This window comes from Anabaena sp. UHCC 0399 (assembly GCF_034931465.1).
GTDB classification, from domain to species: Bacteria; Cyanobacteriota; Cyanobacteriia; order Cyanobacteriales; family Nostocaceae; genus Trichormus; species Trichormus minutissimus.
Genome location: NZ_JAYGGZ010000055.1, coordinates 1 through 45,776, shown reverse-complemented (window position 1 = coordinate 45,776; position 45,776 = coordinate 1). Strand labels below are relative to the sequence as shown.

Genomic DNA, 45,776 nt, shown 5'->3' with positions numbered 1-45,776 from the left:
CTCTTTTGCCTTTTAACTGTTACCTCATTGTACTAGGCCGGCAGCCAGGTGTGTAACCAACTATCTCGACGCTTGGCAAAGTCATACAGCAAATCTGGTCTTGTTTCCCGCAAACATTTTAGGGCTTGGTGTTGGGGTATGGCAGTGCTAGCCAGTCCTTGGAGAATTGCCATTTGACGTTTCCAGGTGGCTGCATCTTCTACAGGTTCTACAAAACGGGTAGGTACTTGTTGCCCAAGTAATAGTGTGTCATAGGAGTGATCGTCAGAGAAAAACTCTGGAGGATGCACTGTATAAAATAGGGAATTGCGGTAAGAAAGGGGTGCGCGTTCCTGAAACAACGCTAGACGTTCGGCTGCACCAGAAATATTTGTATCTTTATTGGCTGCTTGCCAGAAGGGTGTGGAGAGACGGCGATTAAATTTGTAGTGAATGCCCAGAAACCAACGTAGGGCATCCCAACGTTCGTTAATCTTGCGGTTGAGTGTAGATTTAATCCCTACATCGCGTTTTGAGGCTGGTAAGTTGGTCAGCAGGAGTTCCAATTCCAAAACAATCATATGGAGTGCTGTGGATTCTAGGGGTTCGACAAAACCGTAGGAATTACCTACTGCCACAACATTACCTTTCCAAAAATGCTCATGTCGCCCGGAACGAAACTTCACTAACCAAGGTTCACCCATCCCCGGATTTTTGGCACGCATTTCTTCTAAGGCTTGGTCAACACTACAGAATGCCGAAGAAAACACATAGCCTCGATGGTCGGCATCTTCAAAGGGTATATTCCAGCACCAACCATTGTTCATGGTTTCCGCTAGGGTGTAAGGCTTGACAGTGCCATTATGGGGGACAGTGGCAGCGATCGCCTGATCGGTGTAGAGTGTATCCTGGTAACTGACGAATTTTGAACCTAGTTTCTGTTCTAGTAAGAACGAACGGAAGCCAGAACAATCAATATACAAATCGTAAGCTAGTTTCCGTCCATCCTCAGTGATTAGATGGGTGATGTTTTCGCCATCAGGAGCAAGTTGAGCATCACAAATCTGCACATCTAGATGTTCAATCCCAGATGCTAAAGCTTCTTCTTTCAGGTAGCCAATGAATCGCCGATTATCCAAGTGATAAGCCCAGCGAACCAGATGCAGTAATGATAAAGGCTTACCATCACCTCGATCAAAAATGGGGGCGCGATCGCTATTCATCAACATTGCCCCCAAGGATTGATTATTCAAAGTGGAATCATAGAGGACAGATTCTAGTAAGCGTCCACGTTGAAAGGGAAATGTAAAATCATCATCATCGGGTAGTCCCCACTGAAATTTAATCCCTAACTTCCAGGTAGGTGCAACCCGCCGATAAAAATCAACGATATCCAACCCTAAAAAGCGGGGACTATGGAGGAACTTTACAAGTTCAGGAGTTGTGGCTTCCCCCACACCAATCACCGGGATGGCACTCGATTCTAGCAATGTCACTTTAATATCTGGATGGAAGGCACGAAAAGCCAAAGCTGTTAAATACCCCGCCGTACCGCCACCCAAAATCCCCACTGTTTGGTAACTATCGGCGGCTGGACGGATATTAGCTTGGAGGGGATTCGGCCAAATCCGGCTGGTTTCCTCAGCCGCAGCTGCGATCGCATTTCGTTCTATAACTCCCGACGGTGCATCCAATTGCGGTGTACACTGCTGACATTCACCACTGGGAAATAGCCGCTTGATAATGCGATCGCCCTTTTTATTAATTTTGACAACGCTAGTAGCGCGAGTTGGTGTGAAAGTAGCCAAAACTGCGATCGCTTCCTCAATACAAGCCTGGGCTACAGATGGGAAAAGTTGACTATCTGTCGTGACAGGGGTTGACAGTTGCGGCAAAATCTCCTTTAAGACTGATGGAACACCTTCCAATGTGACGACTCGACAACCAAAACAAGCAGTTGCACCCCTAATCACTGTGGGGCCAATGAGTGCTGTGTCTGGGGAAGCAGTGACGAATAAACAGGGTTTGCCACTAGCTAAGGCTGATTTATTAACATCGAAAAGTGCTTGATATGGTAAACCTTCTAAAGCACAAACAACAAAGTCAAAGGCTTGCAAGATTTCACAGAGTCCAGAGACAGTCACAGCGTCTAGACTATCTGGGGATGCTGTCACCGAGCCGTTAAAAAGTATCCGTTCTTGCTGGAAGGCAAGAAATTCCGGTGTTTGGCAGGAAGCAAAATCTTTGAGGGAGACAGCACGGCAATTTTGAAACCCTGCGGCGGCAAAGCTTTGAGTGAGAGTAGTTAGTAATTGGTGATTGCCTAAAATAGCGATCGCTTTTTCCTTAATGCGATCAGGGACTGTAGGCAATTGGAAGCCTTGATTTTGGGGTGGGGCTTCAGTTGTCAAGGACTCCTCCAAGATATGCAGCTTAGTTAAGGCTGAAATAATTTCCTGTAGGTAATGCTGATCATACTTATTTGCTAGTTGAGCATAAATTTCCTCCAGCGAACCATCAATCAACGCCAGCAACTCGCGGATAGTATCAGGCTGAATGCCTTCGAGAACGAATACGTCATTACCCACCCAACTACAAACCTCACCCACCGGATTGAGGATTAAATGAGCATTGGGGTTAAGCCGAGGTAATTGAAGAGTAGTATTTATGAAGTCAGCCATTGACATTTTCCTTCCTTCACAACCTGAATCGCCTCGTGAATTGATAAGGCATTATCACAATTTTTGATGAAATAGTTTTTGACTTGCCGCCAATAATCTAAATCCAAGGTGTCATTTTTATTTTGATACTTTGTCGCCACCCGTTGACCCATCAGCAGATTCAGATAACCGTTGTATCCAAAAACACTATTAGGGCGGAGCAGAATTTGACCTATGGGCGATGGGCCATTGTTTTGAAAAAAGTCTACTATTGCTGCTGCTTCACCGATATCAGTATTTTGTTGGCAGTGCTGCCAGAACTCTGATTTTACGTAGTGATTGAACTTAAAGTGAATCGATAAAAAGTCACGAATATCATCCCACTTTTGTGCGATCGCTCGATTAGCCAAATTAATTAACCCTGGGGTGGGTTGTTGGTCTGCATCAATTAACACATCACATACACATTTAATGGTTTCGCCAATCATGTGTAATCCCGTTGATTCCAAGGGTTCTACAAAACCTGACGCATTGCCTACTGCTACAACATTTTTCACCCAGAATCGTTGATGCCGCCCTGACTTAAACCTGATCAAACTAACATCGTTACTCATCAGAGGATTTTTCTGTTTCATCTCTTGCAACGCCTGATCATCACTGATGAAAGCAGATGAATAGACATAACCGCGATTGACACGATCCTGCAAATCAATTTGCCAACACCATCCAGCCTGCATGGTTTCGGCTGTGGTAAAGGGATAAATCGCATCATCTCGCATCCATGAGCCTGTGACAGCAGAATTACATAACAAGCTCGTAGCAAAACTACAAAAAGGTTCTTGCAGAATTTCCCCTAGCAACGTGGAACGAAACCCAGAACAATCAACGAACAAGTCACCAGTTAAGGTTTTTCCGTCCTCAAACCGCAGTTGATGAATATCGCCATTTTCCGCGACTGTAATATCTATAACAGGTTGATCAATAATCTTAATGCCAAATTCTACGGCTCGTCTTTCTAGATACGCAACGAAACTAGAATTTTCAATATGGTAGCCAAACCGTTCGTCAATGACAAACTCACCGTCTTTTTTCCGAAAGCAAGGTGATTTATATTGCTCCATTAACAGGGAGTAAATACTAGATTCGGTGGTGGAATCTAGACAATAATAAGCCGTGCTTTTTTGCAAAACAGCCAGTTTATCAGCCAGATGAGTCACAAAAGGATAGTTGAAGTGAGACTGACTAGGATCACCCCAAATAAATTTAATACCCAGTTTCCAAACGGGTTTTGTTTCTGCGTAAAATTGCTCTCGATTTAATCCCAGATACTGATGTAGAAACCAAGGTATCCAGGCGGTAGTTGCTTCACCAACTCCAATAATGGGAATAGTTGTGGAATGAACTACCACCACATTCAACGATGGCATCTTTACCTTTAGGGCTAAGGCAGAGAGAAATCCCGCACTACCTCCGCCGAAAACTACAACATTGTGTATTGTTTTTTCCACACGAATAGCTCAAAAATATTAATTATATTGAGGCTTGTAGTGAGGGCTTTAGCCCTCTAATTACTTTGAAGGCTAAAGCCCTCACTACTAACCCAGATTCATAGGAAGTCCACCAATCTTACCAATAGATTCTGGACTTGCTTCTTAAATTACTTAAAGATTATTACTTGTCATGAGGTAAATCGGATAGGATTTTTTGACAGTATTAGATACGGAAATAACTATAATGCGTGTCACTATCTGTGGTCATGCTGCTTTATATATCGAAACTATTGATCAACGCATCTTGCTTGATCCATGCTTCTCTGATGAGCTTATGGGCGGGACACTCACCTACTGTCCTGGTCGGGTATTTGACTTGGATAAACTGCCCAACCTGACGGCTATAGTAGTGACTCACGGACACTTCGATCACTTTCATCGCCAAACACTCGAAAAACTGCCCCGTGAACTACCTGTGATCACTGCGGATGAGCCGGAACTCGTGGCAGAGTTACAGCAAATGGGATTTTCTCATGTGATAGTCTGTCAACCTTGGCAAGCGATCGCACTCGGACAAACTCACTTGCTCCCTACGCCTTCCGACCACGAAGAACCAGAGTTTGGGTTAGTGGTGCGAGATGGCACAGGGACATTCTGGCACATGGCGGACGCAGAGGTAACGGTAGAAATTGGCGATCGCCTCACCCAAGCCTACGGTGCGATTGATTTGATTTCCACTAAGTATCAGCCGGTAGTCCGGGCTAGCATGGGCTATCAACACGGTATGGGGGCAACGTTTGACAGGGAAGGGGTGGTGAGTTGGCTAGAAGCGGCTTGTGCCTGCAACCCTGCTTTAATATTCCCTTACGCCTCTGGGCTGTGCTTTAGTGGTCGCCACGCCTGGTTTAATCGTTATGCGTTTCCGTTAAGTGCAGAAGAAACGGTGCGCTTGTTGCAACGTCGGCTTGGCTCTCCAGAACGGGCGACAACAGTGCGTCCAGGTGATGTGATTGAGCTTCATCTAGGGCAGCACCCACAGCGACATGAACAAGCAGCCGATTTCGTCAAAGCCAAGCCATCTGAGGTGTTGCGTTGGCAACCTGTTGATATTAGTACCCTCACAGGATTATCCACACCTGAAGCACGGCGTACTCTACAACGACAACTGGAGGTATTGCTGACCGAGAAACTGCTTTCATGGCTTAAAGGTACAGTCAAACAGGCTGATACAATTTGGGCTAAGTTTCCCTCTGAGCAGGTGGTTTGGCAATTGGTAGTTCATGCTGGGGATGGCGAACTGCTGAACTATGCCATTGATTTTCGCTCACAGGATTTTTCCGTGGTGTCGGGTGAACATCCAGAAGCCAACTTCTTTACCCACATTGCCGGACAAGCACTAGCAGAGGTGATGACTGGCGAAAAACCAGGGCTAATTTTTTGGCTAGCTGGGGAAGTGCGTAGTTATGAAAAGGTGATCTGTGTCCGCAATGGTCGTTTTGCCGTTCCGCATTGGCCAAACATCCCCGAAGATTTCCCCTCAGATCCACTAACTTACTATCTTCGTCATTTTGGGGCTGGAACAATCCCCATTGATCAGTTAGAGAAAGCACAGAATTCTCTAGTAACGCCCGATGATATTCAAATTTTGACTCGTCTAGGTGAAAACGAAGGAGTAATTAGCAAAAAAGTTCTATTGGCTTATTTGGCGGTGAAAGAAGCCGAACGTTTGGGGTTGAATATTTCCGATGCGGAAATTCAAGCCATGTCTGATTCTTTTCGAGAACAGTTTAATTTGCAAGATAGCCAGGCTACAGAGCAATGGTTAAAGGAAGCAGGATTAAGCCTAGAAGTATACTCAGCCGTGATGCGAGATTTCACCGCCGTCCTGAAGTTGGAGCAACATTACACTAGCGTCATTGAGCCGTGGCTCGCCAATCATCGCCGCGTGGCTACAGCTTGTTATGCGCGATCGCATCGAGACTCAGTAAACAATGAATAATCGGCAAAGATTTGAGTTTGCCCCGACTGGTATTTTGCGGGCTGCGGCTTGGCCTATTGAGACTATTCAAGGTTTCGGGAATCAGGAACTTGCAACCCTGGCACTTGCAGCCATTCACAATCATGACGCTCACACCTGGAAAGAATACACAGCCGCCTATCACCAGGTACACGAACAAGAACGGGAACGACTGTGGCAGATCACCGCAAGCGATTCCTGGTTTATGAAAGCACTGTTGTTGTCGAATCCATCCCTCGTCACGGAGGTACGGCGTGGGCTACCACTCAGTCAAGGGAAACGGACAAAAAAAATTCGCCATCTAGAAACAGCACTGTATCGTTACCTAGCAAGGGCTACGGGACGCACCACACCCTACGGTTTATGGGCTGGTGTGGGTTTAGTCGAATTGGGAAAGACAGCGCAGCAGGAATCAGCAAAGGCGCAGTATTCCTTTACACCTGATCTGCGCCCTTGGCAAACAATATTGCGATCGCTCGCCCAGCGTGCAGAATACCGTCAAGCTGCAATTTGGCGTTTAAATCCCACTTTGAAGCGACAAGCAGATGGTTCTTGGCACTTTTGGGGACGGACTCCCGATGGATTAGTTGAGCAGCGTGAAATTGATTCTCAAGAAATCGTAGATGTTCTCTTGGAGGAACTCACAAAATTAGAACTAGGAACATTAGATCAACTGTCCAAAACAGTAGCAGCCTCACCTCGTTGGAACTATGCAGCCAAAATACAGGATATTCTGCATATGTTGATCGATGGGGGTGTGCTTGTAGGCGGACTCGATCTGCCCTATCGATTTGAGAATCCCTGGCAAGCCTTAGTAGTGGTGGCAGACAGGTTAATTGAGTCAGATCGTCATCTGTGGAACAAAGCTATTCACCAACTAAATCACCTTGGCGATACTCTAACAGCGCAACTTGAGGTCATATCTCTGGATGCACTAACAGAGTATCTACAACAAGCCAAGGCATATATTCAGGAACTCGCCCAAGGTCTTGGTGTTCAACTCATCTCGCTACCCGATCCAGTGCTGCACTGCGATTTGGGGCTACCATTGCGGATTACCATTGATGAGGCGCAGCAAAATGCTTTACTAGAAACACTTCTAGACTATGAAGACTGCTGGATTCACAATCTTAGTCCCGCCTCCGCATTGCGGATGGCGTTCCGTGAACGACTGCAACAGGAATTTGCTGTGGGTGTTGCTCTCAGTGATCTCAAATCTAACCTAACTGCCGACATGACAAAGGCTCATAGCGATCGCGCAGTCGTCAACCGCATAGCACAGTGGGAACACTGTTTATCACACAACACAGAGGAAGTGGTTTTAGAAACTAGTAGCAATACCCTAAAACCCTCCCTGTCTACAGCCCCTTTTGGTTGCCTGTTTGTGGGTTTATTTGATTCATTTCAACAGGTAGTTCATGGCATTGGTGATGAGCCAGTGCGAATCTTTGCCCGGTTTAGTGAATTACTCAAGTGTCATCATCTATTGCATTCTTGGTTTCAAGAGAGGCTGGAAGATTTAGCAACCCAAAATCAAATTCAGCTGGCAGAACTACAAAATCCCTTTGAGCGTAACCCCAATGTCCTAGCTCGTCCCAACTTCGGGATGCTGCCGATTGAGTTGTGGGGAGCAAGTCCAGATACTCCATCCCTAGCTGATGCCAAAATTTTTCTTGATGCTAAAACTCAGCTACCTTTTTTAAAATTATCTTCCTGTGCCAATCCCGTAGCAGTATTCTGGTTTTCCTTAGCTGCGATCGCCACTTTTGACCCCATCTGTGAGCAGTTACTTTGGACTACCTTTCAAGATAACCCTATGGCGGTTTTTCGCGCTGCTACACAGCCAATGCAGATTGAACTTACCGCACCCCGGTTTACTCCTCGTGTGCGACTACCTCAAGACGCTACTTTACGTCCGCGTCGGACTGTTTTGAGTGGGCAAATCTTAGTAGAACTTGCCCAAATGCCTGCAATGGAGCGTTTTGCTAAGTGGCAGCAATTAGCAGCTGACTATAGCTGGCCGATGCTGCTTAATCTACAAATTGCAGGTCAATATTCACTTTTAGTACATCGGGATAGCCCCTTAGCACTGGAGTCCTTTTTCAAAAAAAACTTGCCAGCACAAACCCCGTGGCTAATTGTCGAAGAGTTAGTCAATCAACCCTGGCTAGTTGACTCTCAAGGGCAGCATTATATGGCAGAATTAGCCCTACCGTTTGCGCGAAGAGAACACGGCTGGTCAAACAATTTTGAATTTGGAATAAAATAACGTGACACGTCGAAGATTAAGCAACAAAATTAGATTCCAACTGATTTATCAGGACGAGACAAAATTTGGTAGTGCTGTCACTGGACAATGTGACACTACCATCCGACGCTACTGCAAAAGCATCATGGCGCACCGTCAACAATATGGCCTTGCAGATGTGGTGGCGCATTCACGGGAATTACTGGCAGCAACGATGATTCCTGGTGGACTGGCGGATTTGTATGCAAGTCCTGGTGTGCTGCGAGAAGATTGGCTTTATCCAGATCCTCAAGCTGTTCAACCTGTTGCTCTGCAACTGGAACGCAATCTTGGTGAAAGTATCGCCACCCTCGAATTATCTCCCCATCTCTTGTCAGATTTAGCTTTATATTTAGGGGAATGGCAACAAGGAAGTACAGCACCCACTACGACCGTTGCCCACGAGTTATGGAATGTGTTAAATGACTATGGCGTACTAGTGCAAGATACTTTGCCTGAACCGTCTCTACTAGGCCATGCTGCCTTTGTTGGTCATTCAACTCTACAATTTAGTGATGGCAATTCTAGTATTCTGTTTGATCCATTTATATTGCCCAAGTCTGAGGTTTATCCGCCTAACTATCAACCCCTCAGCCTAGAGGAACTAGGACAACCTGATGCGGTATTTATTACTCATTCTCATCCTGATCATTTCGATTTAGGAACATTGCTAAGACTTGGTGCTAACACGCCAATCTTTGTTCCCGACGTGAGGCGAGAATCTGTATTGGCAATTGACATGGCATTGCGACTGCGTCAGTTGGGGTTCGATCATGTTCACACCCTCGACTGGTTTGAAGAAAGGCAGATTGGCGGGATGCGAGTCATCGCCTTGCCATTTTACGGGGAACAGGCGACCGTTGGGGAAGTTCTCCACCCAGAGATTCGTAATCAGGGCAACACCTATCTGGTTGAGTATCACAATCGCCGCGTGGCACTGACCGCCGATTCTGGTAATGACTGTCTGGGAAATGTCAAAAAACTAGCAGATACAGCCAAAGAGCGTTATGGTTCTCTTGATACTCTCTTTGGCGGCTATCGTGGTTTTGGACTATATCCGATTCAGTATCTATTTTCCTCCGTTGCCCGGTATCTGACTTTTGTACCTGAGAAGATTTGGCAAGTCCGGCAAAAAATGATGTGTGATGCCGATGATGTCATTGATGTAGCTGAAATCTGGAATGCCAAACACCTTGTACCGTACTCAGATGGGGGTGCGCCCTGGTTTTGGCAGCGTGGTCTTGGCCCTTGTCTAGATGGTTCACAAGCACACATCATGGCTGTTGACCCCACCCCAGACCATGTTTATCAGGTAGCAAATCAGCGTTCTGGGACTCGTAAAGATGGAGCGATCGCATCTCCCGTATCGATTTGCTTACTTCGCCCTGGGGATTCTCTAATGTTTGCAGAAGCAGATAAATTATTAGTGCAGAATCAGTCTTGGCCTTATGTTAATGATTCAGGCTCTCAAAGCACGAAATCTTGATATCTTAAAAAATAAAAATATACTAATAATCAATTCTCAACGCTGCTATGCAACCCTGATTTTTTACAGTTGTGGTTGCAAGTAAAAACCACGAATTCCTCCACCGGCAGTAGTTTGAGGTGTCCCTCTATTGGGAGCAATAAAGGGTTGATTAGTTTTTTGATGCGAAATTTTCGGCACAGATATTACACTAAACTGTGATTCTGTATTCATTCTTGTAGATATACCAGAAATAAGAGATAATCCTACAAAAATAGAAATTGATGTAATAGTAAAAGCTTGATTTATCTTATTCATAATATAATCAACTATTGCGATTAATAAATACAAAACTCTGTTGCAAAGAAGCAATATCTTGCCCTTTACATAAGTGCGTATTTTGTACAATTGAAAATCTCTATATATTTACATTCACCAGATAGAGAGGGTTTTACGCAAAGAATGACAGACTCCCCTATACCCTAAGCCATCTGTCGCGCCATCAAAGTTGCAAATAAACCCTCTTGAGAGACTAATTCCTCAAACTTACCTTGCTGGACAACTCGACCAGCTTCAATCACATAAATTCTGTCAGCATTGCGAATGGTGCTGAGGCGATGGGCAATCACAATGCGCGTTACTCCCAAATTATCTAAGCTGTTGCTGACTATAGCTTGGGTGCGATTATCTAAGGCACTGGTAGCTTCATCAAAAATCAGGATTCTCGGTTTTAATACCAAAGCACGGGCAATTAATAGCCGTTGTCTTTGTCCTCCAGATAGGTTTGTACCCCCCTCGGAAATGACTGTGTGCATCTCCATTGGCATGAATTTAATATCATCAGCAAACCCGGCCATCCGTGCTGCTTCCCAAGCTTCATCCATTGTCACCAATGCGCCGCTAGAAATATTTTCAAAAATTGAGGCACTATTAATCCGCCCATTTTGCAGGACTACACCAATTTGTCGCCGCACTGCTGATATATCTAATCCTGATAAATCCTGACCATCGTAGTAAATCGTCCCGTCTTTAGGTGTTTCAAACCCCAACAACATCCTAATAATTGTAGATTTACCGCTACCAGAAGGCCCGACTAAAGCAATAAACTCTCCTGCTTCGGACTGAATGGTGACATCATCTAAATTGAGGGGGCCGTCTTCTCGGTAACGGAACGTCATATGATCAATCTTGACTTTACCTGTTAAGCGTCCTGGATTACTTTTGTTCAGGTCAATTTCTGGTTGAGCCTGAAAGATAGGTTTTGCTCGTTCCCAAAAAATACTGATATCTAATATGCTGACTATGGTGTTGCTCAGTTGCGTTGCACCCAAGATAAAGATAGCAAAGGCTGAGTTAAATGCTAAAAATGTACCTGTAGTTAATCCGACACTGCCTTGAGATGGGGCTTGTGTAATTAAGATGACTGCTAGCCAAAAGATGATGATTGTAGTGACTGTTGGCATGACAGTATTAAATATAGCTAAGATATCTTCTACCAATTCTGTACTCAGTTTGAGTTTGAGTTGCTGACTATACTTTTTTGCCCAATAAGCAAAAGCGCGGTCTTCTGCACTGCTGACACGAAGTTTAGACACGCCTGCAACCATCTGGACAGTAAAACCAAAAATATCTCCTTCTATTTCTTCTAAAGCACGCAATTTCTGGCGGGTAAGTATGCCGGAGACAGTAGTAAAGATGATTGTCGCCAGTGCTACTGCTAGCACAACTAAAGCCAAACTAGAACTGTAGAAAAACAACAGTCCCAAATTCAGCAGGGAGAAGAAACTAGTAAAAATTGTGCGTAATACTGTATCGCCGAGTTTTTGACGAATTTGAGTAATAGCGGAAACACGAGATTGTAAATCCCCAATGGAATACTGACGGAAGAAAGACACTCGCAGATTTAATAATCTATCCCAGAGAGCGGCTTGGGAATCTAAACTACCTTTACTGTCTAGTCTCAGTCCGGCAAATCCTTGAGCAGTTTGAAAAATCATTGTGCCAAAACTGGCTGCTAACAGACCCAAGCCAATTTGGAGTAATAAGCCCCGATCTGCATCGGGAATGGCAGCATCAATGAGGATACCAGTAGCCAAGGGGGTTAACATCCCTAGAAATGCAGCGACTGTACCTGTAAGGAGGATAATCAGAAGCTCTTGCATCTGCCCCTTGAAGGCAAACTTTAACAGATCGATCGCAGTTAGATTTTGATCAGGTAGGGGACGATACAACACATAGGCAAAGGGAGCTAGTTGTTGAGCAGTATTATTGTTTACAGGAGTACGAGTGTGATTTTCTGGGTCAAAAATTTCGTAATTTCTTGTTCCTATTGGTAAAACTGCCACAGGGCGGTTATCTTGATACGTATATGCTAGTAGAGGGTTAGTATCCTTTAGCCACCATTGATCGTTGAGTAATACCCGCCGAATCCGAATGCGGGATGCACGCGCGATCGCTTCTAGGGGTTCTTTGATCCGATTCATATCTTCGGAACGTGCCGGGGGCAAAATCTTGATGCCTAATGCCTTACCTACTGCACCGGCGGCAATCAAAAGGGATGTCCCTTCTTGCAGAAGTTCCGCTTGTTTGGGTTTGAGAACTGATGCCAAATTACCTAAAGCTCCAACTGTTACCTGATGGTTAAGTTGTTGTCGTGCTTGGAATTGCTGCAATTTGGCGGCTAACTCCTCCTGTTCTATTTGGACTAGAATTTGGCAGAAATCGCTGTGCAGTTCATTAAGAGTGACTTGGATGGTGTCCCAACTACTCAGCTTTTGCGGATCGGATAACACAGGCGGAATTACCCAGCGATCGCCTACACAACTACAGATATTTTTCCCCCAAGTCTGCACTAACTCCAGAAAACCTTGAGACTCATCTTTCTGCCAGTCATCTCTAGTTAGTTGCCACAGTACAGTCTCTTCCATCGATACCGCTAAAATTTTATGCGTTTTCGTCGCTATCCCAAATAATGCTTCCCCGGCATTGACTGTGAATAGATAACGACGAATCCCCTCAATCCCTTGGTGGAGGGGAATAGCAAACAGCGCGATCGCACCAGATTTAATCTGCCAAACTGTGTGATGATCATCTAAAATTATGGACTGATTACCTGTGAGCAGTAACTTGGAATCATTCATTTGAACTTATGGCATTTTTCAATTAATTAGTTTGTAGTCAGCACTTTAGTGCTTAGAAAATAAGGACTAAAGTCCTTACTACGAACCATTACCTCATGCTATGAAATTGTGCTGCCACTGCTGGCGGTATGTTGGTAAAGCAAATATAAAAACTGTTTGGTTCTGCGGTTTTGTCTAAGACTTTAGCATAAGTATCTTCACTTGTTGCGGCAGTATCATGTAGAAAAAAATTTAGTTTCAGATTAGTAAATGGTTGCAAAACTACAGGATTTTCTGCTGAATCATGGCAGATTTGCGCTCCTTTGGTTGACAGCTTAACTAAGTTGCCTTTTCTCACAGTGCTATCTACGTCTTTACCATCCAAAATTGCATACTGTAGGGGAATCGCTGCTGGTAGTTGCCAAAATATTTCTGCTTCTTGAGTCAGATACAAATTGTATTCTCCTGTAATTCCACCAATTTCATATATTTTGATGGGTTTTGTCACCCCTTTTGCTTGTACTTCTTTCTGTCCAATAATTTTGACGACAGCACCAGTTTCGTTAATAGTTGATTCGGAAACAAAAATTTGTCCACCGACTGTATAAGATTCAATCCGATAAGTTAAATTTACTTGACTACCAATAATTCCATATTTAGTGCGTTTTTCTGAACCAATATTACCTACTACTACTTCTGCTGTATTAATACCAATCCCCATTTCGAGTTTTGGTAATCCCATTTGCTGGATTTTTTCATTCACATCTGCCATTGCTAACTGCATCGCCACTGCACAAGCAATAGCTCTAGTACCATCATCTTTTCTAGTAATAGGCGCACCAAATAAAACTAAAATGCCATCACCCATAAACTCATCAATAGTTCCTTGATATTGAGTGATGATATCTGCCATATATCCCAAATAAAGGTTAATAATTTTAATTACTTCCTCCGCCGATAATCTCTCAGCCGTTGCGGTAAAACCTCTTAAATCAGAGGTGAGAATTGTGATTTTTTTGCGTTCTCCGCCCAGTTTCAAACCTTCAGGATTTTCTAATAAATTGGCAACTACTTCATCAGTAAGGTAACGACCAAAGGTTTTGCGAATAGATCCCGCAGTCCTAGCAACATAAGCAGTCACCGCAATTCCTGAACCAATTAACGTAATTAATGATGGGACGATAGGAATCCACCACCCTGCCAGAAAAGCAAGATAACTAATACCTATAAGACTACATCCGGCCAGTAATAAGCTAATCAGAGGTAATAGTGATTTGCTTTTAGATGTACCACTATATCTTTGTTGCCATCTTAATGTTGCACCAATTAAGGCCCACAGAGAAATCCACAACCATTCTTGCGGTTTATGCCAAGTTTTAATTAAGGGTCGATTATCTACAGTCGCACTTAAAATTTGACTGATAGCATGAGCATGAATTACTACTCCTGCCATGCGTTTTGGTGCTGTCAATATCGAGCTGCTATAAGGTGTATAAAATAGGTCTTTGAGACTTTCGGCAGTAGAGCCAATTAATACAATGCGTCCCTTTAGTAAATCCTTGGGAATACGATTTTCTAACACATCTATGATTGATATACGCTGAAAATCTTGCCTAGAATGGCGATAATTTATAATTACCTGATAACCTTGGTCTTCGGCTCGGATATAACCACCATCATTACCTTTAAATAAAGGGTAAATTACCTTTCCTGTTTTGACTAAAAAATTATCTGTTTGTCCGACATCAATACTGCGATCGCTCAAATAAAGATAGGCTAATTTAAAGGCAAAACTAAAGACATTTTCCTCACTTTTATCGGCTAAATACAGCAAATTACGGCGAACTTTACCATCCCCATCTAAAGGAAAATCATTTGCACCTACTTGTCCTATTTTTTTCAGAGATGGCGGTGGTGCAACTGCTGAACTATCATCACTTTCAGCAACTTTCTGCACGCCAATTAAATTGGGTGTAGACTCAAATACTTTCACTAATGAATCATAACCAGAACCTACTGGTAAATCTCGATATAAATCTAAACCTATAGCACTGGGTTTTTGTTGTTTTATATTTTCTAAAATCTTGGACAGTAACCCATCTGGTAAAGGCCAATTACCGCGCTTACCGAGTTTTTGCACATCAGATTCATTAATTTCAACAATGACAATACGCGAGTCTATAGATTCTGGAGGACGTAACAAAAACATTTGATCCAGTGCGGCTAATTCCAACATCTGCAATAGTCCACTCAAGCGCAGGATGAAGACAAATATGCCTACACTGGGAGCAGTGATTAAGATACCGCGCCATTGCCAAATTTGTTTTTTAATTGGACTCCACATGGGATTAATTCGTAATGGACTAACGTCCCGCTCCGCTAACGTAATTCGTAATAGCCTACGGCTAACACCTCGGTAAGAAAGGCTTGCGTCTACGTAATTAAGGAGGTCTGAGTTTCAAGGCTTGCATCTGTGCCTATGTTGTGGGGGCTGGGTATTTTCTCTATATTTATTGATCAAAGGTTGGGAAACTAAGTTTTTTAAGCCGACTGACTCTAACAATACTTGCCAATTAGCTGTAACTGTAAGATCACCTACGGCGGGGCTTTGTCTATCGTTAGGATTAGCAAGACGTTGTTTTACTAAGGTATGTAACGCTTCATGCCAAATGCCAGCATTAGCATAGACTTGGGAGAGTTGCTGGGGATTTGTTCTGGCTAGCTGTTGTGATAAAGCGGAAGTGGTTTGGATGCGTTCTATCCAACCATCTACAGTCATCTCTTTTTCTGGTTCTTCGGGATTGCAGGCGATCGCAAAATACCAGTGATATTGTTTACCAACCTTTAGACTCGGTGCGTTGGATGGGAGAGTAAAGCCAATAATGCCCGGTTTATTAGGAAGTTTAACAGTCGTTGCGTAGACTATACCTTTGTCATCTAGGATGGAAAAGTGTGCAGTTGGCACGCTGATTTGTGGCACAAACCAGTAGAGTGTCGGACGTTCAGCCAAAGTTAAACCTAATTTATTTTGAGGTATTAAAGGCTGTAAAGTTTCATTACTTGCTAAATCGCAGGAATCACCACGGCTTCCCCCACCAGCCGTAGTCCGGGGTGCTTGGCGATTTGGGGGGATAAATTTCTGACTGATTTGCCAATTCTGCAATCTTCTCGGTGATTCAGCTATTCCCACTCTGGGCAAAATATAAATGATTGATAATCCTAGAGAGAGAGGAACTGCTATCAGGTTTATAAATTTTGTTATCAAATTCATATTAAGTTAGGTTAATTTTCCACACTGTAAAAACAACAATTATTTTTACTAACGCAAAAGGTGATATTTAGTTAAATTAATTACTCATAATAAAACTAATATTGGCTTTTAGTCCAAAAGATTTTTAACTATCATATCAAGGTTAAAAGTCTACATTTTAGTGTAACAGATAATTTAATTCCACTCATAATCAAGTTTAGATACTATGCTCAGAGAAATACTGGCTAATTTTTCTAATTTTGCAGCTTTTAGAGATAGCGATATTGATTGGATTCTCAGTGTAAGTAAATTCACAGAGTATCATACTGGTGAAGTTCTAATTCAAGAAGGTGAAGCAGTTCTTAATACAGTAGAAATTTTGTTAGCAGGAGCATTAAGTATTTGTGTTTCTCCTACGGGAAATATAGAAGATGCAGTAGAAATTGATCGTGTGGCTGCTGGAGAAATTGCAGAATCTCTATCTTTTATAGATAATCGTCCCCCATCTAGTAGTTTCATCGCCTTAGAAAACTCACGAGTATTATCTTTACCTAGGCTTTTGTTAATTAAAAAGTTAGAGCAAGATACAGAATTTGCTGCTAATTTTTATCAAATGCTATCTATTTCACTGTCACAGCAATTGAGAAGATTAACTGACTTTTTGACTAAAAACAAAGTAGTTCCAAGTGAACCACTACGAAAAGTTTTATTTGTCTTTGCCATCTTGAATGATAGTGATATTGATTGGATGATTTCTCAGGGAATCAGAACGCAAGTGAATCCGGGGACGATGCTGATTGAGGAAGGTAAACCTGTTGAGGCATTATATATATTGTTAGATGGGAAATTAGGGATTTTTGTTACCACATCACAAAATGAACTGACTCAAAAAGAAATTGCTAAATCAGTCAAGGGTGAAATTTTAGGAGAAATGTCCTTTGTAGAAACTACAACCGCCTCTGCCACAGTCAAAGCAGCAGAATCTTCCGTATTATTAGCACTACCACAGCACATACTAGCAGAAAAATTAAAGCAAGATACAGGATTTACAGCCCGTTTTTATCGAGCGATCGCTGTGATTTTAACAGATAGAATTCGTGATAGATTATTCCGTCGAGGATTCGGTAAATTAGCCTACCAACTAGACCAACTCTTATCCGAAGATATCGAAGTTGAAGATGAAATCGACTTAGATACCTTAGACAATACCGCCCTAGCAGGTGCTAGATTTGACTGGATGATTAAACGGCTCAATAGGCAATCTTGAAGACATAAGGTAGAAAGGATCAGTTACAAATTACGAATTAACAAATGAATGGCTGACAAAGAAAGCATATTTCGCAAAGAATCACTGGAGCGTTTATCTTCTCCAGAAAGATTGGATCAATTAATGCAGATAGTCAACCCTTTAGATTGGCTACCTTTGGCTACTTTGGGTAGTTTTATCTTCTTGGGGTTAGTTTGGAGTATTTTTGGACGGATTCCCATTACGGTTTCAGGTAAGGGGATACTGATTAAACCTAATCAAGTCATAACTTTTGAGTCCCCCATCTCAGGACAGTTAAAAAGTCTGAATGTTAAAACCGGACAATGTATCGAAAAAGGACATATCCTAGCCACAATTGATCCTACTGATCTCAAACAGCAATTGCAACTCCAACGCTCGAAAGTGGCGCAATTGCAATCACAAAGCCAGTATTCTATCTTACTCCAGCGACAACGCACCACAAAAGAAAAAGAAGCGATCGCGTCTGCTAAAGCAAGTTACATTCAACGTTTGCGAGACACCCAAACTCTTACGCCTGCATTTTATGAAAAAGGCTTAAATGCTATCCACCAGCAGCGTATTAGTTTACAACAACGTCTCAATGATGCAACAGAACTTGTTCCTGTCCTCCAAGATAGACTCCAGAAGCGTCAGCAGCTTTTAGATGCGGGAGCAATTGCCAAAGATACATTATTACAAGCAGAGCAAGAATATAAACTCCAGTTGCAAAGTGTGTATGAGATTCAAGCTCAACTTAAGCAGTTAGATGTGCAGGAAACAGAAGCACAGCAGAGATACTTAGGAAATCTTAGTTCTGTAGGAGAACTGCAAGCGCAATTAAAAGACTTAGAAACCAGGAGTAAACGTATTGATCAAGAAAACGTAGAAAATATTAATACTAAAGTTAATCAAATTGAAGAAGTAAATCGAGCGATCGCTCAACTAGAAAAACAAATATTAGATAATAGCCAAATTGTCAGCATCAGTAGTGGTTGTGTGTTAGAAGTTTCCACTTTTGTTGGTCAAGTTGCCAGTCCCGGAACTCCTCTTGTATCTGTCAACAGCAGCGACAAAAACACCCCACTCATTGCCGTCTCTTATTTTAACGTCAAAGATGGCAAGCAGATTCAACCAGGAATGACCCTACAAATCACCCCCGATTCTGTGAAAAGAGAACGCTTCGGCGGTATCGTTGCTCAAGTTACCTCTGTTTCTCCCTTACCCGTCACTAAAGTAGGTGCAAATTCTATCATTGGTAATCCTGACTTAGTAGCAAAAATTTTACCAACTGGCGGCGGAGATATGGAAGTAAGAGCAGAAATGGTGATAGACCCAGCTACCTTTAGCGGTTATCGTTGGTCTTCTTCCCAGGGGCCAAAATTAAACATTTCTGCGGGAACAACTACCAGTGTGCGGGTGAAAGTAGCGGAGCAAGCCCCAATTACTTACGTCTTGCCAATTCTTCGTGAATTTTCTGGGATTAACTAAAGGTAAGTAGCGACTGTCTCAATAGTCAATAAAAAATCAGCAATAGGAAAAAACAGCAGCAAGCATAGGCTAAATCTGCAATATTTACACCGGAGTCTCTGTAAATTAACTTTCTGACTTATAAATCAAGTTTGCGACTTATAAATCAACTTTCTGGCTTATAAATCAACTTTCTGACTTATAAATCAACTTTCTGACTCGTAAATCAACTTTCTGGCTCGTAAATCAACTTTCTGTTCCCTCTCTCTACCAATGAATTTAATTGTCTCAATTCCAAACCTCAATCCCTTCCATAAAAAAACGCCACCGCCAGATTTAGGAACAGCACAAAATCAAATCCTCTCCCGTGTGAAAACTCCTACTCTCTTGCAAATGGAAGCCGTAGAGTGTGGCGCGGCCGCTTTAGGAATTATTTTGGCGTACTACCGCAAAATTGTACCATTAGCAGAACTGCGGCAAAATTGCGGCGTTTCCCGTGATGGTAGCAAAGCTTCTAATATGATTAAAGCTGCCAGAAACTACGGAATGCAGGCTAAAGGTTTTAAAAAACAGTTGGAGCAATTAAAAACACTCCGTCCACCATATATTGTCTTTTGGAATTTCAATCATTTTTTAGTAGTCGAGGGATTTAAAAAAAATTGGGTTTATCTTAATGACCCAGCAACAGGCCCAAGGCGAGTTTCCTGTCAAGAATTTGATGAAGCTTATACAGGCGTTGTGCTGATCATAGAACCAGGGTCAGAATTTCAAAAGGGAGGCCGCAAACCTAGCTTAATTGGCTCGTTGATTGACCGCTTACGAGGTTCTTTTGGGGCAATTCTCTATTGTTTACTGGCAGGATTTTTTCTAGTTATTCCCGGCTTAGTTCTACCAGTTTTTAACCAGATATTTGTAGATAATATATTGATAGAAAATCGTACAGACTGGCTGCGTCCCCTGATTTTGGGGATGGCAATCACCGTGATTATTCAAGCGTGGCTGACGTTACTGCAAAGGCAATTTCTCAGAAAACTAAATATTAAGCTATCAGTGGAAATGTCAGGGCAATTTATTCACCATATTTTGCGGTTGCCAGTGGGATTTTATGCCCAAAGATTTGCCGGAGAAATTAGCAGTCGGATTAATATTAATACCAAAGTAGCAGAAGTATTATCTGGTCAATTAGCTAGAACCGTAATAGATACTGTGATGGTGGTATTTTATGCTATTGTGATGTTTGCTTATGATGGCGTGCTAACTGCGATCGCGATCTGTTTTGCTGCCATTAATATGTTGACATTGCAGTCAGTTTCGCGGCAACGCACAGATATTTATATGCGAACCATCCAAGACCGGGGGAAAGTTGCAGGTACAGAAATCGCTGCCCTCCAGAGTATGGAAACTCTCAAAGCATCAGCATTAGAATCTGATTTTTTTGCTCGTTGGTCTGGTTATTACACAAAATTTATCAACGGTCAGCAAGAACTAGGCATTACTAATCAAGTATTAGGTGTTTTACCTGCATTCTTAACTGGTTTAAGCTCCCTATCAATTTTAGTTATTGGGGGGCTAAGAGTGATGGATGGACACTTGAGTATTGGTATGTTGGTGGCTTTTCAAAGTTTAATGACTAGCTTTCTAACACCAGTTAACTCTCTAGTTAATTTTGGCAGTACCCTCCAGGAACTAGAAGGTGACTTAAATCGTTTAGATGATGTGTTACAAAATCCAACCGACTCAGAATTAGACAGTCAAAATTTGCATATTTCTACAACTCAACCACTACAGTATTGTCAACTTCAGGGATATATAGAATTAAAAAATGTCACCTTTGGCTACTCACGCACAGATAATCCTCTGATTCAAGACTTAAGTTTTCAACTCAAACCAGGACAGAGAGTAGCCTTAGTTGGTGGTAGTGGTTCTGGTAAATCAACTGTTGCCAAATTAGTAGCAGGACTTTATCAACCGTGGTCGGGTCAAATTCTTTTTGATGGTATTCCTAGAGAACAAATTCCTAGGGCAATACTATCTAATTCTTTAGCAATGGTAGAACAAGAAATCTTTTTGTATGCCGGCACTGTACGGGATAATTTAACTTTGTGGGATGATACAGTAACTAATTCTCAACTAGTGCGAGCTTGTAAAGATGCGGCAATTCATGAAGTAATTCTAGCCTTACCTGGAGGGTATGAAGGTAACTTACTGGAAGGTGCGGCTAATTTTAGTGGTGGACAACGCCAACGTTTAGAAATTGCTCGTGCATTAGTCAACGAACCCACAATTTTAGTCATGGATGAAGCTACCAGTGCTTTAGATGCAGAAACGGAAAAAATCATTGACCGAAATCTGCGCTATCGGGGTTGTTCTTGCATTATTGTGGCTCACCGTTTAAGTACCATCCGCGACTGTGATGAAATCATTGTTCTAGAACAGGGTAAAGTCGTGCAGCGAGGTAGCCACCAAGAGATGTCACAGATTGATAGCCCTTATGCTAGGTTAATTCAGTCAGAGCAAGCTAATGTTTAGTTGAATATTAACTATCAATTGCCCCTCTTACCAATATCACGGTACTATCTACGCTAGAGGCGATCGCTTCTGGTATATTACCTTGTATAGCCTGTTGCAATAAGCCTTCACGGGAAGCACCCAACACCACCACATCAAACTTTTCATTCTCCACTAAGTTAATCACACCCTCAGCTACAGAATCAGCTTGGACTGGAGTCGCCACAACTGTACTCGACAATTGACGGCGGCGCATCAGTTGGCGGATGGCTTGTTCAATAACTGTCATGTCTGGCTTGAACTCCAAGGGTTTAAACACCCGCGTCAAACAAATTTGCGGGTTATCTCCCAAAGTGACTAAAGCCGGTAACAATTTAATCGCTAATCTGGCGTTGGGGCCGCCCGCCATTGGGACTAACCAACGGTTGAATTGGGGTTTGGAGGGACTACCCAACTTAACTAACACAACATCACAGGTGGCTTGGCGGATGATGGTGTCTACGACATTACCGAAAATCCGGCCGGGGGTAGAGGTGTTACCTTTCCAGCCCATGAGAATTAAATCTATGTGCTGTTCGTTGATGGTTTCTAAGATAGCTTGGGCGGAATCGTGAGCGACGCGAATTTGGGTATGTAGGGGAATGTGCCATTTTTTGGCTAATACTTCCGCTTGTCTGAGGAGGCGGCGACTTTTGGCGGTTCTGACTGATGTTTCAGACGGGGAACTGTGGCGGGATACTAAGATAATTTGCACACATTCTATTTCATAGTGGCGATCGCGGGCAATGGCGGCGGCCATCTGTAATAATATCTCGGCGGTTTCCGGGTTAGCGACTGGGACTAATAATCTACCTCTGCCAATACTAGGCGATCGCGTTTGGTAAACTACATAAGAAGGTTCTGGTTGTGGCCCTGGGATAGCATTTTTACCATTCAGATGGTCTGCTTCGGCGCGAATAATGTCTGCACGGGTAATAATCCCAATCAGTTTTCTACCATCTATTACTGGTAAGCGACTCAGTTGATATCTATCAAGTAAATACAGGACGTTACTCAAACTGTGTAAAGGTGTTACCGTCATGGGATTGGCGGTCATAATCTCTCTGAGAAAAGTATCCTTTTGTAAGTGGCGATTTTGGATTTTCGTTAAATCAGATTGGGTGACAATTCCTACCAATTTGCTCTCTTCCACCACCGGAAAACCACGGTGATGGGAACTGGAAAAGGCTTGTGTGGCTTCTTCGAGACTCATGTCTGCGTCCAGAGTTTCTACCCGTTGCTGCATCACATCTTTAGCTGTTAATTTATTTAATACCCCTTCGACAGAAACTTCTTTCGTCAAGGTGATGCCATTAAGTTGCAACAGCTTTTCATACAATGAACCAGGAAATACTTTATCTGCTACCAAATAAGCCGTCACCACCACAATCATCAAAGGTAGCACTAGATTAAAATCGGTGGTCATCTCAAACACAATCACAATGGCGGTGATGGGGACTTTAGAAACCGCACTAAAAAATCCTCCCATCCCTGCTAAAGCATAGGTAATTGGAGAACCTTGATCTAAAATCTGATGAGAAAACACCCCTACCAAGTGACCCAAGACCGAACCTAAAATCAGACTAGGTGCAAATAACCCACCAGGTGCGCCCGAACCAAAAGCTACTAAGGTAAGGATAAACTGAGAGATAAAGGCGATCACCGCTATGGTAGGATTTAAGTCCCCCGTAATAATATATCCTCGTAAACCCGTATTATCCCGAAAATAGGCTGGTAAAAAAGAGACGACAATACCCGAAATTAAGCCAGCCAAAGCCATCCTTAAGGGTAAACTGATATGCAACCGCCGATAAAATTTGATACTAAAAATTAAGCCTTGATTAAATAATGCTCCCAGTAACCCCGCCAAAACACCCAACAGTAAAAAAAAGGGAATTTCCGTAAAGTAGAATCCACTGGAATAACTCATCAATTCAATATTTAAATTAAAACTGCCACCACCCAACAACCGCGACACCACCCCACCAATAAAGGCCGCGATAATGGCAGTTCCTAGAGTCATTCCCGATAAATCTTGCAGTAATTCCTCAATAATAAATAGTACACCGGCAATAGGAGCATTAAACGCCGCCGCCAAACCTGCACCCGCGCCTGCTGCAATCATTTGTCGGCGATGGTCAGGAGAAGTAGGAACTAAGCGACTCATCCCACCAGCCAAAGCTGCGCCTACCTGCACTGTCGGCCCCTGTCTACCCAAAGTCATCCCCGAACCTAAGACCATAATGGCCGTCACAAGCTTCACCAATGCTACCCGCCAGGATAACTTAGTCGGGATATTCGCCAGAGTCGCCTTGACTTGGGGAATACCACTACCCGCCGCCTCTGGTGCAAACCTTTGTACCAACCAGCCAGCCAAAAACCCAAAACTCACCCCAACTAGAGGTAGTGCCACCCAAGTCGGTAAAAGATGGGAACTCTGAACGCGCAATGCTCCCAGAGAACCAGAACCCACTTTCAGGAATACCGCAGATAAAGCCGCTACCACCCCAATAATACAAGCTTCTGCGATCGCTAAACCCTTTCTCGGTTGTAACCACCTACGAAAGTGCATAATAATTCGTAATTCGTAATTCGTAATTCGTAATTCGTAATTAGTTAATGAGCATTGGGCATGAGTTACCCTGTACCTTGTCACCTGTCACCTGTCACCTGTCACCTGTCCCCTCAATTCCTCCCCGTTGTCGATAGTCCCTCCACTATCAAAGATGGTGTGTAGCAAGAACCGTTCCAATCAGCATCATCACCTAATTCTACTTGTTTGAGGGCGGTGTAGATATTACCTGCCACCATCGTATCTTTAATACGTCCGATAACTTCGCCTTTGCGGACGCGATAACCCAATTCAATGTTGACGGAAAAGTCGCCGGAAATACCGCCGCCGCCACCTAATATTTGATCGACAATTAAGCCATCATCCATTTTTTGAATTAACTCCTGTAGTGATGCCTTACCAGGTTGGATGAGGAAATTAAATAAACCAGGGGTAGGATAGCTGCCCAAACTAGGCCGGAAACCATTCCCTGTAGTACCAGTTTCTAGTTGACTTCCGGTGGTGCGATCGCAATAATAATGCTGTAATATGCCGTTTTCTACAAATACTAAAGGAGTTGTCGGCGTACCCTCATCATCAAAAGGGCAACTGTAAGGCCCTGCTAAAGGGTCTTGGTACAAGGTAAGATTAGAAGCTATTACTGGTGTACCTAAGCGTTCTCCCCACGGGGAGGCTGACTCTAGCACCCGCTTACCATTTAAAGCCGCTTGGGCTGTTCCCCACAGCATATCGGCTGCTTTAGAAGTAAATAAAACCGGCACACGACGATTGGGCGATGGGACATTATGTTTAGCCCAAATCAATCTCTGTAAAATTTGCTGGGCTAATTTCTCTGGTTCTAGAATGTCTCGCTGGGTTTGACCATCAGCAACACTCAAAAAATCATCACCCCGCACCCACTCGGCTGACATATAGCAACTAAGTGTAGTATCATTGTAATAGCAATCTAGTCCTTGACTATTAACCAGTCTTGTGCTTTCAATATCACATTCCCAATCACTATTACAGACCACATCTGGATAAGCATCACGGATCATAGCGATCGCTTCTTTGCCCCAACTAACTAGCACTTCTATCGGTACAGATGAGCCTAAGTCTGGATAATCTGGCTGAAAATTGCTGACCAGTTCCAAAACTTCTGGTTGATTAAGTTGGCTTAAAGCGATCGCTCTTTCCACCATAACTTTTGGCTTCACAGAACCATAAGCTACCGTGAGTCCTGGACGCCCATTGCGCCATAGCCGCAATGCTGTGCCTTCAGATTGACTGGTTTCTAGCTGTTTGAGTCGGTTAGCCTCAAAAAAAACCGGACGAGAAAGCGATCGCGACTGATACACCTCAGCTGCTTCTGCTCCCGATTTGATAGCTAACTCTAGCAGATTTTCTGCTAGTGTATCCTGTGACAAATTTTCAGAACCCATGACCCTCGGTAAATTATGGATTTTGGATCGTGAACCGCAGATCAACGCAGATCATTATCCCAAATCATTGGCTTATTATCCGCGTAAATTAGCATTTGCCATATTCGCAATGCAGACGGACGCAGATAATTATCCCAAATCATTGGTATTTCTCAGCATTTATTAGGGAATGGGGAAAGAAGGCAGGGGGCGCAGGGGACGCAGGGGACGCAGGGGGAGAGAAATACAATGCCCCATGCCTAATTCCTACCTTACGGTACATTAATCTCTTGTAAAAGCCAAAATCCAGCGAAAGCTTCCGCTTGGGCATCTGATTGCACACCTAGAAAATGCACTCCCCTAGCTTCTTGCTTGGCTGCTTCAAAACCTTTAGCTTCAGCTAGGGTGTTTGGATTTTTGAGATTGGCTAAAATCCAACTTTCTGTAGTCCCAGTTTCTAAAACTAATCTCGTGCCTTGTTTAGTATCGACCCTCAAAAAGGCTAACTCTAAACCAGACATCCAACCCGCCAAAGGTAACGCTCTCGGTGAAAAAATCAATATGCCAGGGATGCGGGCTTCTGGCGATAATTTTGCCAACTCTAGGGGAAAAGCTTCACTAAAACCAATTTCCCACTCTGGCATCTCAGCTAACTCCGCAGCCGATAACGAGACAAATACCCATTGTTGCCCTTCCAAAGCATCAGGTAATCTTTGAGGTAAAGGACTTTCCAAACGCACCGAAGCATTTGTTCCTCCTTGATAGCCAGGCTCTTGGGGATAAACCTCATCCATTCGCTGTTGCAGCCATTCGTTAAGTATCAAAATCCGACGGCTAGATAGGGCAGGAATACCCAAATCTTCGCAAGCTTTGACAATCATATTATTCATTTGGCGGCGGAAAAAGCGAATTTTGATTGGTGCTTCCCCAGCTTTATCTATGGCTTCCTGTAATGCTGTCCTTAACCAACCTGAGTTTACCTCTGTACTAGGACAATATTTTGCATAACGGAATAAAGAATCTAAGTTTGTGCGGATATCTAAGGGACTTTCACAGACTAAGACTTCCCAAACTTTTTTCTGATTTTCGTCCAAAATCGGACGGGAGTAAAAATCTATTTCCCAAATACTGCCCATGTTTTGCCGTAAAAATCTGGCGAGTTTATATTTTGCTTATACTCCCACTCTACCCCTTTGGGGAATTCAAAATTCAAAATTCAAAATTCAAAATGGGGGACTGGGTACTGGGGAAGAATTTACTTCTCCTACTCCCCTGTCCCCTGTCACCTGTCCCCTGTCACCTGTCCCCTGTCACCTGTCACCTGTCACCTGTCTTCTGTGACATTTAATATAAGTGATGTAAAATTAGCGGAATTATCATCCAATACAAAAAGGAAAAAAATATTGTTAATCGTATCGCAGCTAACACTTGAAATTCCTACAGCCAGAAGAATCTTCTAGAATTAAAAAGAGTGATTAAGTACATATACCAACGGAGGATAGAATAGCTCATGGCTGGTGGCGAGTCTCAGACCCCTGTTAGTCTCTCAGACAGAGAACTGCAAATTATCGACTTAGTGGCTGCTGGCTTAACTAACCAAGAAATTGCAGGAAAACTGGAAATTAGCAAACGCACAGTTGACAACCATATCAGCAACATTCTCGACAAAACCCGCACTGAAAACCGAGTGGCTCTTGTTCGCTGGGCTTTACAGTGGGGTAAAGTTTGCTTGAATGATGTCAATTGTTGTCTTCTCCCTAAACAAGACGAATAAACGACTTGCAGACGCTCTCAAGTGCATCTAGCATGGCAATTAATTTCGTCTGGTATGCAGCATAGCTGATTTTGACAGATCATTTAGATGATTGTTTTCTCCTCACGCATTTTTTGTGAATCTCTAGCGCAGGTCTCACGCAGGTCAAAATCAAGCAGAACGTAAAGCTTGGCTGTTTAGTTATTGTGGGTCGCTATTTTCCCCCGTTGGTACAGTTGGTTACAAAACTGTACCAACGGGTAATTTTGCTACATTTCAAAAGATATTGAGACAATCATCAACAAAAATTAGCAACAATACCTTGCCTCAGACGCTACATTGGTAGGAAATCTATGTTGCTCCATCAACTTGGGGAGCAGTGTTTTTATGAATACCTCTGCTGCTTTTATCGGTAACTCATCTCCCTTTGATTTTTTAAGTTTTGACTTTACAGCACCTCAACCTACACAAGATGCTGACTTACTCAAGCAGCTATCTTTTATCCCTGGGTTGAAAGAGATGTTAATGCTGCGCCAAGTTCACGCCTTGGAACACGCCACGGTTTGGGTGTTGAGTGAAGTAAAAAACACTCAATCCCCCACCGGAAGACCAAGCAAAATCCAAATTGATGATGAATTATTGGGTGGTTTGTCTACAGACCAGGGATTTTATCTCTATGGGGAAGTGAATATCAGCGATTTGCGGCGAGCTGTTACCCTTGCTCTTCACCGCCTTATTCATGGCGAATGGGATTTGGCTGTACATCCCCGTTGCGGTACAAATTTATCAGTGGCTATGTTATTGACGGCTGGCTTAGGTGTAGGTGTGACTTTAATGTTACCATTCCGACCTGTTGAGCAATTGATCGGTTTAGGATTAGCAGCCACTACAGCCTCTGAACTGGCACCCGATGTAGGTTCAATAGCACAGCGATATCTGACAACTGCGATTCCCTTTAACCTAGCAGTTGAAAATATTACTATCTCTCGTGATGTTTGGGGTCGTCAGGGGCATTTTGTCAAAGTAAACTGGCAAGAGAATAATTCGTAATTCGTAATTCGTAATTCGTAATTCGTAATGGACTTCTCTACGAGACGCTATCGCGAACGTCCCGCTCCGCTAACGTAATTCGTGATGACGCTCAAAGAATCTCTATGAGACGTTGCACGATCGCTAACTTAATTCTTAATTGGTAATGCGAAAACTGTATTTTTTAGTTCCTGGAACTGGTGGCAAATTTGCTTGTGGTGGTTTGTGGGCGGAGTTGAAAGCGTTTAAGCTCGCTCAACAGGTTTGTAGTGCTGAGGTGGTGACTTATCGGCAACGGGAAACAGATAAGCTGTTTTTAGATGATCTGTTGCAAGAGTCAAATTTAGATGATGTAATTTTTGTGATTAGTTGGGGATTTGATATAGCTAAGTTGGCTAAAAAACTCCAGTCATATAATGTTGTTTATCATGCTCATAGTGCGGGTTATAAATTTAGGTTACCTGCCAGTATTCCCATTATTACTGTGAGCCGTATTACGATGGGATATTGGGGACAAAAAGCACCCAATTCTCTCGTTTATTATTTGCCTAATGAAATTAGTTATGATTTTAAAAATTTAAATATAGAACGAGATATTGATGTTTTAGTTCAGTCGCGAAAATCTTCTGAGTATTTACTAAATCAACTAATTCCCGCTTTACAACAAAAATGTAGAGTCCAGGTAGTTAATTCTTATGTGGAAGACTTACCTGGATTATTTAATCGGGTTAAAGTTTATCTTTATGATTCGGCAGAATATTGGGCGCAACAGAATGTCAGTGAAGGTTTTGGTCTGCAACCAATGGAAGCTATGGCTTGTGGTTGTCAGGTTTTTTCTAGTGTCAACGGCGGACTTTCTGATTATTTAGACCCTGGATTTAATTGCTATAAAATTGCTGGATATTCCCAAGAGTACGACGTTCAAAGGGTTTTGAAGGTAATAGACTCTACTATCTCACCTAATTTATCTGAAGATTTCTTTGCTGAATATCGACCTGAAAATATTATTACGCGTCTGCAAGTAATTCTTGCAGAATTAAATGATTTTTTTGACCATAAAAAGCATTATTCTAGCAATATACCCAGTTTGACTAGAGGGCGGTTACTCAATCTATTTATACAGAGAGTAAATAAAAAATTTCGCAAAAAATATTTTCAGGGTTTGTAATTTCATCATGATGAACAACTGGTTTAATACAGCTAGACTGGGGATGTTTGTTCATTGGGGACACAGTTCTCAACAAGAATGTGAGTTATCTTGGCCGCTAGTTGGGGGTGTATTCAGCCTTCCTTTTTGCCAAGATATTCCTGTTGAGAAATACCACAGCACTGCTGATAATTTCAATCCACAGCAATACAATCCTCAAGAATGGGCATATTTAGCAAAAAGTCTAGGTATGAAATATGCCATCTTAACAGCCAAACATCATGATGGTTTTGCCCTATTCCATACCCAAGAATCAGACTTTTCAATTGCATCTACACCTTATAAAAAAGACATTGTACGTGAATTTATCGATGCTATGCGCTCTGAAGGATTGCGTATAGGGCTTTATTTTTCCCTCAGTGATTGGCATCATCCTGACTATCCTGCTTTTACAGAGGCTGATAAACCTTATCGATTTGACAAATTACCTCAACCTACACCGCAACAGTGGGAGCGATATCTTCAATTTCTGTGCAATCAGATCCGAGAATTATTGAGCAACTACGGTCAAATTGACATCATTTGGTTTGATGGGAGTTGGGAACGTACTCTAGAACAATGGCAGGTGCAAGAATTAGCAAAAATAATTCGTGAATTACAACCTAATATTCTCATTAACGATCGCCTGCCAAATTGTGGAGACTTTGCAACCCCTGAACAGTTTATTCCTTCTCACCCACCTGCTCATCTTTGGGAAACCTGTCTAACCATCAATGAAAGTTGGGGATATAACTCAGATGACCATTGTTTTAAGTCCTCCCGTCAGCTAATTCATACCCTTTGTGAAGTCGCAGGGAAAGGAGGTAATCTTCTGCTCAATGTGAGTCCAATGGGTAACGGACAAATCCCCCCTGAGCAGTTAGAACGTCTCAAAGATATAGCTGATTGGATGTCCCAGCATTCTGAAAGTATACTAGATACCATGCCAGGATTAGAACCCTGGCAATTTTATGGCCCCTCAACTCGTAAGGGTAATCGCCTTTATCTACACTTATTAATGCAACCTTACGAGACAATATCAGTTAGAGGTATACCAATCAAACAAGTAAAATCAGTGTCTGTTCTTGCTGATGGTACACCACTGAACTTTACAAGTCGCTGTGCAATTATGGATTCTCTTCTCAATCCCAATCCGTTAGGAGAATTGACAATAGATGTACCTGAATCGCTAATTAATCCCTACGTCACAGTGATTTATATTGATATTGAGTAATTAATATTACCAGTTGGCGACAGCTTCGGCGATCGCTTCTTTAGCTTCAGTTAGAGACTTTTCACGCTCATCGTCACCTGTATTCAGGTTCTCAGCGTGGATAAAGGTAACATCTATCAGACCGATAAAACCTAAAATAGCCCGCAGATAAGGTTCTTGATAATCGTAAGCAGCAAAGGGAGTTCCCGGTGAAAAAGCACCACCACGAGAGGTAATAATTAATACTTTTTTGCTGCTGTCTACTAAACCTTTAAAGCCGTTCTCATTCACAGCGAAGGTGCGACCGACGCGCACAATTTGGTCGATGTACGCCTTGAAAGTCGAGGGTATATTCAAGTTATACATCGGTACGCCAAAAATATAGCGATCGGCAGCGAGAAATTCATCAATTAGACTATCCGATAATTTAATCGCTTCATTTAATTCTGGTGTACGTGCATCTGGGGGTGTAAAAGCAGCAGCAATCCAAGATTCGTCTACATGGGGAACAGGACTATGGCCTAAATCCCGGTAAGTTACGATGTCCCCAGGGTGAGTATCTTTCCAAGAAGTAATAAATTCATAAGAAAGCGATCGTGAAATTGAACGTTCACCACGAGGACTAGTATCAATGTGGAGGATATTTGCCATGAAAAAATTCCCCAATTATTAATTAGGCATACAACAAAATTTATGGTCAAGTAAAAAAATACTTGCCGAATAGACTTTAAACTATATATAGTTAATATGAAAGTACGCACTAAAAAGTAAGGTACTTACTAAAAAGTAACTATGGAAGCTCAAGCAGAAAATTATGAAAGGCTAACTTGTGAAGTAGAAACTACTTTAAAGGTAATTGGCGGACGCTGGAAGGTTTTAATCATCAGAGAACTGCTATCAGAGATTAAAAGATTTGGTGAATTGCAGCGTTCTCTACCTGGAATTACACAAAAAATGCTCACTCAACAACTTCGAGAATTAGAAGAAGATGGTATTATACATCGAGAAGTATACGCACAAATCCCTCCAAAGGTAGAATATTCTTTAACACCTTTAGGAAAAAGTTTACAACCAATTCTCTATGCAATGCACGAATGGGCTGTGAAGCATTTTTATCAAAAATAGGTGACAGGGAATAGCTTCTTCTAGTTGTTATGAGGCTTTTCAAAAATTAGATGTGAGTTGTTTATTTAAATTTAAGTTAAGTAAAGGTTAATTGGTTTATTGAGTTTGTAAATATTCAATTGCTGCTTCTAACTTAGAAGAATAACTTTCAGCAAATCTTTCAAACCAAAGTCCTTCAGGAGAGAAAGGATCTAATTTTGTTAGCCAATCTTGGGCTTGCTTTTTCAACCCTTCTCGTTGTTTAGCTTTGATTTGTTCTTGTCGAATCCTTTCTTGTTCTATTTCTTGCTGCTTTCTCGATTCCTCGGCTTGGTCTTGAGCTGCAACGTCAGCCTGGACTTCTGCTAAGAGATTGTCGATAAAAGAAGCTGATTTGTTTGTAGGTGGGCTGAATGGTTTACCTACATTGGGTACATTGGGTTTTGGTTGTGGCTGTTTTGGTTGTTCGCTATCGTATTCAGCTTTGATTTGCGCTAACAGCTTGTCAATAGAATCCATAATTACAATTCAAAATTCAATATTCAAAAGTTAAAAAAGATAAAAAGTCAGGTTTTCACTGACTTTAGATACTTTTAATGTAGATTGCTTTCCTTTTTTACCTAGCTGTGCTAGTCAGTAATAGCATTAAGTAGAACTTCTGAGAGGCTTAAATCCTCCATATCATCCATTGTGATGGTGTCGCAGATATCAAATTTTGCCCCAGCACTTTGCAATTCATCATCCAAAACCTTGAGAAAGCGGGTAGCTTGGGCATCTTTACCGACTTGGATGAAAGAAATAGCTAGTTCTTCATCTTTATCCATACGACGAGAAGCTTCAATAATCACCTTCATTACCGCTTTGCGATCGTCTGGTTCACCATCGGTGACAACCAATATTGTTTCGCCATTGGGTTTAGTTTGACCAGAGGCTTTGCGTTGAAAATAATCATCAGTGGCGTGTTTCAACACAGCTGCTAAATCAGTAGTTCCAGAAGGATCATTTTCTAGAAAAATTTGAGCTACCTTAGCAGAAGTAACATTTTCATATCGCTTAAATCTACCAGAGAATACATATAAAGTAATGCCATCTGGATCAAATTGTTCGCACTTACTTGCTAAAGCTAAAGTGGATTCTTGGGCAGTTACCCATCTATTTCTACCACCCTTTTGATCAGGGGTAGCCATGCTGCCACTTTTGTCAATAATTAGAGTGTAATCACGATTTTCTAGCATGATGTAATTTGACTAATAAAATAACTAATGACTAATGACTATCAACTAATCAGTAATTGCATTCATTAAGACATCTGCAAGGCTCATGTCTTCTAAGTCATCTAAGGTGATGGTATCGCAAATATCGAATTTAGCACCGACACCTTGTAGCTGGTCGTCTAAGGCTTTAAGAAACTTAGTAGCTTGGGCATCTGAGCCTACTTGAATCATGGAAATAGCTAATTCTTCATCACGATCCATCTGGCGTGTAGCATTGATAATAACTTCAAAAACTGCTTTGCGATCGTCTGGTTCGCCGTCAGTAATCACTAAAATTGTCTCGCCATTGGGTTTGGTTTGGCCACCTGCTTTGCGTTGAAAGTAATTATTCAGTGCATCCTGGAGGACACCGGCTAAATTAGTTGTCCCGGCTGGGTCATTTTCGAGAAATACTTGGGCGACTTTAGCTGTAGTCACATTTTCATAACGTTTAAATCTGCCAGAAAAAACATAAACAGTAATGCCATCTGGGTCAAACTGTTCGCACTTTCTGGCTAAAGCTATGGTTGATTCTTGGGCTATTTCCCATCTGCTTCTACCACCAACTTGGTCAGGGGTAGACATACTACCGCTTTTGTCGATGATTAGTGTGTAGTCGCGATCGCTCATCATAATATTCCTTGAATTATTACCCTGTGGTTCTAGTCTAGTCGCTCGGTAATAGTACGACATCCTTTAGAATTGCATTGTAATAATGATTTATTCATTCTATCCCCTGTCACCTGTCACCTGTCACCTATTCCCTAATCACCTTGGGCAGACTACCGCGTCCGTTATAGATTAGTAATGTATCACCTGACTAATTCGGGCTTGGTCTTTCACAGCGAAGGGTTTGGATGGAAATGTTTACTTCGTCAGAGACTCCTATACTTGGGACAATTTTGTTAGTGGCTTTTGCCATTTTAGGTTGGGGCTTTTATCGCGCCAGACCTTTTGGGAAACTGGGAATCTTGGCCTGGTTGCAGTCGGTGGTGTTAATGACTCCCTGGCTGCTGTTCTTCGGTTTGTTTGCGGCTGGAATTTATATCAATATAGCCGGTATATTGTTCTTGGTAGTGGTTTCTGCGGGCTTGTATGTCTACTTAGGCAGACAGTTGCGTGCTGCTGGTCAAGATGCCATCCTCAAGCAACGAGCCACCCAAAGGCTAGCGGATGAATCTTCTCAAGCATCTGAAAACGTACCACAGCCAACAGTAGTAGTTGTGGAAATACTGCCAATTCCAGAAGAAGACTTGAGTGCTATTAGAAGCATTTTTGGGATTGATACGTTTTTTGCCACAGAAACGATCGCCTACCAACAAGGTGCTATTTTCAAAGGTAATCTGCGTGGTGAACCCCAAGATGTTCACAATCGTTTGACTGCCAGTTTAAAAGAAAAACTTGCTGATAAATATCGTTTGTTTTTATTAGAAAACACAGACGGTAAACCCGTGGTTATTGTTCTACCTAGCAGCAATGACCCACGCCTGATGACGTTACCGCAAAAAGTCTTTGCAGCTATCCTGGCTGTAGCAACCATTGGTACTAGTCTAGAAACGGGCGGATTATTGCTCAATTTTGATGTTCTGGCTAATCCAGAACGGTTGCAAGAGGCTTTACCCATCGGTTTGGGTATATTTGCGATTTTGGTCGCCCATGAAATTGGACATTGGTTGCTGGCGCGTCGTCATCAAGTCCGCCTCAGTTGGCCTTTCTTTTTACCGGCGGTACAGATTGGGTCTTTTGGCTCAATCACCCGCTTTGAGTCGCTGTTACAGAATCGCTCAGTGTTATTTGATATTGCCGTGGCAGGGCCTGTCGCTGGTGGTATTGTATCTTTACTGATGCTGATTGTGGGCTTGCTGCTTTCTCACCCAGGCAGTTTATTTCAGTTACCCAATCAGTTTTTCCAAGGTTCGATTTTAGTAGGTAGCCTAGCACGGGTTGTTTTGGGTTCAGCGTTGCAGTCACCGTTAGTTAGTGTTAATCCCCTGGTGGTGATTGGTTGGCTGGGATTGGTCATCACAGCTTTAAACTTGATGCCGGCTGGACAATTAGATGGCGGGCGCGTTGTACAGGCGATTTACGGACGCAAAACTGCAAATAGGTCAACGATCGCTACTTTAATTGTCTTAGCTTTGGTAGGCTTGGGTAATCCCATAGCACTGTATTGGTTAATCGTTATCCTGTTTCTACAACGGGATTTAGAACGCCCCAGCTTGAATGAAATCACCGAACCCAACGATGCGAGGGCTGCTTTGGGTTTATTGGTTCTGTTCTTAATGATTACCACCCTTTTACCTCTAACCCCCGGCTTGGCTGGAAGGTTGGGAATCGGCGGGTAAATGAGTAATGAGTAATGAGTAATGGGTATTTACTCATTACTTATTACTCATAATTTATTTTTGAATTTTGAATTGTTAAGCTTTCCACCCCGTCAGCAAATTGGGATATTTAGCTGGTGTAGAAAATATCTGCTTCCAGGCTGTCTGACGTTCTAAGGGTTTTTCTTTACTTAGATTCCAGAGGGTTTCATAGAAAAAGAAAGAGATTCCCGCAAAATTGCGATCGCGTACTTTCTGCACTTGGGTTTGAATTTGCTGCATGGGTACGGATCTATTCTTCAAGCCAGATAAAATCCCAATACTCACAGGAATATGTTTTTGGGCGGCTTTGACTTCTGGATACTCTAATTCTTTGATAAAGACATTGAGATCATCGCGGTAAATCTGCAATACCAATTCTTCAACTATTCCCATCCGTTCCCAACGTTGCCAGTCGGCGAGAAAATATTCATAGGAAAAACGCTGCGGGTTGGGAGCAACGGAAACCAAGCAATCTTTTTTCGCAGATTTAATCGCTGTAAATATCCGCTTCATGAAAACAGTGATTTTGTCGGCTCGCCAACGCACCCATTCTGGATCTTTGGGATTTTTGGAGGGTGCTTGACCACGATGTTCTTTTTTGTACAAGCCTACGGTGTAGGCATCATAGCCCAGTTCTGAAGGTAAGCCGAAATGGTCATCAAACTGGATACCGTCGATGTCGTAGTTTCTGACGATTTCGACAATTAAATCCTGGATGAATTGCTGCACATCGGGACGAAAGGGACTTAACCAAACTCGGTCATGTGTGCCTTCTTTCAGAATTCGAGTGCCATTGCTGCGACTTGTCAGCCATTGGGGACGATTTTTAGCTAGGAGAGAATCGGCTGGGGCCATGAAGCCAAATTCAAACCAAGGAATCACGGTTAACCCTTGTTTATGACCTTCCGTGACAATTTCTTTGAGCATATCGCGCCCTTGTAATCCAGGGGTAGGATCAAGCGATCGCCCAATCACTTTCGCGGCTACTTGACTGGGATACAGTGTATATCCCCAATTCCACACTGCTGGATATACGGTATTGAAATTCAGTTCATCTAATTTTTGTAAAGATTTTTTCAGGCGATCGCGCTCAAACAGCACATCACTATCAATATTAGTTAACCACACCCCCCTCAATTCCGATGCTAGTGATGAGTTAGGAGTGATTTGTGCGTTTAAAGGTAACGATAAAATTACTGTAGCCACCATACTCAAAACCAGCATCACTGCCAAAAATACTGGCTTGCTTTTTTGATTAAAATTCTGCAACAAAAACCTCACATACCACTTTCTAAACATTTTCATAAATTGTTACATGAGCAGAAAATGAAACAATAATCATGACGCATTCAAGAGCCAGAAGTTGCTCTGAATAAAGATTATTAGCACATGGACATTTTTATCTATAGAGATACAAAGGGATAAAACTTTATATTTTCTTTATATCTTATTGTAATTATTTCATCTTATTCATCTGTTAATATCAATACATCATTTTCATATTTGTTTAGACAATGTAAATAATATACCTAATGGTTGACCATTAGAGTATGTTTAGCAGTATGCTAAGTAGTAATTAAAAAGTTTCCATCTAGTTACTTAGGGATACTTAATAACCCGAAATAGCTAGCAGGCAGTGTTTACACAGTTATATTGACGACTTCTAATCTAAAATCTCAGATTCGGTGATGAAAAGCCTAAGTAACTCGCAAAATCATTTAGCAGAAACGACAGCAGCCACCAAGAGGCTAGAAAGGGCAATTATGCTTGCTGCTGGTGATTTTTCGTTGATATTAGCTTGCTGTAACTCGCTTCAGAAACAACAGCAAATACTCAACTTATTCACTGAATCTTCAGCATTCAAGATACAGGAGATTATTCTCCAGCCAACCGACGAGACATTATACACAACCATTACTAAGAAAATTGGCACTATTCACCCAGAAGCATTGATGATTAAGGGTTTAGAATCTGTGGTGGCAATTAACCAACTCATCACCAGTACCAATATGATGCGAGATGAGTTTCGCAAAACTTTTAACTTTCCCGTAGTGTTATGGCTCAACGATGAAATTCTCAATAAATTAGTCTGGTTAGCACCAGATTTAAAAAACTGGGCAGCCAACACCATTCGCTTTGATATTCCCCATCATCAGCTGATCAACAATCCAGTCTTGATTGCTTAATATTTAACCATTGAAATTGCTTACGATCGCAATGACGCAAGGTATTATTGCGTAGCTGGCTTCCTGCAAGTCGAGGAACGACAAAGCAATCCCAAGAGTTTGTAAATCAGTTCTATATGGAAGATGGTTATGCCTCAAAATCGGCGAATGCCTCTAGCAATGATGATCGCTATTGGTATCTTGGTAACATTTTTAAGCATTAGCAGTTTCCCAGGTACGCCTGCACAGTCTCAGGAAATCCAGAGACCTGCTGCGCTGGCTGCCAATGTTGATCTTGGACGTTCGTTTAATCAACTGGGCATCAAAGGTTCTATTCTAATTTACGATCGCAACAATAAAAAGTTTTACGAACACAACCCTGCTCGTAACTCACAAGCCTTCCTTCCTGCTTCGACTTTCAAAATTTTTAACTCTCTCGTAGCCTTAGAGACTGGGGCGATTCCCAATGATGTGGCTGTTTTGACTTGGGACGGCATTCAGCGCGAATTCCCAACGTGGAATCAAGACACCAACATCCACCAAGCTTTCAGAAATTCAACAGTGTGGTTCTATCAAGTGCTAGCGCGAAAAATTGGTCATGAACGGATGGAGAAATTCATCAAGGAAGTCGGCTATGGAAACCGTCAAATTGGTACACCTGAGCAAATTGACCGATTTTGGTTAGCCGGGCCGCTGCAAATTACACCCAGACAACAGATTGAGTTTCTACAACATCTTCACCGCAAAGATTTACCCTTCTCACAACGTACTTTGGATTTAGTTCAAGACATTATGATTTACGAACGTACCCCAGACTATGTACTGAGAGGAAAAACAGGCTGGTCAACCAGTCTCACCCCTAATGTTGGCTGGTTTGTGGGATATTTGGAACAAAACAATAATGTATATTTCTTTGCCACAAATATCGATATACGCAATAATAATGACCTTCCGGCTCGAATTGAACTTACTCGCCACAGTCTCAAAGCTTTAGGATTGCTATGAGGTGTTGCGGTTGTCAATGAAGGCAATGCCTACCTGCGTCAAGCTGCTACGAATTCTCCTCCAACTTCCCGCTACGTGCATATACGCATCTGGATAACCAAATTGCTCCTCTGATATCCTAGATATGCTAAATTACTGAGTAAAGCTGCTAAATAAATAAAATCTAGTCAAAGGGGTATGTTTCAGCTACTGAAACAAAGAGCTATCAACAGATTGCTGCATTGAACCTCTAGATATTCATCTTGAGTAAAGTATTGTTGACTCAAAAATAACTAGATGTCCGCCGAGCAACGCCTAGAACAGAAACGCCAGATACTACAAGAGCAGTATGATCTATTAGCTAAGAAGCTAACACTACTACGTTTGGACTGGGCAGTTGAGACAGATACGGCTCATCGTTTCAAGCTAGCAACGCAAATTGAAGCCAATGAAAGAGAACTGAAGGAAACTGAAACAGAACTCGGTGAATTAGAACAGCAGCTTACTACGGTAAAACAAGCTTCATCTAGTGAAAAGTTATATAGTGCTTTGTTGAAATTGGGTTATCGCCAGCAGACGCGAGAATTTCGGCAGTTTATTAATGCTCACTCTGCGGCGGCTTTCCTCATCTACGGTTCACCAGAGTATGGACAACGCTGGCTGTTGAATCGGTTAATAGTTAAAGATATTCCTAGTATTCTTACGGGAAAGATTGTGCGAATTGACCTCAGTCGCATTGCTCGCAGGAATGATATTAATGCTTTATGGCGTGAATTGGGTGGTCGCGTTGGGCTAGGTAGACAAAGCACAATTACTGAAATTGCTGAACGAGTTTATCAATGGTGGATGACTCAGAATGTGCTGCTAATTTTCTATGATGTTGATTGTCTATCGGAAACCTTTCTGCATGAGTTGATACGTGATTTTTGGATGCCATTAGCTAATAAAGTAAAAGAAGCTACATCGCCAAGTAGTCAATTCAAATTATTAATGTTCTTGGTAGATTATGGCGGCTGTGCAGGTAGTTGGAATGTCCCTTTTGCAGAAGGTCATAACGCTTGGAAGCTAACTAAAATTAAGGAATTTTCCGAGGATGATCTGACTTACTGGCTAGATTTTGCATCGGATAAACTGCCGAGTAAACTTACAGAACAAGTAGAAGAAACGATACAAAATATACTGAAAAAGAGCGATAATGGAATTCCAGAACCTGCTTTAGAAGAAATTTGTCTCCTTTCTGGCTGTAATTGGTATGAACAAGAGGAAAAATGGTTGAGGCTGTAGGTAGACAACTGGAATATACAGGTAAAGTTCAGCCCCACCTGGGAGAAAGAGCGGCAAATGGGCAGCTTTTGTATCCTTATTTACCTAGCCCCGAACTAGTGGAAGCAGTTAACTTGGCGATTTACTTAGAAAGACCATTACTGCTGAAGGGAGAACCAGGGTGTGGTAAGACACTTTTAGCCAGTGCAGTCGCCTACGAATTGGGTCTACATTTAGAAACTTGGTATGTCAAATCTACCAGTCGGGCGCAGGATGGTTTGTATACCTACGATGCTGTGGGACGCTTGCGGGATGCCCAGCTTGCAGCTTCTAGTCGCTTGACAGCAGAACAAATTCAGCGCATTGATAACCCCAATACTTACGTGCGTTGGGGGTCTTTGGGACGTGCTTTTCAGCAAGAACAGCCAAGAGTAGTATTAATTGATGAAATTGATAAGGCTGATATTGATTTTCCTAATGACTTGCTGTTGGAACTAGATCAAAAACAATTTACTGTTGAGGAAACAGGGGAGATTATTCGAGCCAAGTCACCACCAATTGTTTTGATTACGAGTAATGATGAGAAAGATTTACCGGATGCTTTCTTGCGGCGGTGCTTGTTTCAGTATGTGGAATTTCCTCAGCCTGAACAGTTAATAGAAATTGTTAATTCTCGTTTCCCTGATGTACCACCAGAATTGCTCAAGAAAGCCGTGACTCGTTTCCTCATGTTGCGGAACGATATGGACAAAGATAAACGGGAGATTGGTAAAAAAGTCAGTACGAGTGAATTACTTGATTGGGTGCGGGTGTTGCGTCGCTATCCTCAAGATGAGGTACTGGAAAAGCTGGATGGTAAGATACCTTACGCGGGTGTGTTACTGAAAAGTTGGAATGATCATTTACGTTATTTGAGGCAGAACTTTGGACGTGAATGATGTACCTCTGCTGGAACTATTTACCAAACTCCAAGAAGCAGGTTTACCACTGGGTATTGATGAATATAATTTAGTTTTGCAGGCTTTGCAGGCTGGTTTTGGCATGAATGACCAAGCAGCTTTGAAGCGTCTGTGTCAGACTGTGTGGGTGAAATCTGCTGAGGAAAGGCAGCTGCTTGAATATCATTTTGCAGCAATGATGGGTAATGAGGCGGTGTTGCCAAATTCAGAAATATTGCCTACACCAACTGAAAAATATCGGGTTTTTTCGATTACGCGCTACTTGGTTTTGGGGTTTTTGGGTGTTGGTATTGGCTTGAGTATGGTTTCTGACCAGATGAGCCAGACTCCAAAACCAAACCCAACAATAAAACCGATTGAAACAAATATTCCCGCTTTGACAGATAAGCAAACAAAAATACCCCAGTTGAACCCAACCCCAACTGCAACCCCAACCCCAACCGCAACCCCAACCCCAACTGCAACCCCAACCCCAACTGCAACCCCAACCCCAACTGCAACCCCAACCCCAACTGCAACCCCAAATCGAATAGATTGGATTTGGCAGAGTCTTTTATCATTTATCGCCTTGAGTGGTGGGTATGTAATTATCAAATGGTTAGTTCAACGCAATATGCAAAAGCCTATTAGTGAAAGTACATCCCATTCAGAGGTAAATCCAAATTCTGCACAATTAACCCAGATTATAGAAGATGAGGTACAGGTAGCTAAAGCCGTGCTGCAAGCTACTAGCCGCAATGACGAAATTCCTGTCAATCGCTTCATTCTATCCTCAGATTATTTTCCTGTAACTAGACGGCAACTGAAACAGAGTTGGCGGTATTTACGCAGTCCAGTACGTGAAGGCGCACGAACAGAGTTAGATGTGGAAGCAACGGTTAATCAAATTGGTCGCCAAGGTTTAATGCTTGCACCTGTTTTAGTAGCACCTCGCGTCAATCAGTCAGAATTACTATTACTAATTGACCAAGATGGCTCAATGATTCCTTTTCATGAGTTATCGCAACGTCTAGCAGCAACCGCTTTGCGTGGTGGTCGTTTGGGCAAATCTGGAATTTACTATTTTCACAATTGCCCGATGGAATATCTTTATCATGACCCCTATCATCAGCAAGGGGAGTTAGTTAGCCATATTGTCAATCATGTTTGCTCTAGGCGGACGGCTGTATTAATTTTTAGTGATGCTGGTGCAGCGCGTGGTGGTTATAGTGAAGAACGTTGTGAATTAACTAGAGAATTTATCACTCAGTTACAACAGCGTGTGCGTTATATTGCTTGGCTGAATCCTATGCCGAAAAAGCGTTGGTTTGGTACAACTGCCGGTGAAATTGCCCATCTTCTACCGATGTTTGAAGTTAGTCGCCGGGGTGTGCAAGATGCTATTGGTGTTTTGCGTGGACGCTCACATTTTGCGGGGTGGAGAATATGAGCCAAGTAAAGCCGGAAGTTGTGAATAGACGGATTGAGTTGTTTGAGAAACGCTTTGGTAAAGCACACCTGTATTTGGCTTATCATGCGGCGTTCCCTTTGGCGTTGACACCGGATTTGTTATATAGTTTGTGGGCTAATTTCCCACGGGATATTCATGGTGAGTTCCTCAATATCCCTTGGATAGCAGTGGCTGATTTGCTGCTTTCTGGTTTGTGCGAGGAAGTGGGATATGAATTATATGAAATGGATTTAGCTATCAGGAATCTGCTGTTAAAACAGTTAAAGGAAGATGAAAAGTTTGGTCAAGCTAGGATAAATGAACTGTCAGATTTTTTGCTTGATTATACCCGGCAGCAGTTTCAGAGTGATGATTTTGATACTGAATTTGTCCAGTCTCAACGGTGGATAGCTTTAGCATACACGCGACCTCATGAAGTGGCTTGTGAAATAGCTTTAGCTTTCTCGAAATTGGATTTGCAAGATACCGCAGAAATGGTGCGACTAGCATCATTAACGGCAACAATTACTGAGCCATTAGCAGAATTTCAGCCTTTGTTGATTTATGCTCGTGGGATGGCAAAGTTTGCCCGTGGTAATTTAGCAGATGCAAAGGCTCAATTTGATGAACTGGTTGCAGGAGGAAAGCCGATACAGATAGTTGGGGTAAGGTTGCCGATTCCTGAAGAAATGAGAACAAGTTTGTTCAAAAGGTTAACACGGCGGGAGTTTATCGAGTTGGCAACCTTGGGAAGTGCAGGATTATTGATGACGGTAGTGTTTCGTTCACTCCAAGAAGATTCACGCCTGCAAAGCTTTCAATTTGAAACGGTGACGGTAGATGCAAGAGGGAACATCATCAACCGCAGCAATGAGCAAGCAAGATACTTTGCAGAAGACTTAGGCAATGGTGTCAGCTTAGAAATGGTGCAGATACCAGAGGGGATATTTACAATGGGTTCACCAGCAGGGGAAGCGCAACGAGACTCAGATGAAAGTCCCCAGAGACAGGTGAGAATTCCCGGCTTCTTCATGGGGAAATATGCAGTCACCCAGGAACAGTATCAAGCCATCATGGGGATAAATCCTGCTAGATTCAAAGGAGATAAGAGACCAGTAGAAACAGTCAGTTGGAATGATGCGGTAGAGTTTTGTGAAAAATTGAGTCAGAAAACAGGAAAAACCTACAGGCTACCTAGCGAAGCGGAATGGGAGTACGCCTGTCGAGCAGGAACAATCACACCGTTTTATTTTGGGGAAACCATCACCACAGATTTAGTTAACTACAACGGTAACTATCCCTACGTTTCTGCACCCAAAGGCGAATATCGTCAACAAACAACAAATGTAGGAATATTTCCGCCGAACTCTTTCGGTTTATATGATATGTGTGGTAATATATGGGAATGGTGCGAAGATGTATACAATGATAGCTACCAAAGTGCGCCGACAGATGGTAGTGCTTGGTTAACAGGTAGCGATAATAACATAAAGCTGCTGCGTGGCGGTTCTTGGAGCAACGATGCTTGGGATTGTCGGTCTGCTATTCGCCTTGGGATCGGTCCCGCGAATCGGTACTTAAATGTTGGTTTTCGTATTGTCGCGGTGGTGCTGGCGTGAGGATTCCTTACCTTTGCACTCTTGCCCTTTAGCCCTCTGCACTTCTCATTCTTTACCCTTCTTTTTCCTCTGCCTAAAGGCGGAAAAATTTTTCAGATATAGTGTCTTGATACAAAAGTAATTATACACTACATTTAATCAAATTTCTCACTAATTTAGTAGGTTGCGCTGTGCTTAACCTAACCCATATCTTTATATACAGTTTTTTGGGTGCAATCGGCGATCGCCGATTGCACAAAATATTCTCCTCAAGCATAGCGATCGCCTGATCGTCGAAACTAGCACATCCAAAAGCTAAAGTCCGATTCTCTAAAGAATTGGTGTCAATTTATACTATTTTAATTTTCTTTAGTCGATATACTCATGAGTAGGTTCTACCTGGGAAATGTGAAGTGGCTTTGCCACTTCTTTTTATGTGTGCAGTTGCTTGAGAGATAAATGAAAAGTGCTGACTAAAAAAACTACTCAGCACTCACAACTCAGCACTCATCACTACCCACTCAGTCATTAGTCATAGTATCCCGCCATTTTTCTTGATTTTCTTTGATCTCTGCTTCAGGCGATCGCGCTAATAGCCAAGTCTTCCATCGTAAGGGTTTTTGCCTTTCTATGTGACTAATTAACTGCATAATAGACAAATCAGCTTTGATGGGAGTTTTTAAATCAAAGTTAATCGTCCGTAAAATTTCAGCATCATCCTCGATAAAGTGTTGAATCATCAGATTAGTCAGCCACAGAACAAAGCGATTTAATAACCATCCCCCAAATCCCTGACGTTTCTTAGTTAAAAATATAGTCTGAATCTGAGATTTACCATCATCAAGCATCCGTATGCTAAACATGATGTATAAATGCAGTAAATCTGGCCCTACAGTTATTGTGAAGGTGCTGCCATACCAATAGGAAATACTATAAATATTATTTTGATGTAGAGGACGCAGCAATTTAAACAATCTCTTATCTTTATTGCTATCGCTATGTTTAGTAAAAATAATAGCATTTTGACTTAATTCCTGCCTTTCAAAAGCAATATCTAACGGTAGTTTATGAACAGTAAGAAAGTGTTGAACGTCAATGGAATTAATCATGACTACATGAGGATGACAGTTAATTACCAACCGAGAACCGAGAACACTTTCACACTCATGAAACTCTAACTCTGGTACAAAAGGTATAGGTTGTCTGGGGCTTTCGCCAGTCCAGATCCAAATTAATCCGTATTTTTCAACTGTAGGCCAAGTTTTTAACTTTAAGGGGAGAGGCTCTTCCAAACAGGGAATTTCTATACATATGCCCTGATTGTTAAACTTCCAATGGTGAAAAGCACAACGTATATCATTACCTTCTATTGTGCCTTCTGCCAAGTCAGCACCCATATGTGGGCAGTAGGCATCAACAATCACTGCTTGTCTGTCTTCACCACGGTAAATTACTATTTTTCTCCCTAAAATTGTCATAGGTTTTACATCACCTATAAGTAAGTTTTTAGAAGGTATTACCCAATACCATCCTTCAATGAAACGTTCTGGATTATTGAAGGTTTTGGGTTTGCGAATTGGTTGAAGAGACTGAGAATTATCATCCATTTTTAATGTTTCACTGATGAGTGAAGCGGTTGCTCTACAGATAACATGAGGATTTGTTAAAAACAGTTATTTTGAGTACGTTCAGAACTTCAATCTCTTTAATAAAGCAGGGTTATTGATGATAATTAATCCCTCTCTGGCTTTTTTATCACTTTTTCAGCAAACCCTAATTATTCATGTAAATTCTTATTCCTTATCTTTCCTATAATCCCTGTTTTCTAGTCATTAAGTAGAACTTTTAAACCAGAAATATTGAATCCTGATACAAAACTTTACATATCTAGTTACACTAACTCTCTTAAGTCTAAAATAGTCAGCATGACATCATCTCCTCAAACCAATGAACA

Annotated in this window: 33 protein-coding genes; 18 read left to right on the top strand and 15 right to left on the bottom strand. The window is 42.2% G+C overall.

Annotated elements, in window-relative coordinates; all coding sequences use genetic code 11:
• Positions 1-32: 32 nt before the first annotated feature.
• Positions 33-2,660 (bottom strand): tryptophan halogenase family protein, encoded by a 2,628-nt coding sequence (locus VB693_RS23945; protein WP_323268444.1) that lies wholly within the window; start codon positions 2,658-2,660, stop codon positions 33-35.
• A complete protein-coding gene (locus VB693_RS23940; RefSeq protein WP_323268443.1) occupies positions 2,645-4,147 on the bottom strand; it encodes a tryptophan halogenase family protein in 1,503 nt (500 codons plus the stop codon). Before VB693_RS23940 ends, VB693_RS23945 begins: the two co-directional genes overlap by 16 nt.
• A gap of 226 nt (positions 4,148-4,373) precedes the next feature.
• On the opposite strand from VB693_RS23940, the gene VB693_RS23935 reads away from it, so the two are divergent.
• The 3 genes from VB693_RS23935 to VB693_RS23925 are packed head-to-tail and all read left to right on the top strand — an operon-like array spanning position 4,374 to position 9,919.
• Positions 4,374-6,128 carry an MBL fold metallo-hydrolase gene (locus tag VB693_RS23935; protein ID WP_323268442.1) on the top strand — a complete coding sequence of 585 codons (1,755 nt, stop codon included), beginning with the start codon at positions 4,374-4,376 and terminating at the stop codon, positions 6,126-6,128.
• The gene (locus tag VB693_RS23930) at positions 6,121-8,415 is read left to right on the top strand and encodes a lantibiotic dehydratase (RefSeq protein WP_323268441.1); all 2,295 of its coding nucleotides are present in this window, start codon (positions 6,121-6,123) and stop codon (positions 8,413-8,415) included. The genes VB693_RS23935 and VB693_RS23930 overlap by 8 nt, the downstream gene beginning before the upstream one ends.
• Before the next feature lies 1 nt (position 8,416).
• Positions 8,417-9,919, top strand: a complete 1,503-nt coding sequence (locus tag VB693_RS23925) for an MBL fold metallo-hydrolase (RefSeq protein WP_323268440.1) — start codon at positions 8,417-8,419, stop codon at positions 9,917-9,919.
• 63 nt (positions 9,920-9,982) lie between these two features.
• Here the strand turns inward: VB693_RS23925 and VB693_RS23920 are convergent, their stop codons facing one another.
• From VB693_RS23920 to VB693_RS23905, 4 genes are all read right to left on the bottom strand, one after another.
• A complete protein-coding gene (locus VB693_RS23920) occupies positions 9,983-10,216 on the bottom strand; it encodes a hypothetical protein (protein ID WP_323268439.1) in 234 nt (77 codons plus the stop codon).
• 164 nt (positions 10,217-10,380) lie between these two features.
• Positions 10,381-13,038, bottom strand: coding sequence for an NHLP bacteriocin export ABC transporter permease/ATPase subunit (locus VB693_RS23915; protein ID WP_323268438.1), 2,658 nt, complete (start codon positions 13,036-13,038; stop codon positions 10,381-10,383).
• An 88-nt stretch (positions 13,039-13,126) separates the two neighbouring features.
• Positions 13,127-15,361, bottom strand: a complete 2,235-nt coding sequence (locus VB693_RS23910; protein ID WP_323268437.1) for an adenylate/guanylate cyclase domain-containing protein — start codon at positions 15,359-15,361, stop codon at positions 13,127-13,129.
• A 114-nt stretch (positions 15,362-15,475) separates the two neighbouring features.
• Entirely contained in the window at positions 15,476-16,288 is an 813-nt protein-coding gene (locus VB693_RS23905) for a DUF928 domain-containing protein (RefSeq protein WP_323268436.1), read from the bottom strand.
• Between the two features lie 205 nt (positions 16,289-16,493).
• Here VB693_RS23905 and VB693_RS23900 point away from each other — a divergent pair, with 205 nt between their 5' ends.
• The 3 genes from VB693_RS23900 (at position 16,494) to VB693_RS23890 (ending at position 21,530) form a co-directional block, all read left to right on the top strand.
• Positions 16,494-17,534, top strand: coding sequence for a cyclic nucleotide-binding domain-containing protein (locus VB693_RS23900; protein WP_323268435.1), 1,041 nt, complete (start codon positions 16,494-16,496; stop codon positions 17,532-17,534).
• A gap of 48 nt (positions 17,535-17,582) precedes the next feature.
• Positions 17,583-19,022 (top strand): NHLP bacteriocin system secretion protein, encoded by a 1,440-nt coding sequence (locus tag VB693_RS23895; protein ID WP_323268434.1) that lies wholly within the window; start codon positions 17,583-17,585, stop codon positions 19,020-19,022.
• A gap of 372 nt (positions 19,023-19,394) precedes the next feature.
• Entirely contained in the window at positions 19,395-21,530 is a 2,136-nt protein-coding gene (locus VB693_RS23890; RefSeq protein ID WP_416233415.1) for an NHLP family bacteriocin export ABC transporter peptidase/permease/ATPase subunit, read from the top strand.
• A 7-nt stretch (positions 21,531-21,537) separates the two neighbouring features.
• Here the strand turns inward: VB693_RS23890 and VB693_RS23885 are convergent, their stop codons facing one another.
• From VB693_RS23885 to VB693_RS23875, 3 genes are all read right to left on the bottom strand, one after another.
• The gene (locus VB693_RS23885; RefSeq protein ID WP_323268447.1) at positions 21,538-24,120 is read right to left on the bottom strand and encodes a chloride channel protein; all 2,583 of its coding nucleotides are present in this window, start codon (positions 24,118-24,120) and stop codon (positions 21,538-21,540) included.
• A 113-nt stretch (positions 24,121-24,233) separates the two neighbouring features.
• Positions 24,234-25,541, bottom strand: coding sequence for a TldD/PmbA family protein (locus VB693_RS23880; protein ID WP_323268432.1), 1,308 nt, complete (start codon positions 25,539-25,541; stop codon positions 24,234-24,236).
• 251 nt (positions 25,542-25,792) lie between these two features.
• The gene (locus VB693_RS23875) at positions 25,793-26,656 is read right to left on the bottom strand and encodes a Tab2/Atab2 family RNA-binding protein (RefSeq protein ID WP_323268431.1); all 864 of its coding nucleotides are present in this window, start codon (positions 26,654-26,656) and stop codon (positions 25,793-25,795) included.
• Between the two features lie 374 nt (positions 26,657-27,030).
• Here VB693_RS23875 and VB693_RS23870 point away from each other — a divergent pair, with 374 nt between their 5' ends.
• The 4 genes from VB693_RS23870 (at position 27,031) to VB693_RS23855 (ending at position 30,722) form a co-directional block, all read left to right on the top strand.
• Positions 27,031-27,294, top strand: a complete 264-nt coding sequence (locus VB693_RS23870; protein WP_323268430.1) for a helix-turn-helix transcriptional regulator — start codon at positions 27,031-27,033, stop codon at positions 27,292-27,294.
• Between the two features lie 366 nt (positions 27,295-27,660).
• Positions 27,661-28,323, top strand: a complete 663-nt coding sequence (locus tag VB693_RS23865) for a DUF6391 domain-containing protein (RefSeq protein ID WP_323268429.1) — start codon at positions 27,661-27,663, stop codon at positions 28,321-28,323.
• 145 nt (positions 28,324-28,468) lie between these two features.
• The gene (locus VB693_RS23860; RefSeq protein ID WP_323268428.1) at positions 28,469-29,470 is read left to right on the top strand and encodes a glycosyltransferase; all 1,002 of its coding nucleotides are present in this window, start codon (positions 28,469-28,471) and stop codon (positions 29,468-29,470) included.
• A 7-nt stretch (positions 29,471-29,477) separates the two neighbouring features.
• The gene (locus VB693_RS23855; protein ID WP_323268427.1) at positions 29,478-30,722 is read left to right on the top strand and encodes an alpha-L-fucosidase; all 1,245 of its coding nucleotides are present in this window, start codon (positions 29,478-29,480) and stop codon (positions 30,720-30,722) included.
• 6 nt (positions 30,723-30,728) lie between these two features.
• Here the strand turns inward: VB693_RS23855 and VB693_RS23850 are convergent, their stop codons facing one another.
• A complete protein-coding gene (locus VB693_RS23850) occupies positions 30,729-31,352 on the bottom strand; it encodes an FMN-dependent NADH-azoreductase (protein WP_323268426.1) in 624 nt (207 codons plus the stop codon).
• Positions 31,353-31,493: 141 nt separating this feature from the next.
• On the opposite strand from VB693_RS23850, the gene VB693_RS23845 reads away from it, so the two are divergent.
• Complete coding sequence (locus VB693_RS23845) at positions 31,494-31,826, top strand: helix-turn-helix domain-containing protein (protein ID WP_323268425.1); 333 nt, start codon at positions 31,494-31,496, stop codon at positions 31,824-31,826.
• A 96-nt stretch (positions 31,827-31,922) separates the two neighbouring features.
• Here the strand turns inward: VB693_RS23845 and VB693_RS23840 are convergent, their stop codons facing one another.
• The 3 genes from VB693_RS23840 to VB693_RS23830 all read right to left on the bottom strand — a co-directional run bounded on the left by VB693_RS23840 (position 31,923) and on the right by VB693_RS23830 (position 33,691).
• Entirely contained in the window at positions 31,923-32,324 is a 402-nt protein-coding gene (locus tag VB693_RS23840; protein WP_323268424.1) for a salt stress protein, Slr1339 family, read from the bottom strand.
• Between the two features lie 110 nt (positions 32,325-32,434).
• Positions 32,435-33,040 carry a VWA domain-containing protein gene (locus VB693_RS23835; RefSeq protein ID WP_323268423.1) on the bottom strand — a complete coding sequence of 202 codons (606 nt, stop codon included), beginning with the start codon at positions 33,038-33,040 and terminating at the stop codon, positions 32,435-32,437.
• A gap of 45 nt (positions 33,041-33,085) precedes the next feature.
• Positions 33,086-33,691, bottom strand: a complete 606-nt coding sequence (locus VB693_RS23830) for a VWA domain-containing protein (protein ID WP_323268446.1) — start codon at positions 33,689-33,691, stop codon at positions 33,086-33,088.
• 230 nt (positions 33,692-33,921) lie between these two features.
• Here VB693_RS23830 and VB693_RS23825 point away from each other — a divergent pair, with 230 nt between their 5' ends.
• Entirely contained in the window at positions 33,922-35,403 is a 1,482-nt protein-coding gene (locus VB693_RS23825; RefSeq protein ID WP_323268445.1) for a site-2 protease family protein, read from the top strand.
• Positions 35,404-35,478: 75 nt separating this feature from the next.
• Here the strand turns inward: VB693_RS23825 and VB693_RS23820 are convergent, their stop codons facing one another.
• Positions 35,479-36,729 (bottom strand): glycoside hydrolase family 10 protein, encoded by a 1,251-nt coding sequence (locus VB693_RS23820; RefSeq protein WP_323268422.1) that lies wholly within the window; start codon positions 36,727-36,729, stop codon positions 35,479-35,481.
• Positions 36,730-37,112: 383 nt separating this feature from the next.
• Here VB693_RS23820 and VB693_RS23815 point away from each other — a divergent pair, with 383 nt between their 5' ends.
• The 6 genes from VB693_RS23815 (at position 37,113) to VB693_RS23790 (ending at position 43,843) form a co-directional block, all read left to right on the top strand.
• A complete protein-coding gene (locus VB693_RS23815) occupies positions 37,113-37,610 on the top strand; it encodes a hypothetical protein (RefSeq protein ID WP_323268421.1) in 498 nt (165 codons plus the stop codon).
• A gap of 129 nt (positions 37,611-37,739) precedes the next feature.
• Positions 37,740-38,594, top strand: coding sequence for a class D beta-lactamase (blaOXA, locus tag VB693_RS23810; RefSeq protein ID WP_323268420.1), 855 nt, complete (start codon positions 37,740-37,742; stop codon positions 38,592-38,594).
• A gap of 276 nt (positions 38,595-38,870) precedes the next feature.
• Positions 38,871-39,857 (top strand): hypothetical protein, encoded by a 987-nt coding sequence (locus VB693_RS23805; RefSeq protein WP_323268419.1) that lies wholly within the window; start codon positions 38,871-38,873, stop codon positions 39,855-39,857.
• Entirely contained in the window at positions 39,842-40,774 is a 933-nt protein-coding gene (locus VB693_RS23800; RefSeq protein ID WP_323268418.1) for a MoxR family ATPase, read from the top strand. Before VB693_RS23805 ends, VB693_RS23800 begins: the two co-directional genes overlap by 16 nt.
• Positions 40,767-42,224 (top strand): hypothetical protein, encoded by a 1,458-nt coding sequence (locus VB693_RS23795; RefSeq protein ID WP_323268417.1) that lies wholly within the window; start codon positions 40,767-40,769, stop codon positions 42,222-42,224. Before VB693_RS23800 ends, VB693_RS23795 begins: the two co-directional genes overlap by 8 nt.
• On the top strand, positions 42,221-43,843 hold the full coding sequence (locus VB693_RS23790; RefSeq protein WP_323268416.1) for a formylglycine-generating enzyme family protein: 1,623 nt from the start codon (positions 42,221-42,223) through the stop codon (positions 43,841-43,843). Before VB693_RS23795 ends, VB693_RS23790 begins: the two co-directional genes overlap by 4 nt.
• Before the next feature lie 500 nt (positions 43,844-44,343).
• On the opposite strand, the gene VB693_RS23785 is transcribed toward VB693_RS23790, so the two are convergent.
• A complete protein-coding gene (locus tag VB693_RS23785; RefSeq protein WP_323268415.1) occupies positions 44,344-45,429 on the bottom strand; it encodes an aromatic ring-hydroxylating dioxygenase subunit alpha in 1,086 nt (361 codons plus the stop codon).
• Positions 45,430-45,776 lie beyond the last annotated feature (347 nt).

Bases quoted from the DNA above. Each gene is read 5' to 3' on its own strand.
- VB693_RS23945 (WP_323268444.1), bottom strand. From the start codon at position 2,660: ATGGCTGACTTCATAAATACTACTCTTCAATTACCTCGGCTTAACCCC.
- VB693_RS23935 (WP_323268442.1), top strand. From the start codon at position 4,374: ATGCGTGTCACTATCTGTGGTCATGCTGCTTTATATATCGAAACTATT.
- VB693_RS23930 (WP_323268441.1), top strand. From the start codon at position 6,121: ATGAATAATCGGCAAAGATTTGAGTTTGCCCCGACTGGTATTTTGCGG.
- VB693_RS23920 (WP_323268439.1), bottom strand. From the start codon at position 10,216: ATGAATAAGATAAATCAAGCTTTTACTATTACATCAATTTCTATTTTT.
- VB693_RS23915 (WP_323268438.1), bottom strand. From the start codon at position 13,038: ATGAATGATTCCAAGTTACTGCTCACAGGTAATCAGTCCATAATTTTA.
- VB693_RS23910 (WP_323268437.1), bottom strand. From the start codon at position 15,361: ATGTGGAGTCCAATTAAAAAACAAATTTGGCAATGGCGCGGTATCTTA.
- VB693_RS23905 (WP_323268436.1), bottom strand. From the start codon at position 16,288: ATGAATTTGATAACAAAATTTATAAACCTGATAGCAGTTCCTCTCTCT.
- VB693_RS23900 (WP_323268435.1), top strand. From the start codon at position 16,494: ATGCTCAGAGAAATACTGGCTAATTTTTCTAATTTTGCAGCTTTTAGA.
- VB693_RS23895 (WP_323268434.1), top strand. From the start codon at position 17,583: ATGGCTGACAAAGAAAGCATATTTCGCAAAGAATCACTGGAGCGTTTA.
- VB693_RS23890 (WP_416233415.1), top strand. From the start codon at position 19,395: ATGGAAGCCGTAGAGTGTGGCGCGGCCGCTTTAGGAATTATTTTGGCG.
- VB693_RS23885 (WP_323268447.1), bottom strand. From the start codon at position 24,120: ATGCACTTTCGTAGGTGGTTACAACCGAGAAAGGGTTTAGCGATCGCA.
- VB693_RS23880 (WP_323268432.1), bottom strand. From the start codon at position 25,541: ATGGGTTCTGAAAATTTGTCACAGGATACACTAGCAGAAAATCTGCTA.
- VB693_RS23875 (WP_323268431.1), bottom strand. From the start codon at position 26,656: ATGGGCAGTATTTGGGAAATAGATTTTTACTCCCGTCCGATTTTGGAC.
- VB693_RS23870 (WP_323268430.1), top strand. From the start codon at position 27,031: ATGGCTGGTGGCGAGTCTCAGACCCCTGTTAGTCTCTCAGACAGAGAA.
- VB693_RS23865 (WP_323268429.1), top strand. From the start codon at position 27,661: ATGAATACCTCTGCTGCTTTTATCGGTAACTCATCTCCCTTTGATTTT.
- VB693_RS23860 (WP_323268428.1), top strand. From the start codon at position 28,469: ATGCGAAAACTGTATTTTTTAGTTCCTGGAACTGGTGGCAAATTTGCT.
- VB693_RS23855 (WP_323268427.1), top strand. From the start codon at position 29,478: ATGATGAACAACTGGTTTAATACAGCTAGACTGGGGATGTTTGTTCAT.
- VB693_RS23850 (WP_323268426.1), bottom strand. From the start codon at position 31,352: ATGGCAAATATCCTCCACATTGATACTAGTCCTCGTGGTGAACGTTCA.
- VB693_RS23845 (WP_323268425.1), top strand. From the start codon at position 31,494: ATGGAAGCTCAAGCAGAAAATTATGAAAGGCTAACTTGTGAAGTAGAA.
- VB693_RS23840 (WP_323268424.1), bottom strand. From the start codon at position 32,324: ATGGATTCTATTGACAAGCTGTTAGCGCAAATCAAAGCTGAATACGAT.
- VB693_RS23835 (WP_323268423.1), bottom strand. From the start codon at position 33,040: ATGCTAGAAAATCGTGATTACACTCTAATTATTGACAAAAGTGGCAGC.
- VB693_RS23830 (WP_323268446.1), bottom strand. From the start codon at position 33,691: ATGATGAGCGATCGCGACTACACACTAATCATCGACAAAAGCGGTAGT.
- VB693_RS23825 (WP_323268445.1), top strand. From the start codon at position 33,922: ATGTTTACTTCGTCAGAGACTCCTATACTTGGGACAATTTTGTTAGTG.
- VB693_RS23820 (WP_323268422.1), bottom strand. From the start codon at position 36,729: ATGAAAATGTTTAGAAAGTGGTATGTGAGGTTTTTGTTGCAGAATTTT.
- VB693_RS23815 (WP_323268421.1), top strand. From the start codon at position 37,113: ATGAAAAGCCTAAGTAACTCGCAAAATCATTTAGCAGAAACGACAGCA.
- blaOXA (WP_323268420.1), top strand. From the start codon at position 37,740: ATGCCTCAAAATCGGCGAATGCCTCTAGCAATGATGATCGCTATTGGT.
- VB693_RS23805 (WP_323268419.1), top strand. From the start codon at position 38,871: ATGTCCGCCGAGCAACGCCTAGAACAGAAACGCCAGATACTACAAGAG.
- VB693_RS23800 (WP_323268418.1), top strand. From the start codon at position 39,842: ATGGTTGAGGCTGTAGGTAGACAACTGGAATATACAGGTAAAGTTCAG.
- VB693_RS23790 (WP_323268416.1), top strand. From the start codon at position 42,221: ATGAGCCAAGTAAAGCCGGAAGTTGTGAATAGACGGATTGAGTTGTTT.
- VB693_RS23785 (WP_323268415.1), bottom strand. From the start codon at position 45,429: ATGGATGATAATTCTCAGTCTCTTCAACCAATTCGCAAACCCAAAACC.